At 27.7% G+C, this 48598-nt stretch carries 43 protein-coding genes, 1 tRNA gene and 1 rRNA gene; 16 read left to right on the top strand and 29 right to left on the bottom strand.

Annotated features, from left to right (window positions below; translation table 11 throughout):
• The 3 genes from H612_RS09030 to H612_RS0103205 all read left to right on the top strand — a co-directional run.
• Nucleotides 1–302: IS30 family transposase (locus tag H612_RS09030; protein WP_035500262.1), on the top strand; the 302-nt coding region annotated here is incomplete at its 5' end.
• 208 nt (nucleotides 303–510) lie between these two features.
• Nucleotides 511–1215: a GntR family transcriptional regulator gene (locus tag H612_RS0103200; protein WP_027130147.1), complete on the top strand. Its 705-nt coding sequence runs from the start codon at nucleotides 511–513 to the stop codon at nucleotides 1213–1215.
• Nucleotides 1216–1868: 653 nt separating this feature from the next.
• Complete coding sequence (locus tag H612_RS0103205) at nucleotides 1869–5228, top strand: NEAT domain-containing protein (protein WP_027130148.1); 3360 nt, start codon at nucleotides 1869–1871, stop codon at nucleotides 5226–5228.
• A 246-nt stretch (nucleotides 5229–5474) separates the two neighbouring features.
• Here H612_RS0103205 and H612_RS09035 read toward each other — a convergent pair whose 3' ends face one another.
• From H612_RS09035 to H612_RS0103220, 4 genes are all read right to left on the bottom strand, one after another.
• Nucleotides 5475–5771, bottom strand: coding sequence for a PspC domain-containing protein (locus tag H612_RS09035; RefSeq protein ID WP_051210117.1), 297 nt, complete (start codon nucleotides 5769–5771; stop codon nucleotides 5475–5477).
• 260 nt (nucleotides 5772–6031) lie between these two features.
• Complete coding sequence (locus H612_RS10230) at nucleotides 6032–6148, bottom strand: DUF1310 domain-containing protein (RefSeq protein WP_245570440.1); 117 nt, start codon at nucleotides 6146–6148, stop codon at nucleotides 6032–6034.
• Nucleotides 6149–6271: 123 nt separating this feature from the next.
• Nucleotides 6272–6427 (bottom strand): hypothetical protein, encoded by a 156-nt coding sequence (locus tag H612_RS09875; protein ID WP_169515554.1) that lies wholly within the window; start codon nucleotides 6425–6427, stop codon nucleotides 6272–6274.
• A complete protein-coding gene (locus tag H612_RS0103220; protein WP_027130149.1) occupies nucleotides 6424–6828 on the bottom strand; it encodes a DUF1310 family protein in 405 nt (134 codons plus the stop codon). Before H612_RS0103220 ends, H612_RS09875 begins: the two co-directional genes overlap by 4 nt.
• Before the next feature lie 500 nt (nucleotides 6829–7328).
• Between H612_RS0103220 and H612_RS0103225 the strand changes: the two genes are divergently transcribed.
• Nucleotides 7329–8000: a response regulator transcription factor gene (locus tag H612_RS0103225; RefSeq protein ID WP_027130150.1), complete on the top strand. Its 672-nt coding sequence runs from the start codon at nucleotides 7329–7331 to the stop codon at nucleotides 7998–8000.
• The gene (locus tag H612_RS09040; RefSeq protein ID WP_051210119.1) at nucleotides 7993–9042 is read left to right on the top strand and encodes a sensor histidine kinase; all 1050 of its coding nucleotides are present in this window, start codon (nucleotides 7993–7995) and stop codon (nucleotides 9040–9042) included. Before H612_RS0103225 ends, H612_RS09040 begins: the two co-directional genes overlap by 8 nt.
• Nucleotides 9043–9381: 339 nt before the next feature.
• Here H612_RS09040 and H612_RS0103235 read toward each other — a convergent pair whose 3' ends face one another.
• Both H612_RS0103235 and H612_RS0103240 read right to left on the bottom strand, forming a co-directional pair.
• Entirely contained in the window at nucleotides 9382–9564 is a 183-nt protein-coding gene (locus tag H612_RS0103235; RefSeq protein ID WP_027130151.1) for a hypothetical protein, read from the bottom strand.
• Nucleotides 9565–9694: 130 nt separating this feature from the next.
• On the bottom strand, nucleotides 9695–10102 hold the full coding sequence (locus H612_RS0103240) for a hypothetical protein (RefSeq protein WP_027130152.1): 408 nt from the start codon (nucleotides 10100–10102) through the stop codon (nucleotides 9695–9697).
• Between the two features lie 436 nt (nucleotides 10103–10538).
• Between H612_RS0103240 and H612_RS0103245 the strand changes: the two genes are divergently transcribed.
• The 3 genes from H612_RS0103245 (at nucleotide 10539) to H612_RS0103255 (ending at nucleotide 15889) form a co-directional block, all read left to right on the top strand.
• Nucleotides 10539–12260 (top strand): ABC transporter ATP-binding protein/permease, encoded by a 1722-nt coding sequence (locus tag H612_RS0103245; protein ID WP_027130153.1) that lies wholly within the window; start codon nucleotides 10539–10541, stop codon nucleotides 12258–12260.
• Nucleotides 12260–13870, top strand: a complete 1611-nt coding sequence (locus tag H612_RS0103250) for an ABC transporter ATP-binding protein (RefSeq protein ID WP_027130154.1) — start codon at nucleotides 12260–12262, stop codon at nucleotides 13868–13870. Before H612_RS0103245 ends, H612_RS0103250 begins: the two co-directional genes overlap by 1 nt.
• 477 nt (nucleotides 13871–14347) lie before the next feature.
• Nucleotides 14348–15889 (top strand): thiol-activated cytolysin family protein, encoded by a 1542-nt coding sequence (locus H612_RS0103255; protein WP_027130155.1) that lies wholly within the window; start codon nucleotides 14348–14350, stop codon nucleotides 15887–15889.
• A 142-nt stretch (nucleotides 15890–16031) separates the two neighbouring features.
• Here H612_RS0103255 and H612_RS0103260 read toward each other — a convergent pair whose 3' ends face one another.
• From H612_RS0103260 to H612_RS0103310, 11 genes are all read right to left on the bottom strand, one after another.
• Nucleotides 16032–16670 carry a TetR/AcrR family transcriptional regulator gene (locus H612_RS0103260; protein WP_051210121.1) on the bottom strand — a complete coding sequence of 213 codons (639 nt, stop codon included), beginning with the start codon at nucleotides 16668–16670 and terminating at the stop codon, nucleotides 16032–16034.
• Nucleotides 16671–16684: 14 nt separating this feature from the next.
• Entirely contained in the window at nucleotides 16685–17767 is a 1083-nt protein-coding gene (locus tag H612_RS0103265; protein ID WP_027130157.1) for an ABC transporter permease, read from the bottom strand.
• Entirely contained in the window at nucleotides 17733–18485 is a 753-nt protein-coding gene (locus H612_RS09045; RefSeq protein WP_051210124.1) for an ABC transporter ATP-binding protein, read from the bottom strand. Before H612_RS09045 ends, H612_RS0103265 begins: the two co-directional genes overlap by 35 nt.
• Before the next feature lie 441 nt (nucleotides 18486–18926).
• The gene (locus H612_RS0103275; protein WP_245570441.1) at nucleotides 18927–20834 is read right to left on the bottom strand and encodes an ABC transporter permease; all 1908 of its coding nucleotides are present in this window, start codon (nucleotides 20832–20834) and stop codon (nucleotides 18927–18929) included.
• 82 nt (nucleotides 20835–20916) lie between these two features.
• Nucleotides 20917–21669 (bottom strand): ABC transporter ATP-binding protein, encoded by a 753-nt coding sequence (locus H612_RS0103280; RefSeq protein WP_035500264.1) that lies wholly within the window; start codon nucleotides 21667–21669, stop codon nucleotides 20917–20919.
• A gap of 506 nt (nucleotides 21670–22175) precedes the next feature.
• Nucleotides 22176–23162 (bottom strand): sensor histidine kinase, encoded by a 987-nt coding sequence (locus H612_RS0103285; protein WP_027130160.1) that lies wholly within the window; start codon nucleotides 23160–23162, stop codon nucleotides 22176–22178.
• Complete coding sequence (locus H612_RS0103290) at nucleotides 23162–23830, bottom strand: response regulator transcription factor (RefSeq protein ID WP_027130161.1); 669 nt, start codon at nucleotides 23828–23830, stop codon at nucleotides 23162–23164. Before H612_RS0103290 ends, H612_RS0103285 begins: the two co-directional genes overlap by 1 nt.
• A gap of 1442 nt (nucleotides 23831–25272) precedes the next feature.
• Nucleotides 25273–26061: an ABC transporter permease gene (locus H612_RS0103295; RefSeq protein ID WP_027130162.1), complete on the bottom strand. Its 789-nt coding sequence runs from the start codon at nucleotides 26059–26061 to the stop codon at nucleotides 25273–25275.
• A gap of 1 nt (nucleotide 26062) precedes the next feature.
• Nucleotides 26063–26833 (bottom strand): ABC transporter permease, encoded by a 771-nt coding sequence (locus tag H612_RS0103300; protein ID WP_027130163.1) that lies wholly within the window; start codon nucleotides 26831–26833, stop codon nucleotides 26063–26065.
• 1 nt (nucleotide 26834) lies between these two features.
• Nucleotides 26835–27650, bottom strand: a complete 816-nt coding sequence (locus H612_RS0103305; RefSeq protein ID WP_027130164.1) for an ABC transporter ATP-binding protein — start codon at nucleotides 27648–27650, stop codon at nucleotides 26835–26837.
• Between the two features lie 315 nt (nucleotides 27651–27965).
• The gene (locus tag H612_RS0103310; protein WP_027130165.1) at nucleotides 27966–29246 is read right to left on the bottom strand and encodes an O-acetylhomoserine aminocarboxypropyltransferase/cysteine synthase family protein; all 1281 of its coding nucleotides are present in this window, start codon (nucleotides 29244–29246) and stop codon (nucleotides 27966–27968) included.
• Nucleotides 29247–30192: 946 nt separating this feature from the next.
• Between H612_RS0103310 and H612_RS0103315 the strand changes: the two genes are divergently transcribed.
• Complete coding sequence (locus H612_RS0103315) at nucleotides 30193–30474, top strand: GNAT family N-acetyltransferase (RefSeq protein WP_027130166.1); 282 nt, start codon at nucleotides 30193–30195, stop codon at nucleotides 30472–30474.
• A gap of 694 nt (nucleotides 30475–31168) precedes the next feature.
• Here H612_RS0103315 and H612_RS0103320 read toward each other — a convergent pair.
• From H612_RS0103320 to rpmH, 12 genes are all read right to left on the bottom strand, one after another.
• Nucleotides 31169–31801 (bottom strand): DUF421 domain-containing protein, encoded by a 633-nt coding sequence (locus H612_RS0103320; protein WP_027130167.1) that lies wholly within the window; start codon nucleotides 31799–31801, stop codon nucleotides 31169–31171.
• Complete coding sequence (locus tag H612_RS0103325) at nucleotides 31801–32253, bottom strand: DUF3290 family protein (RefSeq protein ID WP_027130168.1); 453 nt, start codon at nucleotides 32251–32253, stop codon at nucleotides 31801–31803. Before H612_RS0103325 ends, H612_RS0103320 begins: the two co-directional genes overlap by 1 nt.
• 426 nt (nucleotides 32254–32679) lie before the next feature.
• Nucleotides 32680–33144 (bottom strand): RrF2 family transcriptional regulator, encoded by a 465-nt coding sequence (locus H612_RS0103330; protein WP_027130169.1) that lies wholly within the window; start codon nucleotides 33142–33144, stop codon nucleotides 32680–32682.
• Nucleotides 33145–33597 (bottom strand): SRPBCC family protein, encoded by a 453-nt coding sequence (locus H612_RS0103335; protein WP_027130170.1) that lies wholly within the window; start codon nucleotides 33595–33597, stop codon nucleotides 33145–33147.
• Between the two features lie 4 nt (nucleotides 33598–33601).
• The gene (locus H612_RS0103340; RefSeq protein WP_027130171.1) at nucleotides 33602–34171 is read right to left on the bottom strand and encodes an NAD-dependent epimerase/dehydratase family protein; all 570 of its coding nucleotides are present in this window, start codon (nucleotides 34169–34171) and stop codon (nucleotides 33602–33604) included.
• A 22-nt stretch (nucleotides 34172–34193) separates the two neighbouring features.
• Nucleotides 34194–35009: an N-acyl homoserine lactonase family protein gene (locus tag H612_RS0103345; protein WP_027130172.1), complete on the bottom strand. Its 816-nt coding sequence runs from the start codon at nucleotides 35007–35009 to the stop codon at nucleotides 34194–34196.
• Nucleotides 35010–35449: 440 nt separating this feature from the next.
• Nucleotides 35450–36214 carry an exodeoxyribonuclease III gene (locus tag H612_RS0103350; protein WP_027130173.1) on the bottom strand — a complete coding sequence of 255 codons (765 nt, stop codon included), beginning with the start codon at nucleotides 36212–36214 and terminating at the stop codon, nucleotides 35450–35452.
• 128 nt (nucleotides 36215–36342) lie between these two features.
• Entirely contained in the window at nucleotides 36343–37725 is a 1383-nt protein-coding gene (mnmE, locus tag H612_RS0103355) for a tRNA uridine-5-carboxymethylaminomethyl(34) synthesis GTPase MnmE (protein ID WP_027130174.1), read from the bottom strand.
• Between the two features lie 624 nt (nucleotides 37726–38349).
• Complete coding sequence (locus H612_RS0103360; RefSeq protein WP_027130175.1) at nucleotides 38350–38727, bottom strand: response regulator; 378 nt, start codon at nucleotides 38725–38727, stop codon at nucleotides 38350–38352.
• 8 nt (nucleotides 38728–38735) lie between these two features.
• Nucleotides 38736–39566, bottom strand: coding sequence for an RNA-binding cell elongation regulator Jag/EloR (jag, locus tag H612_RS0103365; protein WP_027130176.1), 831 nt, complete (start codon nucleotides 39564–39566; stop codon nucleotides 38736–38738).
• 2 nt (nucleotides 39567–39568) lie between these two features.
• Entirely contained in the window at nucleotides 39569–39916 is a 348-nt protein-coding gene (gene rnpA, locus H612_RS0103370; protein ID WP_027130177.1) for a ribonuclease P protein component, read from the bottom strand.
• A gap of 149 nt (nucleotides 39917–40065) precedes the next feature.
• Nucleotides 40066–40200, bottom strand: coding sequence for a 50S ribosomal protein L34 (rpmH, locus tag H612_RS0103375; protein ID WP_003144116.1), 135 nt, complete (start codon nucleotides 40198–40200; stop codon nucleotides 40066–40068).
• Nucleotides 40201–40760: 560 nt separating this feature from the next.
• Here rpmH and dnaA point away from each other — a divergent pair.
• The 7 genes from dnaA to H612_RS0103410 all read left to right on the top strand — a co-directional run.
• Nucleotides 40761–42245, top strand: coding sequence for a chromosomal replication initiator protein DnaA (gene dnaA, locus H612_RS0103380; protein ID WP_027130178.1), 1485 nt, complete (start codon nucleotides 40761–40763; stop codon nucleotides 42243–42245).
• Between the two features lie 162 nt (nucleotides 42246–42407).
• Nucleotides 42408–43547, top strand: coding sequence for a DNA polymerase III subunit beta (gene dnaN / locus H612_RS0103385; RefSeq protein ID WP_027130179.1), 1140 nt, complete (start codon nucleotides 42408–42410; stop codon nucleotides 43545–43547).
• A 121-nt stretch (nucleotides 43548–43668) separates the two neighbouring features.
• Complete coding sequence (locus tag H612_RS0103390) at nucleotides 43669–44859, top strand: MFS transporter (protein ID WP_027130180.1); 1191 nt, start codon at nucleotides 43669–43671, stop codon at nucleotides 44857–44859.
• A 498-nt stretch (nucleotides 44860–45357) separates the two neighbouring features.
• Nucleotides 45358–46311, top strand: a complete 954-nt coding sequence (locus tag H612_RS0103395; protein WP_027130181.1) for an L-lactate dehydrogenase — start codon at nucleotides 45358–45360, stop codon at nucleotides 46309–46311.
• A 408-nt stretch (nucleotides 46312–46719) separates the two neighbouring features.
• Nucleotides 46720–47760 carry a LacI family DNA-binding transcriptional regulator gene (locus H612_RS0103400; RefSeq protein WP_027130182.1) on the top strand — a complete coding sequence of 347 codons (1041 nt, stop codon included), beginning with the start codon at nucleotides 46720–46722 and terminating at the stop codon, nucleotides 47758–47760.
• A gap of 420 nt (nucleotides 47761–48180) precedes the next feature.
• Nucleotides 48181–48254: transfer RNA gene (locus H612_RS0103405), tRNA-Gly, on the top strand.
• A 112-nt stretch (nucleotides 48255–48366) separates the two neighbouring features.
• A 16S ribosomal RNA gene (locus H612_RS0103410) occupies nucleotides 48367–48598 on the top strand; the annotation flags it as partial.

Here is a 48598-nt window from a genome sequence, read left to right on the forward strand (position 1 = left end):
TACTTCCTAATAAAGCTTTAAAGTCCTTTACCTCTGATAGAGGAAAAGAATTTTCTTGCTATAAAGATGTAGAAAAGATGGGAATAGATTTTTACTTTGCAGATCCATATTCTTCTTGGCAACGAGGTTCTAATGAGAATAGTAATGGTCTTTTTAGGGACCCTAAAAAGACTAATTTGAGTAATATTAATTTGACTGAACTAATTGAAAATTTAGTCCAATTGAATAATAGACCAAGAAAATGTCTAAATTTTTCAACACCATTCGAAGCATTATTACACGAGATTAATTTATTGAGTTAGGTGTTGCACTTTTATTTGCAATTCACCATAAATAAAAATATTATAAATTAATGTATATAAAAGAAAAATATCAAAAATTGTTAAAAAATATATTTTTTGTTTTAGATTTAACTTTACAAATTAACCTTTAAATGATAATATAAATTTAAGTTAACACATTAAATTTTAATAAATTATTTATACACTATTTTAGAATGGAGGAAGCATTTTGAAAAAATATGAAAAAATTATTGGTGATATTATCTTAAAGATTCAAACTGGAATTTTTAAAGAAGGCGAACAACTCTATACAGAAAAAGAAATAAAGGAAATATATAATGTTAGCAGTACAACTGCTGTTAGAGTTTTAAACGAATTAGAAATTGCTGGGTATATTTTTAGGGTTCAAGGTAAAGGGAGTTTTGTTAACAAAACATTAGTTAACAAAAAAGTTTACGTCACCGAAAATAATAATTTCCATAAACATTTTAAAGAATCTGTATCTGAACACTCTGAAGTTATCGGAGTTGAAATCATTCAAAATAGAGAACTTTGTGAAAAACTAAAATTAAAAAATCAAAAATTGCTTAAAATTATACGCATCAAATATATTGGCAATGAAATATGGGCACATCAAACAAACTATATACCTATAAAATATCTACCAGATATTAATATTTCCGATATTGATAGCTTTAAAGAATTGGCGACTATGATTAGAAAAAAATATCGCATAGATATTCACCAAGAAAAATCTAAAAAAACTATGAAGGTTATAGTTGATGTTCCTGAAGAAATTTCTAAATATATCGCTAAAAATGGAGAGCCTTGTTTTGAATTTGATAGATACACTTACTTTTCAGATGGAAAAATCTTTGAATATGTCAAAATATACATAAACTACAAATATTATAGCTTAACAATTAAAGATTAGCCATGTAGATTGGCGATACTCAGGAGTAAAAGGACGAATCCATTATCCTAACATGCCAAAGCAGCCTATAAAGCAGGAGCATTTAGTGTTGTTGGCGGTGCTATTACGCGTCCAAGAGAAATCGCATCTAGATTTATAAATGAAGTTAAGAATCTACAATTATGTAAAAAGACTATGATTTTTTCTTAATTTTTATTTCATTAGAATATTTAATTTAAGGCAATTAAGATTTTTTCTTAGTTGCTTTTGTAAATAATACTCCTTTAACTATCTTTCAATGTTTTATTATATCAATCAAAAATAGTTAAAGTTATTTAATTTCAAAAAACTATATATTTAAAAATTGTTAATCAACCTACAAAAAAAGTTAGCACTACAACAAAATATTGATAAAAATCGCTTTCTATATATTTTTTTGATTTTAGTTGTATTTAAGTTTGTTACATGATAAAATTAATTTACACGTTAAGTGTATATTTTTTTAATCGTTTTAATTGATACTAATTATCTGTATCACATTATTTTTATATTAAACTTTAGTTTTTAAAATAAAATTTCTCCCCTTTTTATTTTAAATTACTTAAGAAGAATAAAACATTATACACTAATATTATATATCTTTAATTATAAAAAAATTATTTGAGGTGAAATTAATGAAAAAAAGTAATTTATTTTCTTTGATTTTTGTGAGTGCTATAGCAACTGGTACCCCTTATGCTGTTTTAAATCATAATGTTGCTTATGCTGGTGAAGAAGTATCATCTACTTCTGATACAACCATGAAAAATGAGAATTCTAACAGTGAGAATCCAAAAAATAGCATAGAATCAAAAGAAGAACAAGAAAATGAAAACTCTGTAACTAATCCTACAGAACTTTCTAATCCAAATGCTAGTATTAATAATATCCTAAAAGATGCTGTTAATACTGCTAGTAATTTGGATGTTAAAAACCTAAAAGATGGTGAATATAGCCTTCCTATTTCAGTGAAAAACTTCTACACTGGCGCTGATTCTATGGCAAACGGAGCAGTAGAGAAAAGTGCTAAACTTATAGTCAAAAACGGAAAATATTCTGTCCAATTAACTTTTAAACCATTAGAACAAAAAATGGGAAGCAATACTTTTAAAGGCTATCTAGGCGATCTAAAATATTATGACGGAGACAAAACTGGTAATAACATTCAGGATAGCGACTTTAAAGATACTAAAATTGTAGAAAGTTATTCAACTTCAGAAAAAGACGATTACTTCGATACATATAAGAAAAAATATCCAAATAGAACTGCATATCCTAAGGTTTTAGAATATGATATTGATAAAAATAAAATAGATAACAACACTCTTAACAGCCATGTACAAGTTTTTGTTCCTGTGATGGACTTATTTAATGCCGGAACTCAAAAAGCTACTGTTGTTTATGATTTCAAAAATATAAAAACAGTTAAACTTGATGAAGCTGCTAAAACACAAAGTAGTAAGTTTGTTGAACTTAAGGTTAAAGATGATACTATCACAACTCCAAAAGTAAGAAAAAATGTCGATACTATAGGTAAAATTGTTAAAGAAGGAGACAAAGAATACTTACTTCTTACTTACTACAGTAAAGTGGGAGAAGATAAGAATAACGATGGTATTCAAAATATTAAGTACAGCTATGATGAAAAAGATACATCTAAACTTACACCAGAAACAAAAGTTGTGGAAACTATCGTAGCCAAAGGTGATGACAATAAAGTTTATGAAATTTCTGAAGCAAAAATTCCTATTACTGGAAAAAATCAAGTTGTTATTCATGGAGATTTCCAATATCCAGCAGGCCTTAAAGGACAATATGGAACTATAACTTGGAATGAAAAAACTAACCTTGTAAAAGAAAAAACTAACGTTGATGCACCAAAATTAGTAGCTATTAAACCAGTATTAAAAGGAGTAACTATTAAAAAAGATGGCGAAGCAAAAAGAGAGCTTGATTTCTCTAAAGATGGAATTAACTACTCTCCGTACAACGGAATTAATGGAGATAAGTTCAAACTAGCTGATAACTATTTCTTTAATATCGAAGCAGCATTCGAAAGAACTAATCTTGTAAATACAAAAACTCGTCACATCAAATATACACTTGATGGTAGTGAACCTACTTTTGATTCTAAAGAAGCTAGTGTAAGATTCGCTAATGCTGACCCACACAAACCTGAATTTTACTACAGCTTAAGCATAAATCCTTATGATGAAAGTTCTAAGGTTCCTACCAGTGGTGGAAATCTTACACTTAAGGTAAAAAGTTTTAATGCTGATGGTAGTGAAAGTAGTGAAACGAAAACTTATACTCTACCTTTTGATAAAGAATCACTTGACAGCGTAAATTCTAAAGCTAGTGTTGGTGGAACAGAGTATGATACTACGCTTTCTTCTAACAAAAAATTCTTGCTTGATAATGATGTTGATGTCAAAGTTTCTAATATATCTGAAAAAATATTAAATCAAACATTGGATAATAAAGTTCACGAACTTGGTTTAGCAGATGCTAAGGCATTTAAACTTGATATTACAAAGAAAGATGGCTCTAAATTTACACCTATTGATAAAGCAGGTTGGAATATTGACAGCAATCCTATCTTTAAATTAAAATTATCTAAATTCGCAGCAGATAACGATACTCATACTTATATCTATGAAAATGGTAATTTACGTCTAATTCCATCAAGTAAACTAAAAGATGGCTATGAATTTAATGTTAATAGCGATGAAGCATACTTTGTTATAGCGAAAAAAGATACTAAAACCCTAAGTGCTGAAAAAATAAACGAACTTAAAGAAAAAGTAGAAGAAGTTAAAAAAGCTATTGCCTCAACTACCAATATTTCTACTGCAAAATCAAACTTGGAAACTGAATTAACAAAAATAGAAAAAACTCTAAAAAGAAAAACCATTCCACTTAATACTGTGCTACTGCATTTAGAAACTTTGGATAGTAATCTTAAAACTCTAAAATCAGACAAAACTGCTGATCTTGCATATCTACAAAAAAATGCAGCTGCATTGACTAAAATAGTAGATTCTAAAATACTTAGCGATTTATTAACAACGAATAAACTAGCTAAACTTCAAGAATTAAAAAATAAAGTTAACAGTTCTTTAAATACTGCAGCAGACCTTGCCAAAAACTTAAAAGATTTACAAAATGAACTTAACAACCTTGAGTACAAATATCCTACTCAAGATGTAGATTTCACAATAAAAAAATTCTATCGTCCAAATGAAACATCAATGGCTAACAATGTTTTTGAAAATAAAGGAAAACTGATCTTCACACCTGACAAAACATATTTAGACATCGATTTGAAAACTATGATTTTTGGAACAATGCATGCTCATCTACTAGAATTAGATGTTTTCAAAGACAAAATTGATGGAGAAAAACTTCCATACCACGTTGTAAACAAATACGATGATTTAAGCTCATTAACTGGTGAGATTGGAAACTTTGACAAAAAATTATTAGTAGAATTAGAAAAAAATGTTAAAAATAGTTACGATATTCGTGTACCTAACGACGGAATGGGAACTTCTCGACCAGAAGCAAAATTAGTAATTTCTACTGCAATCAATCGTCCTGAAGTGCCTAGTGACAACGAAAAAGCCGAAAAAGAGCGTCTTGAAAAAGAAAAAGCTGAGCAGGCTAATCGTGAAAAGGCCGAAAAAGAACGTCTTGAAAAAGAAAAAGCTGAGCAAGCTAATCGTGAAAAAGCCGAAAAAGAACGTCTTGAAAAAGAAAAAGCTGGACAGGCTAATCATAAAAAAGAGATTAAAAAACCAGAAACTACTACTCAAGATAAAAAATCCACTAAAGCTACAAATGAGAATCAATCCGATGAAAATATCTCTAAAAAATCATCTTCTACTAAAATATTAGCGAAAACTGGATTGAATACTTCTACAAGTTTTGGTGTTGGAATATTAGGGATATTCTCAGCTTTACTTTTAAATAAAAAACAAAAAAGCAAAAAATAAAAATTAAACAAATATTATTTAAAAGATAAAATATAACAAAAAAAGATAACTTTCTATTGAAATGAACCCCATTTAGTATACCATAATAAAAAAGAACACTATGGCTAATCTAAATGGGGTTCACTTCAGTTTTTACATCTTTTTTGTTAACGATTTTAGTTAATGCAAAATCAAAGCCTCTGAAATAAATTAAAAATCAGAAGCCAAGATTATTTTTCTTACTTGCTCCTGATTTATTAAATATTTCTATTGTCTTTTTTCCCAAGCTCGACCATCTACATAACTAGTCTTTTGATAATTAGGCTTAACCGGTTTTTTCGGCATAACTATCGCAAATAAAATATATATTAGTATTGGGCTACCAAATGAAAATATACTTGCCAACAACCAAAGTACTCTTATCAAACTAACACTAACCCCAAATCTTTCACTAAGCCCGCTGCACACACCTGCTATCATAGCTCCATTCATCACTCTGTAAATCTGTTTATTTTCCAAAAAATTAAGAAATTTATCCCACATTTTATTCAACATATTCACCATAATAAACTCCTCCAATCTAGTATGAATCATTATATACTCTTGACTTAAAACATAGTTAATACGTATGTTTTTTTCCTCTTATCCTACTTAGGATTTTCATATTATTCTGCTTCTTTATTATATTTATCGGTATTATTCTTCATTAACTTCCACCTTGATTTTTTGGCTTTTCTTTGTCTTATCTGTTAATTTTCCACCCATAATCATCCTTACATGTTCCAGTCCATTACTTGACGGATATTTACTTAGCACTGTTTTGATTATTTCTTCTTCATATTAACTACAATTCTTATATCTATTCCTCCCATTGGGTTTCTTTTACTATACCTATAATCTATCCCCTGTTTCTTTATACCTCGCCTTAGATAATCTTTCATCGCTTTTTTATTTTACCACTTAGATTAATTTCTATCAACTTTCCTCCTATTTTTCTCATAAAAAATAGGCTATTACCTTGCGGTAATACCTTAGCTTGTTTCTCTCTGCATATCCTTGTTTTCTTATATTTGTTCTCCGTTCCCACTTCGGTTATTGTTGAAATCGACTGTATAACCTATCAAATCATTATTTTGAGTTTTTGCATTTTTGCCAATATTATAACTATTATATTCAGACTCTGCTATTTCTTTATGTACTTTGTCTGTCATTTCATTCATTTTTTCTTTTCCTCACTTAATTTACCTTTAGGTGGTGTTAATTTTGACATTTTTGGTGATGTTATCATTACTCCATGCTCCAAAACACCTCTTGAAGGATATTTATTTAATGTAGTTTCCACATCTAATTCTTCATCATCATTTATTACAACTCTCACTATTACTCCACCCATAGGATTTTTTTTAGTGTAGCTGTCATCTATTTTATAACTCTTTATTTTCCCTTCTGGTGTCAACGCTTTTTCATCTAACACCTTTAACATTTTTTCTATTGCTGCTTTCCCTTCTTCACTTTTTACTATTGTTTCTACTTGTTTATTATCCATATATATCTTTCCTCCTATTAACAATCCTACTACTATTGCACTTCCTAGTATTCCTAATATTATCTTCTTTAGCACCTTTTCACATCTCCTTTAAGTAAACTTTTTTATTTCCTTTTATATTATTTTATACTATCATTTTTATTTTATCAACTCTTATCTTCATTTATCTCTTCCTCAAATAGCTTATTTTTCCTATCTGTTGCGTATCTTTTTTCTGCGTTTGTGTGTATATTATTTTATTCTGACTGTCTTGTATATTTTGTACCAAAATTTTTATAAATTTGATTTATAAACTTCTCATTATTTTCAGCTACTTGATCAGTAATTTTTTATTTCTTCAAAATTCTTTCGCTTATCTTTAGTATCTCAGATAATTCTAGAATACGTCAGTTTGATTAGAATTTTATTAAATTATCACTTCAACATTTTTCAAAATCTATTTTTAAGATTTCTTCCCTAACTTAATTGTTACTAAAAATCTTATAAAGTATATCAAACCTACCATTTTAACATAACATTCTTTGTAAATTTACTATAAATATGTTATTATCTAAAAAAAGAAAAAGGAGATTATTATGGTGCGTATTCTTATAGCTGAAGATGATTCAAGCATTTTATTACTTATTAAAGCAAACCTCGAAAACAAATATACTATCTTTACTGCTAACAACGGACTAGAGGCTCTTGAAATTATTGAAAACGGAAAAATTGATATGCTGATTACCGATATTATGATGCCTATTATGGATGGGGTAGCATTAGTAAAAGAAGTCCGTTCTTTTAATAGTAAGATTCCTATTATCATGTTAACTGCAAAAGCTGCTATTTCTGATAAAAAAGACGGATTTAATGTAGGTGCTGATGATTATCTTACAAAACCTGTTGACTTCGAAGAATTAGATTTAAGAATTTCCGCTCTTATGCGTCGTGCTAATATCGCTGTTAATAAAAATATTACAATAGGAAAAACTACTATTGATGAATCTAGTTATACGATAATTTCTGGTAACAAAAAATTAGAACTACCTAAAAAAGAGTTTGAACTTCTTTTTAAACTTCTATCATATCCTAATCAAATATTTACACAACAACAATTATTAGACGATATTTGGGGGCTAGACTCATACTCAAGTGAAGATACTGTAAAAACTCATATTAGCCGTATTCGAAAAGCATGTAACGAATTTGAGGATTTTAAAATAACAACCGTTCGTGGGCTTGGTTATAAAGGAGAATTTAATGATTAAATTTTTAAAAAAATTTTATTCTTGGCATCAAAATAAATATTTTCTTTGGTGGCTACTAGTTAAATTTATAATGCTTTTTGTTTTTGTATATTTGTTTTATTATGCCGTTTATTTCGCAATGTTAAAAATGAATGTTGTTGATTGGGAAACTTTTTCTAGCCTTGTTTGGGTATTACTTCCCTACACACAAATATTATTAATTGGCGTTTTATGGATGAGTTCTTCTATTGAAAAATACATCACCCGCCTTACCGATTCTATCAGCAAGGTTGCTCATGGTGATTTTAATACCCGAATTTCTCTTGATAAATCTGGACCTTTTAAAAAAGTTTATGAAGATTTTAACCTTATGGTAGATGAACTAGAGCACGTTCAAAGTCTACGAGATGATTTTACCAATCAATTTTCTCACGAATTTAAAACACCAATTACATCTATTCAAGGATTCGCAAAACTTTTAAAAAATCCTGAACTATCAGAAGAAAAACGCCAACTTTATGCACAAACAATCGAAAAAGAAGCAACACGACTTGCGAATCTTTCTAGCAATGTTATGACTTTAACCTCTTTAGAAAGGCAAGAAATTATTAGCAATAAACATGACTTTGATTTAACAGAACATATTAGACAGGCTGTGATTTTAGCATATCCTAATGCGATTAAAAAAAATATTCAAATAGACTTAAAATTAGTTGAAAATTATACTTATTATGGTAATCCAGATTTACTTACACACGTTTGGAATAATCTAATTAACAATGCTATAAAATTTACTCCAAAAAACGGTAATATCTGGATAAAATCTTGGATAAGTGATAATAGTTTTAAAGTTAGTTTTATTAATGATGGCCCTTTGATTCCCGAAGAAAAACTTTCTTATCTTTTTGAAAAGTTTTATCAAGAAGATACTTCTGGTTCGAAAGAAGGATTAGGTCTTGGTCTTGCTATTACAAAGCGTGTTCTTGATCTCTCAGGAGGTAGTATTTCTGTTAGTAGTTCTATTAAAAATTTAACACAATTTACAGTAACATTAAAAATTTAATATTATAGCACCAAGTTGGCTAATAAAAAAAGAAGGAAGCTCTCTTATTTCATGAATTTCCTTCTTAAATTTTTTTATTTTTAATACTACTTTATTATTAAAAATAAGTTTATTTATTCACATATCTCCCCCATTCAAAAAGTTCTCCCATCATTCCTATTAATTCTTTTCCTAAGTCTATTAAATGATAACTTACGGTTTATAAAATATTGTCTTTTCGTTAATTTCCAAAACATGTTCTCAAATTATTATTGAAATTTTTCACGTCATAAAAATCCAAGGAGGATTTTCTTTAAAATAAAATTATGATTTAATAAATTTCCTACTTGGATGTTTATATTATTTTTTTGTGTTTTCGTGTTTATTACGAGTTTGGGATATACTTTCAACATTAACGCTTGTCTGCTCTGTTATTTGATTCCCCGCTATTTGATTATTTGTTGGCTGTGTGTAAATGTAACTCTCTAGTCCTAATGTCATTACAAGACTAGCTAATATGAATGTTTTCTTTGCATTTTCCATAAAATCCCTCCTACATAATGAATAATAATGGTAAGATTAAAATAATCAAGGTCAGTATTGCAAGGGTGATATTTTGATTATTTAATATTCTTCGTTCCTCATCTTTTTGATTCATAAAATTATCCTTTTATTACTTTCTTACTGATGTTCTTCCTAAAAGTTTTCCCTCTATATAATCAAATACTACTTCTGGTAACGCTGTTTGTTTTAACGCTCCTACTCCTGCTGTTATCAGTAATGGTGCAAAAAATATTGCTCCTACTGTCGCCACTGTTGCCTTGTCTACCCATTTTGAATTTCCTATTGTTACGCTTAGTATTTCATCTTCTTGTTTTAATTCTACTGTTACTGATGTTTCCATTCCCAAGTATTTTTTCCATGCCGAGTCATCTTTTAACGCTTGAATTACTATTCTGTTACTTTCTTCAAATTTTTGTACCTGTAGTTGTTGATCGTAGTCTAAGTAATTTGTTACTTCCTCTCCTAGTACTTTTATATTGAAGTCTTCTGTTGTTATGTATGTTCTAATTTCTGCCATTATTTTTTTCCTTCTTTCTATATTTCTTGTTTTTGGTGTTTTTTCCTCTTCTTTATGTTTTTATTATATTATCATTTTGTAAACTCTTCGTTAACTCTTTGTAAACTTTTGGTAAAGTCTTACTTATTATTTTTCTTCTTTTTGAACTTTTTCGTAACATTATATTTTTTTATATCTTTTACTCCTGCAATATAGTATAATGTATTAGATATAATTGATAACTAATATCAACCAAAAGGTTGTAGGTTGCCTTTTAATGAAGTAAAAGAAAAGTTGAACTTTGAAATTGAAATATTTTCTACTTTTCGGTTTTGTATATACAAATTTATTGATGAAAATTTTTCTGAGGATTTATTTAAAATACATTTTTAAAAGAATATATTTTTACAAAACTTTTTACTTCTTTTAACCTAAATATATTTTTTAAGGAGATACTATGAAGATTGACAGTAGAGCCCTTGCTCTCTTTAATATTAAAAAAGAAGTTTATCTAGTTGCACTATGTAAATTACTTGCCTTTTGGTGTTCTTTGTTTTTTGTTTATAATTTTGTAGACTTACTATTCTATCTATTAAAACAAAACTACAATGATAATTTCATACTTAGCTTTACATTAAGAACAGTCATAAGTTTTGTAGTTTACTATTTAGCGACTACTGGCGATAATTATTTTAGCCACAAAATTTCAAAAAAAGTTAGAAATACCCTTCGCCATGAGATTTATAATAAGGTGGAAAAACTTTCTCTTAACTATACGCAAAGTGTAAATACTGGCGGACTTTTAGTTATGAATTCTACTTCAATAGTAAATATTGAATTTTATTTCAACAAATTTGTTCCACAGATGTTTGCAACATTGCTTATAGTTTTAAGTTCATTTATAATTTATGGAAAAATCCACATTTTGCTGTTTATAGCAATGTTAATACTTTATCCATTAATTCCTATTTCTATTATAGTTATTATTAGAAAATCTAAAAAGGCTAATAAGAAAAACTTTAGCGACTTCCTTAATCTTTCTGAGATTTTCTATGACAGATTGTCTGGATTTACCACTGCCAAAATTTATGGAAAAGAAGATAGTGTAGCAAGTGATGTTGATACTCGCAGTGCTAAGTACAGAAAATCTACTATGGCACTTCTTCGTCATCAACTTAATTCTATAAATGTTATGGATGCTATTACGTATATCTCTATCTTTGTCCTAGCAATAATTGCAATTTTTGTTGTAAAAGATAGTAAGTACATTATTTTTGTTATTGTGGCAAGTCTTGAGTGCTTTAAACCACTTCGAGCTTTGGGAGGTTTATTCCATATTTCTATGAAAGGAAATGTTGAATTAGACAATATTTATAAACTACTTGATTATCCTGAACAACAAAAAGATAGTGAAATAAAACTAGAAACTGGAAAAAATATTGTATTTTCTAATGTAAGTTTCGCTTATAATGATAAACCGACATTAGAAAATATTAATATGATATTCAAACCAAGTACTAAAACTGCACTCGTTGGAGAAAGTGGAAGTGGAAAGTCTACAATTATAAAACTACTTCTTGGACTTCATTCTAATTATTCAGGAAGTATTAAATATGACAATACTGATATAGATATAATAACTACAGCAGAAATGTCAAAAGTTGTCACTCTCATAACTAATGATAGCTATTTAGTTCAAGCAACAATACGAGAACATTTAACTGTTAACAAAAATATTAATGAAGAAGATATGTGGCAAGCGTTAGAAAAAGTTAACTTAAAAGATTTTGTACTTGAAAACGGTGGTCTAGATTATAAACTTTCAGCAGGTGCTGCTAACTTATCAGGTGGACAAAAACAACGACTATTAGCTGCAAAAGCAATTCTAAAAGATAGTTATATATATATTCTTGATGAAGCAGTTTCTAATATAGACGACTACAGTAAAAAAATTGTTCTTAAGGCTTTTGACACAATAAAAGAAAATAAAATAATAATTACAATTTCTCACGATTTAGAAACTATTACTAACTCAGATAATATTTATGTTATTAAAGACAAAAAAATAATTGAAGAAGGTACTCATAAAGAGCTAATTACCAAACCTTCATTATACAAAAAATTATTCAGTGAACAACAAGAATTAAAATCAAAATTTTTAACTAAGGAGGTAGAGTAATGACATCTTTAAAAGAACTAAAACAACTTTTAAATATCGCAAAAGATTTTAAAAAACCTTTACTACGTGCAACATTGTTCGGAAGTTTAGGTCATCTTACTTTAGTAGTATTTACCTACTTCCTTTCTCTATTCTTTATAACAAAAATCACAACAATTGCAGCAATGTTATTTATTGCAATCTTTGCTTTAGCAATTTTTAAAGGATTATTTAGTTATACAGAGCAACTTCTTAATCACTATGTTGCATTTAAAGTACTACATACGCTACGAGTAAAAGTTTTAGAAAAATTTAAAAAAATCTCAATAGATAGTTTCACGCAAAACACATCGGGTGATTATATGACTATGATTACTACCGATATTGAATTGTTAGAAGTATTTTATGCACATACAATAACTCCGTTTCTTATCTATATTATTCAAAGTTTAGTAGTAACAATTTTCCTAATGTTCTTCAATATCAAACTTGCTATTTTAGCACTAGTAATTTATGTTATTATCGGACTTGTTTATCCTCTTGCATTCAGAAATAAAGGTCAGCAAGTAGGAGAAGACTACCGAAGAAAACTGACAAAAGTAAATAATAATTCTTCTGAAGAAGCATATGGAATTTTTGAAACTCTACAGTATAATAAAATAAACGAAGCAAAAGAAAATATAAAATCTGAAACCGAAGAACTTACAACAAGTTCTTACATAAAAAACAAATTTTTAATAGATTTAAATACCTTAAACATAATCACTTATAATTTTGGAGTGCTTGCATTTATTTATCTTGCAACAAAATTAGATAATCAAAATATTGCAATCTCTCTAGTAGCGATGTTTATAGTTTCATTTATCCCTATCCTTTATATGGGAAATCTTGCTTCAACGCTAAGTCAAACAATGGCAAGTGGTAAGAGATTTTTAGAACTTATGAATATGCCAGAAGAAGCAGAAAACAGAGGACAGCAAGTCGAATTTAACGAACTAAAAATAGAAAATCTTACCTACAGCTATTCTAATAAAAAAGTAATCGAAAATCTTAACTTCAATGCTAAAAAAGGAGAGATAATTGGAATAAGCGGTCCAAGTGGTTGCGGAAAATCAACAATAGCAAAACTTATTATGAAATTTATTTCTGATAAAAATATGCAAGGTTCAATTACTATTGACGGTGTTAATATTAGAGACATTGACAATAGATACTTTAGAGAAAATAGTTCAATTATCCTACAAGATAGTTATTTATTTAATACATCAATAAAAAATAATATCAACTTTTTTGATAAAGACATTGATAAAAACAAACTAGAAGAAGCATTAAAAAATACCAACTTAACAAATTTCATTTCAACCTTACCAAGAAAAACAAATGAAATAGTAGGTGAAAGAAGTTCTAATATAAGCTCTGGGCAAAAACAACGACTTTCTGTTGCAAGATCATTCTATAATGAAAGTAAACTTTTAATCTTAGATGAAGCAACAGCAAATATAGATATTTTCAGTGAAATCGAAGTATTAAAAGCCTTAGAAGAAAGTAAAGCCGATAAAATTACACTAATAATTTCTCATAATAAATCAACTTTATCAATTTGTGATAGGGTAATAAAATTAGGAGAGTAAAAAAGAACAAGTTGCTAATTATATGCAACTTGTTCTTTTTACTAAAATTAAAGATAATCCACAAAAATTTTTCTACTTACTAAGAATAAACTCTTTTTCTAATTTTTCATAACAAACATAGTCTAGAAAAAATCCTTTTTAGTTATTTTCTTTAAAACTAAATTCAAATTTCAACTAGAAAAAAAATTAAATAAAAATATTTAGATTGACCTTCTTTTAAATTATTTTCTAAATATTTCCATCCAAAACTTTTATTGAATCCACAATTTCTTTTTATTTTAAAGTATTTTTATTTTATCTCTTTTATATTGTATTACTAATAATTTCTTAATATTTTTATGTATGCGTTTACTATTTTATAGTAATTAACTAATATTATTAATAATTTTTCATATTTCGTTCGTTTAAAATAATTGACACACTATTTTCTATGCATTATATTATTAATATATCAATAATAATTAGGGAGGAATCATCATGAATAAAAAATTATTATTTAGAACTTTTTTTGTATTAAGTACTGCAAGTATTTTGCTGACTTCACAAGTTTTAGCTAATGATGCATCTCAACATTCTAGAGAGTCCGTCATTAAAAAAGATATTACTTCTTCTAATGACCTTAACAATTATCTGACTAGTCTTTCTTATAATAGTTATAATGTTTTGACACGTCAAGGTGAGAGCATTTCTAATATGTATAACAAAAGCGCCTCTAACAAAAATGGAGAGTTTGTTGTTATTGAAAAAATTAAACGTACATTAGCTCAAAAAACTTCTGATATTAGTATAAATGCAAATAATAGTAATGTTATTTTCCCTGGAGCATTATTTAAAGCAGATAATTATCTTCTTGAGAATAACCCTACTTTAATCTCTTTAAAACGTTCACCACTTACACTGAGTGTTGATCTTCCAGGTATGAATGGGGGAGATGGCAGTTTAGTCGTTAACAACCCTACTCAAAGTGCAATAAGAGATGGCATTAATACTTTAGTTGATAAGTGGTTTTCTAAATACGGTTCTTATTCTAATATCCCTGCAAAAATTCAGTACGATGAAACTACTGCCTACAGTATGAGTCAATTAAAAGCTAAATTCGGTGCTGATTTTGAAAAAGTTGGTGCACCACTTAATATTGACTTTTCTGCTGTTCACAAAGGAGAAAAACAGGTTCAAGTTGTCAATTTTAAACAGGTATATTTCAACGCTAGTGTAGATGCACCTAATAATCCAGCTGACTTTCTAGGAAAAGATGTATCTCCTACCGACTTAATCAATCGTGGAATTAATTCTCAAACACCTCCTGTCTATGTTTCTAATGTTGCTTATGGTAGAAGTATGTATGTAAAATTCGAAACCACAAGTAAAAGCTCTGAGGTGAAAGCTGCAGTCAATGCAGTTATTAAAGGAGTTGATATTAAACCTGGCAGTGAGTACAGCAATATTCTAAAAAACACTTCAGTTACTGCTGTTATTTTGGGAGGTAATGCTAATGGTGCTGCAAGAGTTGTTACAGGTACTATTGATGATTTTAAAAAACTTATAAAAGAGGGCAGTACTTTTAATAAAGAAAATCCTGGTGTTCCTATTTCTTATACAACAAACTTCTTAAAAGATAATCAAATAGCTACTATTCAAAATAATACGGACTATATTGAGACAAAAGTAACTTCTTATAAAAATGGTTATCTAACTTTGAATCACCGTGGTGGTTATGTTGCTAGATATTATATCACTTGGGACGAAGTTAGTTACGATTCTAAAGGTAATGAAATTTTAACTCCTAAAACTTGGATAGATAACGGCTATGGTCGTACAGCCGGTTTTTCTACAACACTCGAACTCAAAGGTAATGTCCGTAACTTAAGAGTTAGAATACAAGAGTGTACCGGACTTGCTTGGGAATGGTGGAGAACCATTTATGATAAATCTGGTCTACCTTTAGTTCGAAACAGAACCATTACTCATTGGGGAACTACCCTATATCCAGCATTATCCGAAGATGTTAAAAATAATTAAATATAATATAGAAGATAATTGATTAAGGAGCAAAATTTATAACTTAAGAAAAATATATTTTTACTTAATACAATCTATTTTATAAAAAAACCTACTTTATATTTATAAGTAGGTTTTTCTATTTCCAAAATTTATTATTACATTAATCTAGCAGACTTTTATAAATTTGTTTTTTTATTACATCCAAATCCTTTTTCTCATTTTGATAATGCTCATCTTCTAGGATAATGAACCTTTGAGCAAAGTATATTAATATCGGGCCTATTATTGTTCTGATAATTTCAGGTGGAGTTAAGTTTTTGTTCATATTCGGTGTTTTGCTTTTTAACTGTTCAAAAAACTCCTCCATTTTATTTTTAGAAATTTCATCTTTTATCTCAAAAAGCAATCTTTCTTTTAAATCTTTATTAATCATTACCTCTGAATATAAAATTTTTATTATATCCTGATTTTCTTTAAGAAATTCAAATCTATCTTCCACTACAAAATTAACAAGTTCTTCTAAATTTTTCTTTAAGAAAAGTTTAGCTGTATATCTTGAAAGAATAGTAGCTATTATAGGAGAAATTATCACAGTCAAAAGTTCATTTTTTGTTTTAAAATATTTAAATACAGTTGCCTGACTAACCCCTGCTTCTTCTGCGATTTGTACTGTTGATGTTCCATTATAACCATATTTTGCAAATAATTTTATCGCAGCATTTAAAGTTTTCTTTTTTCCTGCTGGCATATTGGTATCTCTTGCTAATTCTGAATATATTTTTAAAATATTATCTGTCATTATTTACCTCTAATTTATACTTTTCGATAACGCTTAAGACCTAAGATATTTAAGGCTACTAAAATTACAAAAAATATTAGTAATGTTAATATATCATTGGTAATATTTCCTAAATTTTTCCCTTCTAAAATAATTTTACTAAGAGCATCTCCAGAATAAGAAAGTGGTAATATCTTACTTATATGCTCTGCCCACACTCCCATAGTCTTTAGTGGTACTATACCTGAAAAGAATAGTTGTGGCATTATTATTAAAGGAATAAACTGCATCATTTGAAATTCTGATTTTGCTAACGTAGATAGCAACATTCCAAATGCTAAAGCTACTAATGCTAGCACCATATTTACTATTATAACATAAAAGATATTACCTGCAACTTCTACCTTTAATAAATAAATTGCAGATAGTGCTACTACTATCGTTTGGATAATTGCAATTACACCGTAAGATAGGGTATACCCGAAAACTATTTCACTTCTTTTTACCGGTGTAGCCAAAAGGCGCTCTAAAGTGCCACTTGTTCTTTCTTTTAATAATGCCATTCCTGAAATAAGAAATACAAAGAAAAATGCTATAAATCCTATTAATATTGGAACCAATTTAGTAAAAAATGTTGTATCTTCATTTCCATATTGATAACTCTCTTTTACCTCTACATTACTACTTTGAATTTTTTCTAAAATTTGAGGATTTTTTATGCTTTCTGCCAAACTTTTTATATTAGATGAAATAATTGAACTTTTTAACACTTGTCTGGCTTTCAAAGTTTTTGTTGAATCAATATTAGAGTAGTTGACCTCATATTTATCTTCCTTAAAAATTATTAAAGTATCTACTTGGTTATCTTTTAAATTTTTTTCAGCATCTTCTAAGGAAGAATACTCAACAATATTCACATCATCTACTTCTTTCATTGCAGCAACTACATTCATAGGAACATTTACTGTTGCTACATTTATATTTGTTGTTGTGCTAGCAGAAAACATTATGTTCATAAGCCACATTATAAATATTGGAGCTAAAAACATCATAGCCAGTGTTCTTTTGTCTCTAAATAACTCTTTAAATACTTTTTTCGCTATCATAAATGCTCTCATTTTTTCTATCCCCCAATCTTAAAAACACTTCTTCAAGCGTAGAAGTATTATTTTTTTCTTTTAATTTTTTCGGATTATCAAAAGCTATTATTTTCCCATCAAGTAATAGACCAACTTTATCTGTAAGTTCTGCCTCATCCATAACATGTGTAGTCATCAATATTCCAACTCCGCTGTCTCGAATTAAAAATAGTTCTTTCCATATTTTCTTCCTAAGTGCTGGATCTATCCCCACAGTTGGTTCATCTAATATTAGCAGTTCAGGTTTTCCTAATAATGCTATTGCTAAAGATAATCTTCTTTTCATACCTCCTGAATAAGCAGAAACGTATTTTCCTAAATGTTGCGTAAGGTCAACTACCTCTGCAATATACTTTATTTCTAGCTTTAATTTCTCTTTAGATAATCCTTTCATTCTGCCAAAAAATTCTAAATTTTCATATCCTGTCAACATTTCATACAATGCATCACTTTGTGCCATATAACCAATTTTTGACAAAATTTCTCTATTAGGCATATTTTTCTCCAAAATAAATGCCTCACCTTCATCCACCTTTTCCATTCCTAGTATACTTTTTATTAGAGTTGTCTTTCCAGAACCAGATGGTCCTATTAAACATACCATTTCTCTTTTTTTTAAAACAAAATCTATTTTATTTAAAACACACTGCTTGCCATAAGATTTTTTCACAGCTCTTATATTTATTAATTCATCCATCTTTTATCCTCCTGAAAACCAATCCACTTTCAGTGATTACTCACTCACCAATTATTCAAAAAAATATTTTTCTTAGTTTCTGTTAAACTAACTTACAAAAATCTAATTCAGGTCATATCTTTATCTGATAATTGCCTATAAATTATAAAATAATAATAAATTCGATGAGTGAGTGATTACTCACTTAGAATTATACCCATTTTTTCTTTTTCTGTCAAGAAAAGTTTTGCTTAATTGATAACACGAATACTAAAATAAATAATATTAAAATAGTAAATTTTTCACATAAAATAAAACGCTTATGCAATTATTTTTATAACTTATCACATAATAACTAGATCACCTATTATTTTACCTTTTTCTATTCCAAATGCTAGTATAAATTTTTAGATATAAAATAAAAAAATCTAGACTGAATTTTTTCAATCTAGATTTTTTATTTTATTCTTTTATTATTTTGTAGTACATTCTTGAAGTTATTAAATATACTATTAGATAAAAAATTGTGAATATTCCTATTGTAGCAAACATCGCTATTAAAAATATATTATTGTCTGTTGCTAAAAACAATTTTAATATTTTTTCAATAAATGGATAAGCAACTGCTGTATGTATTGTTGCTATTATTAATGGTGAGAAAAATATTAACAACACCTGAGATCTTATGGATTGTTTTATTTGTTTATTTGTTAAACCAACCTTTCTCATAATCTCAAATTTCCCTTTATCTTCATAACCTTCTGAGATTTGTTTGTAATACATTATTACTACCTGCGATACTACAAAGATCATACTTATAAAAATCCCGATAAATAAGAACGAAGCAAAAAACGCTCTAAATTCTACTTTATTTTCTGATTTTCCTTCTATTTCTACTGCTTTATTTTTTTCTAAATTTCTAAAATTTTCTATCACTTTTTTCTCTTTTGTTTTATCACTTATATTAAAAGCAACATAGTTGTTAATAGATCTTTCTTCTTCGTTACGTAATATTTCGTTGACTTTTGATGATAGTTTTTTTACTTCAGTATTATCTTTCACTATTAAATAATATGTATCCATAATGTTTGCCATAGCTGACCCTATCTCTCCTGGATATTTTGATAATTTCTCTTTTATATTGTATTTTATTCCCTGAATAATTAAGTCATTATAATTGTATACACCTTTTTTATCAACATACAACAGAGCTTCCGACGAGTCCAAAGTTTTTTTCTCTTTTGCTATTTTGTTATAATCTTCCAAATTTACAACAATCATTGTTTTTACTTTATCAGCACTGCTTAAACCAACATTATCATTTGTTATCTCAAATTTGTTATCCGCTACCTTACCGATTATGCCTAATTGATTATATGCAATTTCATCTTTTATTTCTACTCCGGCTTCTTTTGTTGCTTGTTTTACCTTTTCTTTTATTTCTTCTAATTTTTCTATATTAGAAAAATGCCCTGTTATTGCTATATCTCTAGGGTAACGTGCTTCATATGAGGCTTCACTTCCCACATATAATGCACTTGTAGTCCCCATTGTTACCAAGACCATCGTAGACAATATACAAATATTAGCAAGTCCTACCGAATTACGTTTCATTCTATACAATAATCCTGATATACTTATAAAATTTTTTGGTTTATAGTAAAAATATTTATTATTTTTCATTATTTTTAAAACTGCTATACTAACTGCCATAAATAGTAGGTAAGTCCCCAACATCACTGCTATCACTGCAAAGAAAAATAATGATATTGCTTTTACTGGGTTTTCAACAGTTTGCGCTGTATAATATCCATAACCGATTAGTGATAATCCAATAATCGCTAAAATCCATCTCGCTTTTGGTTCTCTTTCTCCTTTGTTTTCCTCTTTAAGAAGTGCCACTATTTTTAAACGAGATACTTTTATTATCGTATATATTAGTAGTAGAAAATAAATACCACCAAATACTAATATCGTTAAAATAATAGCTACCCTCGTAACATTAAAACCAAAACTAATTCCAGCTTCAAACAATTTTAATAAAGAAAGTAACAGTAGTTTATCAAATAACATACCTAGCACAAGGCCTAAAACTATAGTCAATGCTGCTATAAAAATTGTTTCTAAAACCAAAATTCTTGCAATCTGTTTTTTTGTCATCCCTAAAACTGAATACAATCCAAATTCTCTGACTCTTCGTTTAATTAAAAAACTATATGTGTAAAATAAGAATATTGCAGAAAATATCGCTATCACAACAACTCCAAAGCCTAAAACTTGCTTAATTGCTGAAATACCACTAGGTAAAGTATCCAAATTTTTACCTAAAGCGAGCGAACTCAGTATGTAAAAAGATATTATCGTAAACATCGCCGATAGTACGTAGGAGAGAACAAATTTTTTATTTTTAACCAAGTTATTTAAGGCAAATTTGCTATAAAAGAAGTTCATTTTACTCACCTGCCTGCATCAATGTTAATGTATCATTAATTTTTTGAAACATTTCCGAATTAGTAGCATTCCCTTTTCTAAGTTCATGGAAAACCACACCATCTTTTATAAATAAAACTCGCTTAGCTCGTGCAGCAGTTTTTACTGAATGAGTTACCATTATAATTGTTTGTCCTACTTCGTTTAATCTATCAAAAACTTCCAAAAGTTGATCTGTTGATTTCGAATCTAGTGCACCCGTTGGCTCATCAGCAAGTATTAATGCTGGATTAGTAATTATCGCTCTTGCCACAGCTACTCTTTGTTTTTGCCCACCGGATATTTCATACGGATATTTATTAATAAGTTTATCTATCCCTAATGGTTTAGTTACTTTTTCTAATCTTTTTTCCATATCGCGATAGTTTTTATTAGCTAATACTAACGGTAAAAGTATATTATCCTTTATTGAAAAATTATCTAATAAATTAAAATCTTGAAAAACAAATCCTAAATTATCGCGACGAAAATCCGCCAAATCTCTGTCTTTTAATTTACTAAGATTTGCTCCGTTTAATAATACACTTCCTGATGTTGCTTTATCAAATGTCGCAATTATATTTAATAAAGTCGTTTTCCCACTTCCACTTTCTCCCATTATTGCTACATATTCTGTATTGTCAACCGCAAAATTCACATTTTTTAACGCTTCTGTACTCTGTGTACTTAATCTCGTTGTATAAACCTTTCTCAAATTATTTACTTCTAATAACATAATATTCCTCCTTTATTTATCAGTATTCATTATATTCGTCTAAAGCTCGAACTTTTTTTTAATTAAATAAGTATATTTACCAAATTTTTTCTAAAATAACATCTCTTGCTATATTTATATTTTATCTCACTTTTTCTACTCTTTCTATCGAATTACCTTACAAAAAAACATCTAACCTTACACTTTTGTAAGATTAGATTAATTTATTAATAACTCTCAAAAATATTTCTATGATACCTTATTAAAAAAGGGGAGGCTTGGTAAAATTGATCAGCAGTGAACATTAAGAAAATATCATCGCCAATATGTGATTTTGTACTTTTAGTTTGACAATAGTTACTATCAAATTAATTTACTCATAAGTTCATATTCATTTTGCCAATCTTTCGCTAAGCTCTCTTGGAATATCTGTGTATACGCTATTCGTTGCTTTTTTTCTTTGGTTTATCACCTTTGAGAAAACTAACGACCACCACAGATCTAATTTTTTGATTTACGCTCTTTTGCTACTCTCTAAATTTATCTTCTTTCGGAAAAATTATTTCTACTTGTGTTCCATATCCTACTTCTGAAGAAATCTTTATTTTATGCCCAAGATTATCCAAGGTTTTTTTGCAAAGATACAAACCTAACCCACTTGATTTTTTCTCGTATCTTCCATTGAAACCTGTAAAACCTTTTTCAAAAATTCTCGGAAGATCTTCTTTTGTTATTCCTATCCCCGTATCTTCTATAATAAGTCTATTTTCATATAATTTTATACTAATTTCTCCCTGATTTTTAGTATATTTTATTGCATTACTTAATATTTGCTCCATTGCAAAAGCTAACCATTTTTTATCACTAACTACATACGTTTCATGTGGAACAAAGTTTAATTTTATTTTTTTATTTATAAAAAGTGTGGCATATTTTTTCAAAACTTCTTTTACTATATTAGCTAATTTAACTTTCGTTATAAGATAGTCTGTTGTTCTGCTATCTAATCGAAGATAAGTTAAAACCATTTCTACATATCGTTCTATTTTAAAAAGTTCTTGTTTCAAATGTTTTTCATCTATTGCATCATTGTCTAATAAAAAATTCATCGCCGCAATTGGTGTTTTTATTTGATGAACCCACATACTATAATAATCAACTAAATCTTCATGTTTTATTTTATTATTACTATTTAAATTTTCTATTTCATCATATAATTTTGCTATAATTTTATTATAATAACTTACTCTTATATCCCAACTTTTTGGCAAATTTTCTAAATTATAAAAAAGATTATTTCCCAAAAACTTAAGCGAACGATAACTTTCCCTATACTTACCATAGTCAATCACACTAGCAACTATAGCTATAAGAAAACAAAAACTCCCTGCATAATACAATGCTTCAAAGGGAAGGTTATACAAATAAAATATCAAGTAAAATATCATAACAAACGCAAAAAATAATGTATATATTTTAAAATTTTTCTTTAAATAACTTACAAAAATTTCCATCAAATTATATATCCTTTTCCTTTTTTCGTAGTTATAAAATCTTCTACTCCAATACTTTTTAACTTTGTTCGCAAGCGATTGATATTAACGGATAGCGTATTTTCATCTATAAAATTATCACTTTGCCAAAGTGCATTTATTATCTCATCACGAGTTACTATTTTCTCTCTATTTTCCAATAATACCGTTAGTATCTTACTTTCATTTTTGGTAAGAGTCGTCACATTGTCACTAAACTTAATCTCATCTTTATTCATATCAAAGATAACTTCTCTGTACACAACTAAATTACTTCCACTGTTAAAGTTGTACACTCTTCTTAATAATGCTTCAACTTTTGCTTTAAGAACAATTAGCTTGAATGGTTTTTCAATAAAATCATCCGCACCTATATTCATTGCCATAACTATATTCATATCATTATTAGCAGATGATATAAATATAATAGGTACCTTAGAAACTTTTCTTATCTCTTCACAAAAATAATATCCATCATAATAAGGTAAATTTATATCCATAAGCACTAAATCAGGAGATTGTTCTACAAACTCTTTAACAACATTTTGAAAATTTTGAACCTCATATGTGAGATAATGCCATTTTTTTAAATATTCTGCAACACTATTTGAAATAATTTCATCATCCTCTACAATCATAATCTTGTACATATCTATCCACCTCACTTGTTAAAATTATATCATAAAATAAAAAAATATGGGAGTAGTGCGAAAAATATAAATTATAGTGTACAGTATGTAAAAGTAAAGGCTGCGTTGTAGAATTATAAGCATGGAATATGCAAAATAATCTGTACGAGGAAACTTTGCAAAGTTATCAAAATGAATATGAACTTAGTAAGTATATTCATTAGGTGACAACTACTGCCTAATCACACGAAAGTGTATAAATCAAAGATTATTACAACTATTTATCTAATTACCTAATATTAAGATTTAGTGAGCTATTTTAATTTTTTGATTAATTATTGATAAACAAAATTCTTAAATAGAAAATTAAATCTATAAATTTATAAAAATAAAAACATTAAATCAAATAAATTATTTTATATCATTTTTTATTATTTTTATATTTAATTTTAAAAAAATTAATGACTGTTATTGACGTTAATTATATTTCACAAACTTTTATTTTGTACTTTGTGTAATTTTTTAATATGATAATTATGATAATTGAGTTTTTTGGGTTTTATTTTATAATTTATATAATGAATTAAACTAACGAGTATACATTTTTAAAATCATAAACAAAAAGAATAAATAATGTAAAAAAATATAAAAGTAACATTATTTTGTTTAAATTGGTAAAACTTATATCTTTTTTTTAATTACACCAACGAATTTAGTGAAGAGGAAATTTAACAATCTTATATAACTTGTTGCTTTTACCTAAAGTTATAAGGAAAAGAACGTGCTTTATATACAAAATCCATTAGATTATTGTAAAAGAAAGAGAAAATCATCTTGGAATATTAAATCAATTATTACCTTCAATTTCTTATATTTCCAAAAAACTAATCTCCAAAGAGGGAAGAGGTTTTATGATGAAAATTTCAAAAATGGTCTATAATACAAACCCAAGTACATTTATTTTTAGTAGTATATTAGATAACTAGGCTATTTTGTTTCTTTAATCACTAAATAGCTTAGATCTCTAACAAAAAAAGATTAATCATTATAACTAAGTACACTGATTAATCTTTTTTGTTATAAATTCAAGTAATGTTAAAAAAACATTTTTCATCACTTTGTAATTAATTTTATTTTATAATATAAAATTATTGTGAATTTTTTATTTTTCATATTTTCTTGGTTAATATTAATTAATTTTAAATTTAAAGAAAAAATATTTTTTCAGTAAAGATTAATATCAAATTAATAAGAGCGTTTTATGATGAATCTCTAAAAAATAACAAATGAACTTTATCTCATGTTTCTTTGAAGTAATCTACTTAATAGAAAAAGTTTATGTGTATCAGTTTCCTTAACGATATCTACGGTGTCTTTTATATACTTTTGTCTTTTGAAACAAATCTACAAATCCTTTTATTATTGCCAAAAAGTTACACGTCATTTTTCTTATATAATCAAACCTACAACATATCCAAAGTTCCGTTTTTTATAGCTGTTTTTTCCATAAATTTCAGCATAAATACTCCTAATGTTAGAAATATTCCAGCTAATATAAATTCTCCTCTTACTAGATAAATATTATCTATCATTGATTCTCCTTGAACCAACTTTTGTGCTAACAGAATCGATCTCGTTAGTGGTAACATATAAGAAAATTGTTCTACTATGTGAGGAAGATTATTTACAGGGTAATTTGCTCCTGTAAATATTAATAATACTTTATCTAACGTATTGGTTACTAGATGTATCTCTGTTGTTAACAATATAAAGCATGAAAATAAAAATCCAAAACATGTTGATGAAAAAATCGCCAATATTAAAACCAAAACAAGTTCTATTATTTTTTGAGCAGTCCATAAAACTCCAATTAAAATACTTATCACACTTACTCCAAAAATTATTGAAATAAAACTAATAAACATAGACGATATTGCACTAGAAAGTAATATTTCTGATATACTGGTTTTTGTTGCCAGCGTTAGAGCTAATGTACCACTCATTCTTTCTCTTGCAAGTTGCAATCCTACTCTATAAATCGCTGAAAAAGAACTCGTTACTATTGCATTACTAATAATCCATTTTTCTACATCTTCTGCACCGTAAACATAATATCCAACAAGAGAATAACACAGCATTTGCATCAACGGGAGTAGTAAATCAATGGTGAAAAAAGCTCGCCAATCATTTAAAACCGAAGACACTTTATACGAAAAACTAACTCTTCTAAAAAATCTTAAGACATTTTCCATTCTAAAACACCTCCAAAGTCCCATTGATAACACACAATTTTTTAATCTTTCTAAATGAAACAATACTAATAATAAAGTAAATAACTGTTATAAAAATAAGTACTATTGCTATCTTTAATAATTGGTCATTGCTTCCACCTTGTATAGCTAATTTGAAGCCTTTCATCGCCCATGTAGGGCTAAGAAGATATGATATATATTGAACAAATCTAGGAAATATTGAAATTGGAAAAATCATTCCTGCTAATATTATTATTGGATAATCTATAACATTCATAAGAAGACTTATTTTTCTTGATAGGGTGAATAAACCTGCCATCATAAAGCCAATCGCTACCATAGATATTATCATGAGCACTGTTATTAAAATAAAATAACTAAAATTTGCAAAAACTATCGGTATATTAAATAAAATTTTTACCGTCAGCATATTTAGACAAAAACTAAATATTCCCCACAATGTATTCCCTATTATCTTGCCAATAATAATATTTTCAAACCCTATAGGGGAGGTAAATATTATCGGCATCGTACCTAACCATTTTTCTCTATCCATGTCACTTGCTGATGAAAAGCAGATACTTCCCCAAAACGTACTAATTCCCGCACCAATAAAGGCATAGAGCATAAAATCTTCTACACTTCGGTTTCGATAAATCATCCCAAGTAAAAAACCACTTAATATCGGATTAATAAATACACAAAATCTGAACATTGGACGAGCTATTGATTGTTTCATCTGAACTTTTGCACTCATAATAATTGCTCTCATACTATTTCCCCTCCAGTAATTCTATATAAATATCCTCTAAAGTTATTTCTAAATTCTTCTTATTTTTTTCTTCTTGCTCTTTTTCTTTTTTAGCTTTTATTTCTTCTTTTCTTTCTCGAGAGATTAAGTTTTGAAGACCTACTACATCATCTAGTGCAATTATCTCTCCCTCATTTATTATCGCTATTCTATCACAAAGTTCTTCTGCTTCTGGCATATAGTGTGTCGTTATCAATACTGTTACACCTTCTTTTGCGAAATCCTTTATTAACTCACGTAGTTCAACGGCACCTATTGGATCAAGACCAATACTAGGTTCATCTAAAAAAATTATTTTAGGATTATTTAATAAAGCACGAGCAATCTGTAATCTCTGTTTCATTCCTTTTGAAAAAGTTTCTACTCTCTTATCAATCACCTCACTTAACCCTACACGTGTTACTAAATCTTCTATAAGTCCTTTCTGTTCACCACGAGGAATTTTATAAAGGTCAGCAAAATATGCTAAATTATCTCTCGCAGTAAGTCTCCAATAAAGATTCCTTTCTCCTCCAAAAACAAAGCTAATATGCTCTCGGACTTTTTTCGCTTCTGAAAAAGTATCAAAACCCAAGACTGTTGCTTTCCCCTCACTAGGTGCAAGCATCGTTGTTAAAATTTTTATAGTAGTAGTTTTCCCTGCACCATTAGGACCAAGAAGCCCAAAAACTTCTCCTTCTTTTACAGAAAAATCAATTCCTTTTAATGCAACAAACTCACCTTTTTTCGATTCTTTAAACGATCTTTTTAAATTTTTAACGGTAATTACATCAGACATTTTCTCACCTCTAACAATCTTATTAAATTAGACAAAGCAATTCGTTCTTATTCTACTGAATTAAATTGTTTGTAGTTCTTGTTTCGTTTTCTTTTGCTATTTCTATTCTTTTTATTTTTTCTAAATATATTTTTTAATATTCTTTGTTTATATACTTAAACTATCATTTTATCTTTTCCTAATTATACACATATATTGAATTATGGAAAAAAATTGATTTCTTTTATTAAATCAATTTTTTTCCTGCACAATTCATTACACAATCTTCCTTAACTTATTTATGTTTCACACAAAACATTCTTTGTTTATAATTTTCTAGATTTTTTCTAATGCTAATTTTAAATCTTCTATTAGATCATCAATATTTTCTAATCCGACAGAAACTCTTATTTGTGATGGAGTTATTCCAGTAAATTCCAAATCTTCCTCACTTAATTGAGCATGGGTCGTAGAGTAGGGGTGTACTACCAAACTTTTTGCATCAGCAACGTTAGCTAAATTAGAAAATATTTCTAAACTATCTATAACTTTTCTTGCAGCTTGTTCACCTCCAACTACATCAAATGAGAATATTGAACCACTTCCTTTTGGTAAATATTTTTGTGAAAGTTCATAATATTTACTAGTAGGTAATCCTGGATAATTAACTTCAGCAACTTTTTCATGATTGGTTAAAAACTCTATGATTTTTTTCGTATTCGCAACATGACGCTCCACCCTTAGAGATAAAGTTTCTAAACCTTGAAGTAATAAAAATGAATTAAATGGTGATAGCGCTGCCCCTGTATCACGGAGCAGTTGTGTTCTTACATTTGTTATAAATGCTGCCGCTCCACCATCTCGTGTATAACTCAAATTATGGTAACTTGGATCCTCATCGACTAATTGTGGAAATTTTCCGCTGGCTTCCCAATCAAATTTTCCACTATCAACTATAACACCTCCAATAGAAGTCCCATGCCCACCAATGAATTTAGTTGCAGAGTGAACTACTATGTCAACTCCATGGCTAAATGCATTTATTAAGTACGGGCTTGCAAATGTATTATCCACCACCAAAGGAAGCTTATATTTATGAGCTATTTCAGACCATTTTTCTAAATCTGCAACATTGGCATGTGGATTCCCCAAAGTTTCTACAAAAAGCAATCTTGTATCTTCTGATATTGCATTTTCAATTTCTTCAAAATTATCTGGATCAACAAATGTGGCATTTACTCCGTAGCGGGGTAGGGTAAGTTTTAATAAATTATATGTTCCACCATAAATATTTTTTGACGAAACTATATGACTGCCTGCATGTGCTAAAGTTAAAAATGTATAAGTTAAAGCCGCCATTCCCGATGCTGTAGCTAAAGATCCAACACCGCCTTCTAGTGCGTTTATCCTTTCTTCAAAAACAGAAGTAGTCGGATTAGTTATACGTGTATAAATATTCCCAGATTTTCTTAACGCAAATAACTCTTCACCTTCAGTTGTATCATCAAAAACATAAGACGTTGTTTGATATATTGGCACTGCTCGTGATTTTGTTTCTTTGTCTACTGATTGTCCTGCATGTAATTGTAATGTTTCAAAACCAAATTTTCTTGTCATAAAATTTCCTCTTTTCTTTTTGTAGTTAACGTCTTTGTTTATATTTTGTATATAGATAATAATGTGTGATTTTTTATAAAAAATCACCCCTATTGCTAATGCAATAGAGGCGAGTACATTATTATTTCGCGTTACCACTCTACTTTATACTAATCTTACGATTAATACCTTATCCAGTACAATTATACTGTGCGCTATATCGTGCAACAGACGTGTCTACCTATTAGATAAACAAAACTCTAAGACCATTTTCAATTAATCCTTACTGCATTACTTCGCACCACCCAGTAACTCTCTGTTCTAGCTCGTTTTAATTTACTTATCTTTTCAACGTTTTTTATTAAATTAAACTAATTGTACCTCTATTTATTTTATTTGTCAATAATTTTTTGAAAAATTTTATATTAAATTCCGTCCCGCTATAAAAATAAACAATATAAAAATATAAAATTATTTCAATTTACTATCGTTTTTTATAAAAAATATTTTTAGAAATTTTTACGTTATTTTAATTTTACGTTATAAAATTTTTACTTCATTCAGAATCATCAAAATTAAGGAGAAAAAATAATAACCAATTTTTCCTAAGAACACGAACACTTGCTTCCAAATCTTTCACTAGATTAATTCTTGAGATAACTGTGCATACACTATTCGTACGAGACAGTTATAAGATCTCCAATGAATAAAACTATAAAAAATCTTACTGGATACTTAAACAAGAGCTACTTTAATCTAAAAGAATTTGCCCGAAAATTCGTCAGCAGTTACTGAAGAATTGCTTCATAACATTATTACTAAAAATTCTAACATACTACGTAATTTACGATTTTTGAGTTACTCACTTTACCTTATTTTTTTAGAATGATATAATTAAGAAAAAAGCAATATACCAATTTTTAAAATTATCATGTAGTATATTTAATAATTGGTAGAGGAGGTTAATATGGAATTTATTAAAACTGAGAATGGTTTTGCTAAATACGACGAGGAAGGGAAATTAATTGCCGAAATCACTTATGCTTCTACATCTGATCCAAATGTCGTTGAAGCTAATCATACATTTGTCGATTCATCACTTCGAGGTCAAGGCGTTGCTGGAAAGCTATTAAATACTCTTGTTAATGATATGAATAAACAAAACAAAAAAATTAAAGCTACTTGCTCTTATGTCGTAAAAAAATTCGAAGAGGACTCTTCTTACGACTTTATAAATGCTGAAAAATAGCTTTCCAAACAAAAAAAGAGTGACAGGTTGTTGGAAACAACTCAAGAGGAAGAAAATTTTTAAAAATCTCACAAAATAACCTATATGCAGTAGTTTATTGATATCAAAATTTACTTTACAAAAATCTTTTTTGATATATAAGTAAACTGTGTAGCGGGGCTCGACAAAATTATTAAGAAATTGCAACTATAATTTTAAAGAAAAGATTATAGTTGCTTTTGCATACACTACGTTGTATAAGTTGAACAATAAGATTTTTCCGCATTATTTTTCTCTTTAAAAATCTTATCAATCATTTAAAACAACACTCACTTAAATCTTAGACATTTACGGTGTGAAAATTTGTTACTAGTCATCGAAAGAATTCTTCATAATATTTATAATTCTAGCGTACATCCTAACTCACAATTTCGAGTCTCCTCCTCAAACAGTCTAGAATAGCTAAAAGCTGATTTCTATCTTGCTAAGCTATTTTTTATTTTATAAAGAATCTTTAAGCACAAAAAAGTTCGTAAATAATATCATAAAAAATTATCCTTAACTAAAAACTCCTTCTTTTTCTTTTTTTATTCTATAAACATAAAAACAAAGAAATATTTTTATTATTTCTTTGTTTATTTTTCTGTATTTATTTTTTAAATTTTCATTTATTTTTATTTTTGTTTTATATGAAACATTTTTTCTGCCATACTTATTAATACTCCACTATATGTAGTACTCCGCTATCATATTCTGCTAAAAATATTTTTGATGTATCTTCATACCCCATTTCTTTTAACGTTTCTCTTAACCAATCTTCCGTTCTATCCATCGATTCCAACGTATTATGTTGAATTGTTCCATCAGTTATTACTGGATATTTTGGGTTTTCTTCTCCTTGTTGAACAATTATTAACTGTCCATTTTGTTCAAGAACTGCTCGTTTTACCTTTTTTATACTATACACTCCTTGCGTACGTAATTTAAAGGCTATATCTTGTGCTGTTAATCCTGCTTTTCTAGTTATTTCTACATCTATCTTTCCATTTTTTATAACGGTTGTCGGTTGTCCATCAACTATTTTTTTAAATTGTGAACTATTAGTTTTTAACCATTTTAAAGCTAACACCAATATTATCCATATTAATAATATATTAAAATATTGCAAAATAGAAATTGATGGACTATAAATTACACCTCCTATAATACCTCCAAGTACATAATTTTGTACCTGATCGCTAGCTGAGGTTGGTGCCAAATTCCCTTTTCCTGAGATATTTATTACTAATATTAGCGATACTAATCCTAAAGCAAGTTTTATTGCTATTTCCACATAAGATAACTGCATTATTTAAAAACCTCCACCTTTTCTACTATAGGATCTACTAATTCTATTTTTTCTAACAAATAATCATCCTTTTTCCCACTGCTTATAACTCTATAATAAGCATCATCAATTTTTACAAATGAATTTTCTATAGACGCCTCACTATTAATATATATCGTCTCTTTATCGATTTTTAGATGATTAGCTATATTTTCTATGAACTTTACTGAACTTTTATATTGATCTGTTGAAATGCTTGATTTTTGATAACTACTAACTTCTATACCAACTAAAAGAAATATTCCAAATATAAAAATTATTGCTAATTCTCTATATTTACTATCTTGCTTATTTCGATAGTATTTAAATAGAGAAAATATCAAAAATAAAACCAGTATTCCTCCTAATATAAATTCCATCATATTACTTTGTTCTACCTTGCTTAGTAGATATTTATAAGAATAAAATTTCAATTTATAACATTCCTTTCCTTAATATACTTTATACCATTTTAATACCAGAGTTATTGTTTGTACATATTTATTTTAATTTTTTTCAAAATAACACCTAGTTTTAGCAAAGTTTTATTATTTTTGTTTATCATGTATTACCAAAAATATTTTTATTATTATACAAATTTTATTGATTTTAATATTTCTAAAAATAAATAAAGATATTTTTATTGTTTTATTAACAAAAAATTTTTTTATTAAAAATAACGATATATATTTAATAATTTTTAAAATTATTAAAAGAAACTAAACACAAAAAAGGACAGCTAAATTAGCTGCCTTTTTCACATGCTACATCTTTTATTTTTAATAAACCTTTGCTAATTCTTTTTTTCAAATTCACTTAAATTTTTTGTTAATTAAACTCTGTTTTTACATGACTATTTTTTATCTATATTTATCGTTCCAATCAATTACGCCATTCTCATATACATCTTTTTGAAGTAAATCTGATATTTTTAAAGTTTCTAACTCTTTATAAAAAGCTTCTAATCCGTTTTCTAATGTTGTTTTAACTTTATTTTCAGCCTCATAAACATGTTCTTCTTCTTCATAAACTTGATGCGCTATATGTTTAAACTCTAAAACATCTGCATGAATTTCTAAAGCGAAAAAAATATCTTTTAATGTAATATCATTTACCGGTTTTGCTAATTGGTATCCTCCTATTTTACTCGCGTTTGATGACACCAATCCTGCTTTTGATAATTTATTCAAAACTTTTTTTAAATATGAATCTGATACTTGTAATACCTGACTAAGTATATGACTTTTAATGGGCTTATGTTCTTTTTGAAGAGCTAACATTGTAATAACATATGTTGCTTGCTCTAGACTTTTATTTAATTTCATTTATTCCTCCATTGATTTTTCCAACTCTTTTTTTCCAGCAGTTAAAATAGTTTTATATAATGTTTTCGCCATTTTTCCTGCTAGACGGTTAGCTAATTTTTTCCCAACAGGTGTTGGAACTTCTATCTCAATTATCCAAGTTACCTTGGTTGTTTTTTCATCTATTTTTTTAAAGGCGATTTCTGTAAAATCTTGGCGAACAGTTGGAAAAGAGCGATTTACTTTATAACGAATATAAATATCCTTTTTTACATCTGTTATTTCCTCAAAATACCAACCAGCTATCATAATAATATCACGTTGTGAACCTTTTATCCATTTACTAGATTTTTTTCTCCAATCTGCCTTAAAGACAATAGGGGACTTTATAAAGTTTTCTGACTTAAAAAACCAAGAGAAAACTTGTGGAGTAGGTGCTTTTATTTCTTGAGTAATTTCTACACGTTCTATCATTATCTTACTTTACCATTTTAGAAACAAGCTCGTCTGCTACATCACTCACTTGAACTGGTTTCATATTTTTAATGAATATTCCTAAACATTTGAATATAGGAATCATTTTAGCTAAAGCATCGCTACGACCATTTCCATAAACAACAGTTGGCTCAACAATTTCTGTACGAATACCACTGACACGCAATTTTTCTGCTATACGTTTTTTTCCTTCCAGGAATTTTTTAGGGCCTAAAAGATCACCAATAAACCCCATTGCTTTTACTTGATTTGCTTTTGCTATTTGCAGCATGACTTCTGCTGGTTTATCATTTACTTGTTTAAAAGCTTCATCATCACTTTCAGGTCGTCCAACAAAATCTACAATATAGTCTATTTTTTCTGGTAATTTACTTGCTACTTCTTCATAATTTGTTACATCTGCTGCTATATTTTTTATGCGATCATCATTTAAATCATTTTTTCCTGAACGAGACACTACATAAAATACCGCACTAGAATCTTTTTTCATCCAAGATTCTGTTACATTTCTTCCTATATATCCATTTCCACCTAATAATACTACGTTTGTCATTATTTTTTACCTTCTTTCTTTTTTATAAAATGATAATACTATCTTTTTTGTTTGTATCGTGATTAAAATAAATTCCTTTACAATTATTTTTTTGTGATAAGTCCTTTAGCCACACTAATGAACTAACCGCTGCGGATTTATCCGCTAATACCCCTGGAATTTTTAATTTTTCTAATGAATCGCCTGCATAACCTACATCCGAGGCTAGGACAATAAATTCACCTTTTGAATTTTTTACTACTACACTGGTTAGACCTAAGCTATGTCCTGGTGTTTCAACTAAATGAACACTATCATCTCCGAATAAATCTAAAGATTTTTTTCCAAATATCTGTGAAGTATCTGTTTTAAACTTTGTAAATTCAACCCCTTGCCAAAGGGAAGACATATAGCGGATTTTATCTTTTTTAGCTGATTCCCATTCTGTCTGATTTACTAAGATTTTTTCCACATTTTTAACATGTTCTAAACCACCAACATGATCCAAATCCAAGTGAGATAAAAGTAGGTAGTCAATGTCTTTTTCAGATAAACCTAATGCAGATAATCTTTCATCTATTGCCCACCCCTCCGGAAGATATGGTTTGCTAAAAAATAGACGATACCCTAAATGTTTCCGAGCTTCCTTTCGAACAGCCTTGCTCCAACCTGTGTCTATCAAAACTCTCCCTTTGGGATGTTCAATCAAATATGATGATACCGGTATTAATACCCTATGCTTAGAACTTCTAAATAATCCAGTATATGCGATAGGATTTGCTGATTCTTGATGATAGAGTAGTGCTTTATCTACTTCAACCATACCAGTTTTAAAATGTTGAATTTTTATTTCTGTCATAAGTTGCCTTTCTAAGATTTGTTATTTATTTCTTTATTAAATATTTGAACAAAGAAATTGTGTTCTTAAGATTTTTTTTATCTTGAGATAAGTATATAACTTAGGATAAAAAAAGTCAATAGTTTTTCGAAAAAAAATTAAAAAATATATTTCGTTTAGATTTTTAGCATGTTTTTTCGAATTTATACACAACGAGAAATATTAATTAGAACTGCTTTACTAGTATGTTTTTTATCCTTGTTATATGAATATTCCCTTAACTGCTTTTTACTTCGTACAATAATATCAGTATTCATATTGCAGTTAATTAATCAAAAAATAACTAATTGCTATATATAAAAAGGAAATCATTCTAGATAACTAAAACAATTTCCTTTTTGTATTTTTTATTAAAAAGATAATATATCAATTAAGTAATAATTCCACAAAAATTATATCCTTTATAATAAATTATTACTTAATACGACTTCAACAGGGCAGTGATCACTACCAAAAATATCATTATGAATTTTTGCATCTTCTAGGTAATTTTCAAGATTGCGGCTTACTAGAAAATAGTCTATTCTCCAACCTGCATTGTTTTTTCTTGCATTAAATCGATAGCTCCACCATGAATATACTCCTGTTACTTCAGGATTAAAATATCTAAAAGTATCTATAAAACCTGCTTCTAAAAGTTCACTAAATTTTTCTCTTTCCTCTTTTGTGAATCCTGCATTCTTAGTATTAGTTTTAGGTTTTTTTAAATCTATTTCTGTGTGTGCTACATTTAAATCACCACAAACCACTACTCCTTTGTTCTTATTTAGCTCTAAAAGGTAATTTTTAAAGTCTTTTTCCCATTTCATTCTATATTCTAATCTTTTTAATTCACTTCCTGAATTTGGAGTATAAACTGTTATAAAGAAAAATTTATCATATTCTAATGTAATTACTCTTCCTTCTGTATCATGTTCTTCTAATCCTATTCCATACGTTACATTTAGTGGTCTGTGTTTTGTATAAATTGCCGTTCCTGAATATCCTTTTCGCTCAGCATAATTAAAATAACTATAATATCCTTCAAATTTTAAATCTAATTGTCCTTCTTGCATTTTTGTTTCCTGTAAACAGAAAAAATCTGCATCAAAATTTTTAAAATCTTCTTCAAAATTTTTATTTACTATTGCTCGAAGTCCATTAACATTAAAACTTATACACTTCATCTATTTACCTCACTTTCTTTTTAACTCATCTCTTTTTATATCATTTTCTTTAATTATGTATATATATAAAATTAAAGTAACTATTTAAATTTATTTTTTCATTTTTATATTGTTTCTTATGAAACATTTTATTTTCCTAAACAAAATCTGCTGAATAATTCATTGATTAATTCATCACCAGAGTTTTCTCCAATTACTTCCCCTAATAAATTAAATGTAGTTGTATAATCTATAAGAATCATATCAACTTCTAAACCAATTTCCGCTGCTCCTATGGCTTCATTTAGGCTTATTAAAGCTTTTTTTATTAAGTTTATTTGACGAGTGTTTGATAAATATGTTGCATCTTTTGGTTTTGCAACTCCTCCGAAAAATAAATCTCTAATATTTTTTTCTAATTCATCAATTCCTTTGTAAGTTGTCATTGAAGTCTTTATAACCGGATGATTATATGTTAATTTTTCCACTTCTTTCATATCTATCTTTGTTTCTAAGTCTAGTTTATTCAATATTACTATCGTAGTTTTATTTTCTGTTAATTTTAACAATTCTTTATCATCTTCTGTTAGTTCTTCGTTACTATTTAGTAAAAACAAAACTAAATCTGCTTTTTCTAGAGCTTCTTTACTTCGTTCTACACCTATTCGTTCAACGACATCATCAGTTTCACGAATTCCTGCAGTATCTATTAATTTTATCGGTACACCTTTTATATTAACATATTCTTCCAATACATCTCGAGTCGTTCCAGCAATATCTGTAACTATCGCTTTATTTTCTTGTAATAAATTATTTAACAATGAACTTTTCCCTACATTTGGACGTCCTATAATAGCTGTATTAATCCCATCTTTTATTATTTTCCCTTGTTTAGAAGTTTCTAATAAATTTTCTAAACTACGCTTAATATTTGTTGATTTTTCTAAGATAGTTTTGGTAGTCTCTATCTCAAGGTCATCATATTCAGGATAATCTATATTTACCTCCACAACAGCTAATATATCTAAAATCTCTTTTCTCAATTTTTTTATCAAATTTGATAATCTACCTTGCATTTGATTATTAGCAATCATGCTAGCTTCATCTGTTTTACTCTTTATAAAATCAATCACTGCTTCAGCTTGAGTCAAATCAATACGTCCATTTAAAAATGCTCTTTTAGTAAATTCTCCTGGTTCAGCTAACCTTGCCCCATGTTCTAAACATAAAGCTAAAACTTTCTGGATAGTAACTATTCCTCCATGACAATTTATTTCTACTACATCCTCTGTTGTGTAAGTCCTAGGACCTATCATTTTCACAAGCATAATTTCTTCGATTTTTTCTCCAGTTATAGGATCGATAACATTTCCATAATTTATCGTATGTGTAGGTAAATCCTTTACTGTTTTTCCTTTAGGTAATTTTACTATCTTCTCTGCAATACCAAACGCTTCTTTTCCACTTAATCTTACAATTCCAATCGCACCTTCACCAAGTGCTGTTGATATTGCACAAATTGTTTCACTCATTCTTTATTCTTCCTTTCAACATCAAATAGACTTGATTAAAAATCTAATTTATAAATTTCAAATTAGATTTTTCTAACTAGTTCTTCTTAAAAATTTTGTAGATAATAATTTTCAAAAAAAAAACATTTATAAAAATTAAATTCTTATTCGTTTTAAAAAAAAGTATTATAACCTCTTAAAACAAATCTCCATCTATACAAAATTCATTTTTATTATCTAAAATTAAAGCGAGGTGGAACCAACTCTTATCCCGCCCATACCTTACTATATCCATATTTATATTAAATACACAAAAATTTACTTAAATACTTTTTATTTTTCTTAAAATTAAACTAAATAAATATTTTAATTTAACTTTAGTTGTAACTTTAACTTTATCTAAAGTACCAGTAATATAATTATAGTCAGAACAAAACTTAATAATATTTTTTTCATAATAGGGCTCATCAAATGATGGGCTTTTCTCCTTTTTCTTAATTATCATGTTGTTAAATAATATAAAGTACGAAAAAATATTACAAATGGATAATCTGAAAAAACTTTATCGACTTTTTTTTCCTTATTTTTAGTTTATCTTTTCGTACTCTATCATAACTATTTTTCTTTTCCTTCTCTTGAAAATATTTAATTCTCACTATCTTTCAAAATTTTCAATTCCGAAACAACAAAATTTAATTCATCTATATCAAATTCCTTTGATAAAACACCACTTGCTCCATTTTTAAAGGCTTCTCTTCTGTAAACAGGTACATTCCCAACACTACTACAAATTAAAATCTTTGCTTCAGGGTATAAAGAACAAATTCGTTTTGTTGCCTCTAAACCATCCATAATCGGCATACAAATATCCATAGTAACAAAATCAGGTTTAACCTTAGAATAAATTTCTAAAGCCTCTTTTCCATTTTCAGCAAAATAATACTCATAACCAGCTTCATCCATAAGAGAAGCTGCACGATTTCTATAATAAGAACTATCATCAACTATTAATACAGTCTTCATTATCTCTCCTATTTCGCGGTAATTACTAGATATCTATGTGGTTCTTCACCACAAGATTCTGTCTCAACATTTTTTATTCCTGTTAAAGCATTGTGCATAATCTTTCTCTCAACACTAGTCATAGGCTCTAACTCTACCGGTTTTCCTATTTTTTTAGATTTTTTTGCCAAATTTAAAGCTAATTCTTCTAATGTTTTCTTACGAGTTTCTCTATAATCATCACAATCTACCTCTATTCTAAAGAAGTGCGAACTAAATTTTTTAGCGTAATTATTTACCAAAAATTGCAAGCTATTTAGTGTATTTCCTCTTTTTCCTATAATTAAACTAGTATTTTCTTCTGTTTTTATATTTAGAGTAAAATGCCTGTTTCCTTCTTCTATAAATTCGACATCTGCATCTTTATATCCCATAGCAATTACAATGTTTTTCAGATACTTAACTATACTATCTTTATTTTTTACAATATAGTCTTCCCTTTTTTCTTTTTTATCTTCTAACTGAGCAACATCTGTTTTTTCTTCAGTAGCAATTTCTTTTTGAATATCGTTCTCTTCTAAATCTGCTGCTTTAGCAACATTTTTTCTTTCTGAAACTTCATCTTTTTTAATATTTTTTTGCTTTACTTCTTCAACAACAGTTTTTTCAATTTTTTCAAAATCATAATCCAGTGGAATTAATTTTACCTTAGCTTCTTTTTTAAATAATCCCAAAAATCCGCTGCTTCCACCATCTAAAACTTCTATTTTAACTTTTTCCTCTGTTAGTGACAAATCTGCCAAACCGTTTTTTATAGCTTCATCTACACTACCCGCTTTATAAATAAAATCTTTTTTCATTTTTAAACCCTCTTCTCTTTTATTATAAGTTTTGAATTTTTTAATACATGATCCAAAGAATTTCCAAATTCTAAAAATGGTAACTCTTTAGCTCCTGCTCTAACAATAACTATTATATCATAATTTTTCACAAAATCTTTTCTTGTTTTAAAGCTTTCTCTAACATACCTTTTTAATTTATTTCGTTCATATGCTTTTCCTAATTTTTTACTAACGGAAATACCTAATCTCATATGCTCTAAATTATTTTTTTCATAATAAATAACAAACTGCCTGTTAGCAAAAGATTGCCTTTTTTTTATAATCTTATCAAAATCTTGACTCTTTTTTATTCTATATTCTTTTTTCATCCTAAACCCTTTCTTATCATTAATATTTTAGCAGTTTCTTACACTTTTTACAACTATCTTTATATATTAACTAAAAATATGAAATTTTTATTTTTTAGTTAATATCAAAAAAAAGAACACCGCCTAAGCGATGTTCTAATGCAAAACTATTAAGCTGAAAGAACTTTTCTTCCTTTTGCTCTACGTCTTGCTAATACATTTCTTCCGTTTTTAGTGCTCATTCTAGCTCTAAATCCGTGTACTTTTGAATGTTTTCTTTTATTTGGTTGATACGTACGTTTCATCTTAACCTCCTCGAGTTTTCCTTTTTTTCTTTAGATAGATGTAATAACTGATATAGTTTAACATATATAAGCTAATTTATCAAGAAAAAAATAGCTTTTATCAAAAATTTAATATTTTCTATTTTTGTTTTTTGATACTTAAGAAATAATTTTACTCTTTTTCTTTACTGTTAATAACTAAAGAAAATCAACAAAATTTTTAATAATTTTGTTGAAAACTCTTTAAAAAGTAAAAAATACTATCTATTTTTTAACTACATATCAACAATTTATTAACAGAATTAACAAAAATCATCTTCTTATTTATTAACACCTGTGAAATTAGTGTGAAAAATTATAGATTCCTTTTTATTTAAACATTTTATATTGTTAATAACTTATTAATTTTTCTTAATAACTTTATTCCTTCTTTTAAAAAATTGGGTTTTTCACAGATTTTAATTATATTTTATTAAGAGTTATTAAAAGTTTTTTCACAGGTGTTAATAACTTTATTTTTTCTTTTGTTTTATCTCTTTTTTTATGTTATAATTTAGTGTACATTTTTAAGGAGGGATATTTTGAGTAATTCTAATTTTTTATGGGAAATTATTCTTAGAGATCTAAAAGCTGAAGGATTATCTCCAGAAGTTTTTGAAACTTGGTTTTTAGGTGCTTCTATTGATAAAGTTGATTTTGTTAATAAAAACGTAATAATCACAAGCAAAGAAGTTCTAGTCTCACAATATCTTAAAGGAGCTTATGATGATAAATTAAAAGCTATTTTGAAAAAAAATACTGGCTTTGATTTTAATATTGAGTATGATTCTTTAGATAATAATTTTCCTTTACCTACAAAAAATCAAACAAAAGAAAATTCTATTCCAGCAGAAGAATTAATTAAACAAAATTTTCTTCAAGGCGATAAACCCTCAGGTGCTCAGCATTTTTATCAGAAACAAAGTTTTCCTCTAGAAGATTATAAAAAACCTGTTCCTAATAAAAATATTTCCAATAGCAAGAAAAATCCAACACTTAATAAAAATTATACTTTTGATAATTTTGTCGTAGGTGATGGTAATAGGTATGCTCACGCTGTTGCTTATGCTGTTGCTGATAGCCCCGGCGGAATTTATAATCCTCTTTTTATTTATGGTGGGGTTGGTCTTGGTAAAACCCATCTTCTTCATGCTATTGGTAATGAAATGGAGGCAAATTTTCCTGACTTCAAAATAGAATGTATTTCTTCTGAGAAATTCTTAAATGAATTTTTAGCTTCTATTAAACCTAAAAATAATAAAAATGATAGTGCTGACGAAGATTTCAGACGTAAATATCGAGACGTTGATGCTTTATTAATTGATGACATTCAATTTTTATCTGGAAAAACAGAAACACAAAATGCATTTTTCCACACTTTTAACGATTTGCAGATGAATCAAAAACAAATTGTTCTTATCAGTGATAGAGCTCCTTCTCAACTTAATGATCTTGAAGACAGACTTGTTACTCGTTTTGAACAAGGGATGAAAAATGATATAACTCCTCCTGACTTTGAAACTCGTATGGCTATTTTGAAGTACAAATGTGGACAGTTTAATATAGAACTTGATGAAGAAACACTTACTTATATTTCTAATAATGTTTCTTCTAATATCAGAGAATTAGAGGGTGTTCTTAAACGTATTAAATTTATATCCGCTACTAATCATGAAAAACCTTCTCTGGCTATTGCTGAAAAAATTCTTAAAGATGTCAGAACATCTCCACGTAAAAATATTTTACCTGAAAATATTATTAATGTTTGTTCTGATTTCTATAGAATAAAAGTAGATGATATGCTCTCTTCTAATAGAAAAAAAGAAGTTGTTCAAGCACGTAATATAGCTATATATTTATGTAGAGAACTTACTAATCTTTCTTTTCCTGCTATAGGTGAACATTTTAATAAAGATCATACTTCTATACTTTACTCATTTAACAAAATTGCTAAATTAAGTAAAGATGATTTTCCTGATATTTTCGAAAATATAGAAATAATAAAAGAAAAACTAGGGAAAATTTAAAAAAAATAGACTGTTAAAAAAATAAAAGTTTTTCTTTTATTTTCTAACAAGTTATTAACAAGGTGAATTTAGTATATTTAGCCAGTTTTCTTGGTTTTCCACAGTTTTTACAGGGCTTATTATTACTATTATATTAAATATATATTATATAAAGGAGAAAAAATGAAATTTACTATCCAAAAATCAAATTTTCTTGATGGACTTAATCACGTTGCAAGAGTAATTGCTCCTAATTCTCTTTTTGAGATACTAAAAGGAATTAAGATAGAGTTGTTTCAAGATAAACTTATTTTAAAAACTAGTGATTCTTTAGTTTCAGTAGAATTTGTTATAAATGCTTTTGAAGATGATAAGGAAATTATAACTATTTTAGAAACAGGTCAAGTAGTATTACCTTCTCGTAATTTTATAGAGATTATAAGAAAAGCTCCTACTGATCTTATAGAAATAGAAACTATAAATAATAATATTTTAGTTCGTTCTGGTAAGAGTGAATTTAATATAAAAGGTTATGATGCAGAAGATTATCCTGAATTTCCTACTATTTCTAAAGAATATAGTTTAAGATTAGATGCAAAGGTTTTTAATGATATTATAAAAGAAACTGTTTTTTGTACAGCACCTAATGATCAAAGACCTATTTTAGAGGGAGTTAATTTTACTCTTAGAAATAAATTTTTAACAGCTACAGCTACTGATTCTTATCGTTTAAGTAGAAGGCAACTTGTCCTTAATGATGAGGATAATGAAAAAGAATTTAATTTAATTATACCAAGAAAGGCTCTTCTTTATTTCCAGAGAATGATTGAGCAAGGTAATGATGAAGTTGAAATTTTTTATGAAAATAATAGAATAGTTTTATACTATCAAAATGTAGTTTATACTGTTTTGTTAATAAGTGGAAATTATCCTAATACTAACAAACTTATACCTACTATTTTTGAATGTTCTTTTACTGCTAATAGTAGAGAATTTTTTAATGCGGTTGATAGAGTTTCACTTATGAGTCGTGAGGATAAGGATGATATTATAAAACTAGTTTTAAAAGAGGGAGTTCTTGAAATTTCTTCTCAATCTAAAGAGTTTGGAAGTGCTATTGAAGAAATCAGAGTTAATTCTACTTTAGAAGAAGATAAATTTGAGATCTCTGTTTCTGGAAAATATTTAAAAGACGCTGTAAGTGCTATTGCATCTGAGGAAATAATTATTAAATTTTCAGGTGAACTAACTGCATTTATAGTTCAACCAAGTGATTATCATAGAGATATTATTGAACTTATTCTTCCTGTAAGAACTTATTAATAAAAGATTTTTAATAAGTTAAAAAAACAATTAAAGGAGATGGAAAAATTTGAAATTTTTTATTCAACAATTACCATTTCCTTTTTTGTGAGTTTAATAATAAAAAAAGAAAGGTTAAATTATGAAAAATAAAACAAATAAGTTTATTATTTTGTTAGGTGTTGTTTTTTTAGGAATGCTCCTTAGAACACCTATAACTTCTGTAGGGGCAATTTCAGGTCCTTTAAAAAGTATTTTAAGTATCAATAATACGACATTTGGACTTATTACGACTATTCCTCTTATTGCTTTTGCTTTGTTTAGTCCTTTTGTTACAAAATTTTCAAATAAGATAGGATTAGAGAAAACTATTGTTTATGCTGCTGTTATTATTTCAGTAGGATTAGCTATTAGATTTTATATAAATACTTATATTTTCTTTTTTGCTACTTTTTTGATAGGGATAGGAATTACTGCTGGTAATGTTCTGTTACCTAGTATTGCGAAAAAATATTTTCCTGAAAAATTGGGAATTATGACGGGTTTTTATGCTGTAATTATGACGATAAGTTCTTCTATTGCCGCAGGAATAAGTTATCCTATATCGAATTCTAATATAGGAGGAAAAAGTTTTTCTACTGCTCTTGCAGTTAATATTTGGATTGTAATAGCGGTAATAAACATATTCATTTATGCTGTTATTTCTAAAAATAATAGCGTAGGAAAAATTTCCGAAAAAAAACAGGGCATCTTTAATTATTTCAAAAGTTCAAAAATGTGGACTATTGTATTAAGTATGGGCCTTCAATCTGCTTTATTTTATTGTAGTGTTTCATGGTTTTCAGAAATTATGGTAAGTAAAGGTTTTTCTCCAGAAGCAGCAGGGGTATTATTATCAATAAGCCAATTCGCACAATTTCCATCTACATTTTTAGTACCTATTTTTGCGGACAAGTTAAAAAATAAATTAATTATTCCTGTAGTTATTACGGCAGGTTATGTTATTTCGTTAGTCGGTATGTTGAATATAGATGCTAATTTTATTGCAATGGCGATATTTATAATAATTTTTGCACTAGCAGGTGGCGGTTCATTTTCTTATGTTATGTATTTATTTTCAGCTAAGTCAAAAAATGAAAGTGAGGCAGCAAACATTTCAGGTTTAGCTCAATCTGGTGGTTATCTATTAGCAGCTATTTTTCCGCCACTTTTAGGTTATATAAGAGATATATCAAATTGGGATACAGCTTTATATTTACTAATAGCGACAGCCGTTGTTTTATTTTTAACATTGATGCATTGTAGTTCTAAAGGAAACATTATAGAAGATTAATAAAGTTAAAAAAGGTTTTGTTATATAATACAAAATCTTTTTTTACATTTTGAATGTAGTTTTGAAAATTATATCTTTATCATTAGAATCTAATTTTATATTTTGTGTTAAATTTTTGAGGAAATATTTATAAAAAAATATTTATTAAAAAAAATAAATATTATATTTATTTTTATTTCAAAAAATAAAAAATAAAAAACCACTAAAAACTATCTTTTAACAAAATAAATTAATATAAATATTTGTAAAACGCTTTTATTTTATTTAATAAAATTATAGTTAACACTTTCAAAATATATTTAAATTAAAAGAAAATAATTAATTTAATCTTAAATTAAACCCTATAAAAACACTTTCTTTTTTACAAAAACTGTGATATAATTCAAAGTGACATGAACGAAAATATTTTAATTAGTTTTTTATATTTAGTTCATAAATTATAGTAAAAATAATTACTTAAAATATCTAATAACTATAATAATTAATGGAGGTTTTTTTATGAAAGCGAAAAACAGAAAAGTAGTTTTAATAGGTGCAGGAATGGTTGGGATGAGCTTTGCTTATCAATTATATTCAAGTGGTCTTTGTGAAGAATTAGGATTAATCGATTTCTTTGCAGAAAAAGCAGAAGGGGAAGCAATGGACTTAAACCATGCTGGAGCTTTAGTACCACCTATTAAAGTAACATCAGGCGGATATGAACAATGTGCTGATGCTGATGTTATTGTTATCGCTGGAGGACTTCCTCAAAAACCAGGTGAAACAAGACTTGACTTAGTAGACAAAAACATTAAAGTTGTTAAAGAAATGTCTGAAAATATTGTTAAATCAGGATTTGATGGAGTTATCGTTATTGCATCTAACCCAGTAGACGTGTTGACAAATGCGTTACAAAAATTCACTGGATTCCCTAAAAATAAAATCGTTGGATCTGGTACAACTTTAGATACATCAAGATTCCGTTACATGTTAGGAGATAAATTAAATATTGCACCAAACAGTGTACGTGGTTATATCATAGGAGAACACGGAGATACTCAATTAGCTGCTTGGAGTAATGTTAACGTATATGGAAAACAATTTGATAAATTCTTAGAAACTTCTAACTACACTAGAGAAGATTTCGCAGATGTAGAAGAAAAAGTTATGAGAGCTGCATACGAAGTAATTAATCGTAAACGTGCTACTTACTACGCTATCGGTATTTCACTATTCACAATCGTTAAAGCTATCTTGCGTGATGAAAATACAGAACTTGCTGTTAGTGGATACTGTGATGGACACTATGGAATTGATGGATTATACATCGGAACACCAGCTATTATCGGACGTGAAGGTGTTCGTGAAGTAGTTGAATTAGTATTAAATGAAGAAGAAGCAGCTAAGATGAAACATTCTGCAGAAGTTCTAAAAGAAACTTTAGCAAATGCATATGCTTCATTAGAAAACTAATACTAAATTTTAAAAATTAAATAAAAATATGGGAGAGTTAGATTTTCTATTCAGTCCTAACTAAAAGGAAAGAATTAAAGAAAATTTAATTCTCTTTTTATTTTTTTAAGCAAGAGTTATTTTGTGATAAGATTAAATAATTTATAAGAATTATAATCTTTTAGCTATTTAACTAAGTAGGAGTCTTCATAAAAGAAAAAGTGAATTTTAAAATTTTTCGTTTAGTCACTAAATAAAAAGATGATTTTGAAAATTCAAAATTGTTTTAAAGATTGTTTTCAAATGCTAGACTTTTAAATAAAAGTTTGGTACAATATAGACGGATGAAAAGGTTTTAAAATTTTTAAATTTATTTTATTTTATTTAATTTATTTTATAATATAAAAATACGAGCAAAGGAGAGATACAATGACAATAACAATTTATGATGTAGCAAAAGAAGCAAAAGTATCAATGGCTACTGTTTCAAGAGTTGTGAATAATAATCCTAATGTAAAAGAGGATACAAGGTTACGTGTACAAGAGGTAATAAAAAAATTAAGATATACCCCAAACGCCGTGGCTCGTGGACTTGCAAGTAAAAAAACTACAACAATAGGAATAATATTACCAGATATAGCTGATCTTTCGTCAGCAGAAATCGTAAGTGGAATAGAGTCAGTTGCTAATATGTATAAATATAATATAATATTAGCAAATTCTTGTGATGATAAAGAAATAGAAAAGAATATTTTTAATTCATTCATAAGTAAACAAGTAGATGGGATTATATATTTAGGACATTCTCTATCAGATAGTTCGAAAAATTACCTTCATGATATTCAAATACCAGTAGTTTTAGCAGGTAACTTGGGAATAGATTCAGAGTTTTATTCAGTAAACATAGATTATGAAAAAGCTGCATATGACGTAACAAAAGAATTTATAGAAAAAGGTTCAAAAAATATTACTGTAGTAATCGATAAATACGAATCACAAAAAACACAAAGAATAATAAAAGGTTATAAGGAAGCATTGGCTGACGGGAATATAGAATTCAAACCTAATTTAATAATAGATGGATATAGAACCTATAAAGAGAGTAATAGGATTTATAAAGCCGTTAGTAATATTGAATCTGATGTTGTAATTACAATGTTTGACGAGGTAGCTTTAGCAATAATGCATCAAGCGTTGGATACAGGAGTGAAAATTCCAAATGAATTGGAAATAATTTCGTTAGAAAATACAAAATTATTAGATATGACAAGACCAAAAATTTCATCTGTGTTCCAACCTATTTTCGATATAGGTGCGGTTTCTATGAGGATTTTAACAAAAGTTATAGATATAGAAAAAGCTAAACGAAAAGGCGAACCATATGAAAACGAAGAATTAGATGAATTAAATGGTCATGAAAACGAAATGTATTTACCATACAGAATAATTCACAGACAGACAACAAAATAACAAATTTAAATATATTTTATAGAAGAAAAAATTAAATTTAATCAAAAAAAAAATAAATTCAAGATGTGAGTAATTATTTATATATAGTGATAAAAAAAACATTTTGAATTTATTTTTTTAATTTTTAGTATTGACATAAAAGAAAGTAGATGATAGAATAGAAAAGTCTTAAAAGATGACTAAAACAAGGATATTGTTGAGAATATTTGATTTAATATTTTTTGAAAAAAGTTGAAAAATATTCTTGACAGAATGAAATAAAAATGATAGAATAATAAAAGTCTTCTGATTAAGAAAGACGAACAATTAAACATTTTTATAAAAAGAATGTTAAGAAAAAAATAAAAAAGTTCTTGACAAAATGAAATGAAAATGTTAGAATAGTAAAAGTGTTCATTTTCAGTATGAACGTTATAAAATGCGGGTGTAGTTTAGTGGTAAAACCTCAGTCTTCCAAACTGATGTTGTGAGTTCGATTCTCATCACCCGCTCCATTATTTTTTTGAACATTGAAAACTAAACGAATTAAGTCAACGTTAATTCCAAAAAGGACAGTTTAGAAAAGAAACTATAAAACTTTTTAAGAGCTAAATCAAGCTAACAAATAATTTGGAGAGTTTGATCCTGGCTCAGGACGAACGCTGGCGGCGTGCCTAATACATGCAAGTCGAGCGAAGATATCTGGTGCTTGCACTAGATAACTTAGCGGCGAACGGGTGAGTAACACGTAAAGAACCTGCCTCATAGACTGGGACAACTACGGGAAACTGTAGCTAATACCGGATAACAGAATTAACCGCATGGTTAATATTTAAAAGTTGGTCAAGCTAACACTATG

It is taken from the genome of Gemella cuniculi DSM 15828 (assembly GCF_000425665.1).
GTDB lineage: Bacteria > Bacillota > Bacilli > Staphylococcales > Gemellaceae > Gemella > Gemella cuniculi.

Bases quoted from the DNA above. Each gene is read 5' to 3' on its own strand.
- H612_RS0103205 (WP_027130148.1), top strand. From the start codon at position 1,869: ATGAAAAAAAGTAATTTATTTTCTTTGATTTTTGTGAGTGCTATAGCA.
- H612_RS09035 (WP_051210117.1), bottom strand. From the start codon at position 5,771: ATGGTGAATATGTTGAATAAAATGTGGGATAAATTTCTTAATTTTTTG.
- H612_RS10230 (WP_245570440.1), bottom strand. From the start codon at position 6,148: ATGAAAGATTATCTAAGGCGAGGTATAAAGAAACAGGGGATAGATTAT.
- H612_RS09875 (WP_169515554.1), bottom strand. From the start codon at position 6,427: ATGAATGAAATGACAGACAAAGTACATAAAGAAATAGCAGAGTCTGAA.
- H612_RS0103225 (WP_027130150.1), top strand. From the start codon at position 7,329: ATGGTGCGTATTCTTATAGCTGAAGATGATTCAAGCATTTTATTACTT.
- H612_RS09040 (WP_051210119.1), top strand. From the start codon at position 7,993: ATGATTAAATTTTTAAAAAAATTTTATTCTTGGCATCAAAATAAATAT.
- H612_RS0103235 (WP_027130151.1), bottom strand. From the start codon at position 9,564: ATGGAAAATGCAAAGAAAACATTCATATTAGCTAGTCTTGTAATGACA.
- H612_RS0103240 (WP_027130152.1), bottom strand. From the start codon at position 10,102: ATGGCAGAAATTAGAACATACATAACAACAGAAGACTTCAATATAAAA.
- H612_RS0103245 (WP_027130153.1), top strand. From the start codon at position 10,539: ATGAAGATTGACAGTAGAGCCCTTGCTCTCTTTAATATTAAAAAAGAA.
- H612_RS0103250 (WP_027130154.1), top strand. From the start codon at position 12,260: ATGACATCTTTAAAAGAACTAAAACAACTTTTAAATATCGCAAAAGAT.
- H612_RS0103255 (WP_027130155.1), top strand. From the start codon at position 14,348: ATGAATAAAAAATTATTATTTAGAACTTTTTTTGTATTAAGTACTGCA.
- H612_RS0103260 (WP_051210121.1), bottom strand. From the start codon at position 16,670: ATGACAGATAATATTTTAAAAATATATTCAGAATTAGCAAGAGATACC.
- H612_RS0103265 (WP_027130157.1), bottom strand. From the start codon at position 17,767: ATGAGAGCATTTATGATAGCGAAAAAAGTATTTAAAGAGTTATTTAGA.
- H612_RS09045 (WP_051210124.1), bottom strand. From the start codon at position 18,485: ATGGATGAATTAATAAATATAAGAGCTGTGAAAAAATCTTATGGCAAG.
- H612_RS0103275 (WP_245570441.1), bottom strand. From the start codon at position 20,834: ATGTTTACGATAATATCTTTTTACATACTGAGTTCGCTCGCTTTAGGT.
- H612_RS0103280 (WP_035500264.1), bottom strand. From the start codon at position 21,669: ATGTTATTAGAAGTAAATAATTTGAGAAAGGTTTATACAACGAGATTA.
- H612_RS0103285 (WP_027130160.1), bottom strand. From the start codon at position 23,162: ATGGAAATTTTTGTAAGTTATTTAAAGAAAAATTTTAAAATATATACA.
- H612_RS0103290 (WP_027130161.1), bottom strand. From the start codon at position 23,830: ATGTACAAGATTATGATTGTAGAGGATGATGAAATTATTTCAAATAGT.
- H612_RS0103295 (WP_027130162.1), bottom strand. From the start codon at position 26,061: ATGGAAAATGTCTTAAGATTTTTTAGAAGAGTTAGTTTTTCGTATAAA.
- H612_RS0103300 (WP_027130163.1), bottom strand. From the start codon at position 26,833: ATGAGAGCAATTATTATGAGTGCAAAAGTTCAGATGAAACAATCAATA.
- H612_RS0103305 (WP_027130164.1), bottom strand. From the start codon at position 27,650: ATGTCTGATGTAATTACCGTTAAAAATTTAAAAAGATCGTTTAAAGAA.
- H612_RS0103310 (WP_027130165.1), bottom strand. From the start codon at position 29,246: ATGACAAGAAAATTTGGTTTTGAAACATTACAATTACATGCAGGACAA.
- H612_RS0103315 (WP_027130166.1), top strand. From the start codon at position 30,193: ATGGAATTTATTAAAACTGAGAATGGTTTTGCTAAATACGACGAGGAA.
- H612_RS0103320 (WP_027130167.1), bottom strand. From the start codon at position 31,801: ATGCAGTTATCTTATGTGGAAATAGCAATAAAACTTGCTTTAGGATTA.
- H612_RS0103330 (WP_027130169.1), bottom strand. From the start codon at position 33,144: ATGAAATTAAATAAAAGTCTAGAGCAAGCAACATATGTTATTACAATG.
- H612_RS0103335 (WP_027130170.1), bottom strand. From the start codon at position 33,597: ATGATAGAACGTGTAGAAATTACTCAAGAAATAAAAGCACCTACTCCA.
- H612_RS0103340 (WP_027130171.1), bottom strand. From the start codon at position 34,171: ATGACAAACGTAGTATTATTAGGTGGAAATGGATATATAGGAAGAAAT.
- H612_RS0103345 (WP_027130172.1), bottom strand. From the start codon at position 35,009: ATGACAGAAATAAAAATTCAACATTTTAAAACTGGTATGGTTGAAGTA.
- H612_RS0103350 (WP_027130173.1), bottom strand. From the start codon at position 36,214: ATGAAGTGTATAAGTTTTAATGTTAATGGACTTCGAGCAATAGTAAAT.
- mnmE (WP_027130174.1), bottom strand. From the start codon at position 37,725: ATGAGTGAAACAATTTGTGCAATATCAACAGCACTTGGTGAAGGTGCG.
- H612_RS0103360 (WP_027130175.1), bottom strand. From the start codon at position 38,727: ATGAAGACTGTATTAATAGTTGATGATAGTTCTTATTATAGAAATCGT.
- jag (WP_027130176.1), bottom strand. From the start codon at position 39,566: ATGAAAAAAGATTTTATTTATAAAGCGGGTAGTGTAGATGAAGCTATA.
- rnpA (WP_027130177.1), bottom strand. From the start codon at position 39,916: ATGAAAAAAGAATATAGAATAAAAAAGAGTCAAGATTTTGATAAGATT.
- rpmH (WP_003144116.1), bottom strand. From the start codon at position 40,200: ATGAAACGTACGTATCAACCAAATAAAAGAAAACATTCAAAAGTACAC.
- dnaN (WP_027130179.1), top strand. From the start codon at position 42,408: ATGAAATTTACTATCCAAAAATCAAATTTTCTTGATGGACTTAATCAC.
- H612_RS0103390 (WP_027130180.1), top strand. From the start codon at position 43,669: ATGAAAAATAAAACAAATAAGTTTATTATTTTGTTAGGTGTTGTTTTT.
- H612_RS0103395 (WP_027130181.1), top strand. From the start codon at position 45,358: ATGAAAGCGAAAAACAGAAAAGTAGTTTTAATAGGTGCAGGAATGGTT.
- H612_RS0103400 (WP_027130182.1), top strand. From the start codon at position 46,720: ATGACAATAACAATTTATGATGTAGCAAAAGAAGCAAAAGTATCAATG.